General features: G+C 44.6%; 50 protein-coding genes and 3 tRNA genes (2 of these 53 only partly in view). 12 read left to right on the forward strand and 41 right to left on the reverse strand.

The features are described from left to right. Nucleotides 1-77 carry the final stretch of a hypothetical protein gene (locus KP77_RS17045; RefSeq protein WP_041123951.1) on the forward strand. 214 nt of this gene lie to the left of the window's left edge, so the window shows 77 of its 291 coding nt (coding positions 215-291); the start codon falls outside the window, past its left edge; the stop codon is at nt 75-77. 16 nt (nt 78-93) lie between these two features. Here the strand turns inward: KP77_RS17045 and rlmH are convergent, their stop codons facing one another. Beyond that, the gene (gene rlmH, locus KP77_RS17050; RefSeq protein ID WP_041123952.1) at nt 94-573 is read right to left on the reverse strand and encodes a 23S rRNA (pseudouridine(1915)-N(3))-methyltransferase RlmH; all 480 of its coding nucleotides are present in this window, start codon (nt 571-573) and stop codon (nt 94-96) included. 190 nt (nt 574-763) lie between these two features. On the opposite strand from rlmH, the gene KP77_RS17055 reads away from it, so the two are divergent. Next, nucleotides 764-1,588 (forward strand): putative glycoside hydrolase, encoded by an 825-nt coding sequence (locus KP77_RS17055; protein ID WP_052474390.1) that lies wholly within the window; start codon nt 764-766, stop codon nt 1,586-1,588. A 57-nt stretch (nt 1,589-1,645) separates the two neighbouring features. On the opposite strand, the gene KP77_RS17060 is transcribed toward KP77_RS17055, so the two are convergent. From KP77_RS17060 to KP77_RS17095, 8 genes are read right to left on the reverse strand one after another with little or no spacing between them, the layout of a single operon-like run. After that, nucleotides 1,646-2,326 carry a DUF4956 domain-containing protein gene (locus KP77_RS17060; protein WP_052474391.1) on the reverse strand — a complete coding sequence of 227 codons (681 nt, stop codon included), beginning with the start codon at nt 2,324-2,326 and terminating at the stop codon, nt 1,646-1,648. A gap of 14 nt (nt 2,327-2,340) precedes the next feature. Continuing rightward, nucleotides 2,341-3,039: a polyphosphate polymerase domain-containing protein gene (locus tag KP77_RS17065; protein WP_235420747.1), complete on the reverse strand. Its 699-nt coding sequence runs from the start codon at nt 3,037-3,039 to the stop codon at nt 2,341-2,343. Continuing rightward, nucleotides 3,036-4,781, reverse strand: coding sequence for a CotH kinase family protein (locus tag KP77_RS17070; protein ID WP_041123955.1), 1,746 nt, complete (start codon nt 4,779-4,781; stop codon nt 3,036-3,038). Before KP77_RS17070 ends, KP77_RS17065 begins: the two co-directional genes overlap by 4 nt. A gap of 16 nt (nt 4,782-4,797) precedes the next feature. Next, a complete protein-coding gene (gene pelG, locus KP77_RS17075) occupies nt 4,798-6,234 on the reverse strand; it encodes an exopolysaccharide Pel transporter PelG (RefSeq protein ID WP_052474392.1) in 1,437 nt (478 codons plus the stop codon). Then, nucleotides 6,197-7,639, reverse strand: coding sequence for a GT4 family glycosyltransferase PelF (pelF, locus tag KP77_RS17080; RefSeq protein ID WP_041123956.1), 1,443 nt, complete (start codon nt 7,637-7,639; stop codon nt 6,197-6,199). The genes pelG and pelF overlap by 38 nt, the downstream gene beginning before the upstream one ends. Then, nucleotides 7,636-9,297: a DUF2194 domain-containing protein gene (locus KP77_RS17085; protein ID WP_041123957.1), complete on the reverse strand. Its 1,662-nt coding sequence runs from the start codon at nt 9,295-9,297 to the stop codon at nt 7,636-7,638. The genes pelF and KP77_RS17085 overlap by 4 nt, the downstream gene beginning before the upstream one ends. Beyond that, nucleotides 9,281-10,177 carry a hypothetical protein gene (locus KP77_RS17090; RefSeq protein ID WP_041123958.1) on the reverse strand — a complete coding sequence of 299 codons (897 nt, stop codon included), beginning with the start codon at nt 10,175-10,177 and terminating at the stop codon, nt 9,281-9,283. Before KP77_RS17090 ends, KP77_RS17085 begins: the two co-directional genes overlap by 17 nt. Next, nucleotides 10,167-12,332 carry an NAD-dependent epimerase/dehydratase family protein gene (locus KP77_RS17095; protein ID WP_041123959.1) on the reverse strand — a complete coding sequence of 722 codons (2,166 nt, stop codon included), beginning with the start codon at nt 12,330-12,332 and terminating at the stop codon, nt 10,167-10,169. The genes KP77_RS17090 and KP77_RS17095 overlap by 11 nt, the downstream gene beginning before the upstream one ends. Before the next feature lie 383 nt (nt 12,333-12,715). Here KP77_RS17095 and KP77_RS17100 point away from each other — a divergent pair, with 383 nt between their 5' ends. Further along, nucleotides 12,716-14,131, forward strand: coding sequence for an RQC-minor-2 family DNA-binding protein (locus KP77_RS17100; RefSeq protein WP_041123960.1), 1,416 nt, complete (start codon nt 12,716-12,718; stop codon nt 14,129-14,131). 204 nt (nt 14,132-14,335) lie between these two features. Here the strand turns inward: KP77_RS17100 and KP77_RS17105 are convergent, their stop codons facing one another. Beyond that, a complete protein-coding gene (locus KP77_RS17105) occupies nt 14,336-15,199 on the reverse strand; it encodes a DegV family protein (protein ID WP_041123961.1) in 864 nt (287 codons plus the stop codon). A 165-nt stretch (nt 15,200-15,364) separates the two neighbouring features. Here KP77_RS17105 and KP77_RS17110 point away from each other — a divergent pair, with 165 nt between their 5' ends. The 4 genes from KP77_RS17110 to KP77_RS17125 all read left to right on the forward strand — a co-directional run bounded on the left by KP77_RS17110 (nt 15,365) and on the right by KP77_RS17125 (nt 21,889). Then, a complete protein-coding gene (locus tag KP77_RS17110) occupies nt 15,365-16,426 on the forward strand; it encodes a saccharopine dehydrogenase family protein (RefSeq protein WP_041123962.1) in 1,062 nt (353 codons plus the stop codon). Between the two features lie 280 nt (nt 16,427-16,706). Beyond that, a complete protein-coding gene (locus tag KP77_RS17115) occupies nt 16,707-18,143 on the forward strand; it encodes a DASH family cryptochrome (RefSeq protein WP_041123963.1) in 1,437 nt (478 codons plus the stop codon). 254 nt (nt 18,144-18,397) lie between these two features. Beyond that, nucleotides 18,398-20,032: an L-lactate permease gene (locus tag KP77_RS17120; RefSeq protein WP_041123964.1), complete on the forward strand. Its 1,635-nt coding sequence runs from the start codon at nt 18,398-18,400 to the stop codon at nt 20,030-20,032. 282 nt (nt 20,033-20,314) lie between these two features. Then, on the forward strand, nt 20,315-21,889 hold the full coding sequence (locus KP77_RS17125; protein ID WP_041123965.1) for a sensor domain-containing diguanylate cyclase: 1,575 nt from the start codon (nt 20,315-20,317) through the stop codon (nt 21,887-21,889). A 341-nt stretch (nt 21,890-22,230) separates the two neighbouring features. On the opposite strand, the gene KP77_RS17915 is transcribed toward KP77_RS17125, so the two are convergent. Together KP77_RS17915 and KP77_RS17130 are read right to left on the reverse strand one after the other, a co-directional pair. Beyond that, the gene (locus KP77_RS17915; protein WP_084218766.1) at nt 22,231-22,395 is read right to left on the reverse strand and encodes a CxxH/CxxC protein; all 165 of its coding nucleotides are present in this window, start codon (nt 22,393-22,395) and stop codon (nt 22,231-22,233) included. Between the two features lie 297 nt (nt 22,396-22,692). Then, entirely contained in the window at nt 22,693-23,901 is a 1,209-nt protein-coding gene (locus KP77_RS17130) for a S1C family serine protease (RefSeq protein ID WP_041123966.1), read from the reverse strand. 196 nt (nt 23,902-24,097) lie between these two features. Between KP77_RS17130 and KP77_RS17135 the strand changes: the two genes are divergently transcribed. Next, nucleotides 24,098-25,060 carry a glutaminase gene (locus KP77_RS17135; protein WP_041123967.1) on the forward strand — a complete coding sequence of 321 codons (963 nt, stop codon included), beginning with the start codon at nt 24,098-24,100 and terminating at the stop codon, nt 25,058-25,060. 425 nt (nt 25,061-25,485) lie between these two features. On the opposite strand, the gene KP77_RS17140 is transcribed toward KP77_RS17135, so the two are convergent. The 11 genes from KP77_RS17140 to KP77_RS17190 all read right to left on the reverse strand — a co-directional run bounded on the left by KP77_RS17140 (nt 25,486) and on the right by KP77_RS17190 (nt 34,740). After that, nucleotides 25,486-26,082 carry a TlpA disulfide reductase family protein gene (locus tag KP77_RS17140; RefSeq protein WP_041123968.1) on the reverse strand — a complete coding sequence of 199 codons (597 nt, stop codon included), beginning with the start codon at nt 26,080-26,082 and terminating at the stop codon, nt 25,486-25,488. Next, entirely contained in the window at nt 26,079-26,486 is a 408-nt protein-coding gene (locus tag KP77_RS18270; protein ID WP_160289550.1) for a hypothetical protein, read from the reverse strand. The genes KP77_RS17140 and KP77_RS18270 overlap by 4 nt, the downstream gene beginning before the upstream one ends. Nucleotides 26,487-26,957: 471 nt before the next feature. Beyond that, nucleotides 26,958-27,755, reverse strand: coding sequence for an MBL fold metallo-hydrolase (locus KP77_RS17150; RefSeq protein WP_041123970.1), 798 nt, complete (start codon nt 27,753-27,755; stop codon nt 26,958-26,960). Between the two features lie 6 nt (nt 27,756-27,761). Next, entirely contained in the window at nt 27,762-28,619 is an 858-nt protein-coding gene (locus KP77_RS17155; RefSeq protein WP_041123971.1) for a two-component system regulatory protein YycI, read from the reverse strand. Continuing rightward, the gene (locus tag KP77_RS17160) at nt 28,606-29,931 is read right to left on the reverse strand and encodes a YycH family regulatory protein (protein ID WP_041123972.1); all 1,326 of its coding nucleotides are present in this window, start codon (nt 29,929-29,931) and stop codon (nt 28,606-28,608) included. Before KP77_RS17160 ends, KP77_RS17155 begins: the two co-directional genes overlap by 14 nt. Next, nucleotides 29,928-31,781 (reverse strand): cell wall metabolism sensor histidine kinase WalK, encoded by a 1,854-nt coding sequence (gene walK, locus KP77_RS17165; RefSeq protein WP_041123973.1) that lies wholly within the window; start codon nt 31,779-31,781, stop codon nt 29,928-29,930. Before walK ends, KP77_RS17160 begins: the two co-directional genes overlap by 4 nt. A gap of 6 nt (nt 31,782-31,787) precedes the next feature. Further along, nucleotides 31,788-32,498 (reverse strand): response regulator YycF, encoded by a 711-nt coding sequence (gene yycF / locus KP77_RS17170; protein WP_041123974.1) that lies wholly within the window; start codon nt 32,496-32,498, stop codon nt 31,788-31,790. A gap of 252 nt (nt 32,499-32,750) precedes the next feature. After that, nucleotides 32,751-34,175: a peptidoglycan DD-metalloendopeptidase family protein gene (locus KP77_RS17175; RefSeq protein WP_052474393.1), complete on the reverse strand. Its 1,425-nt coding sequence runs from the start codon at nt 34,173-34,175 to the stop codon at nt 32,751-32,753. Between the two features lie 310 nt (nt 34,176-34,485). Continuing rightward, a tRNA-Phe gene (locus KP77_RS17180) sits at nt 34,486-34,558 on the reverse strand. A 5-nt stretch (nt 34,559-34,563) separates the two neighbouring features. Then, nucleotides 34,564-34,639 (reverse strand) — tRNA-Asp (locus tag KP77_RS17185). Nucleotides 34,640-34,665: 26 nt separating this feature from the next. After that, nucleotides 34,666-34,740: transfer RNA gene (locus tag KP77_RS17190), tRNA-Glu, on the reverse strand. Nucleotides 34,741-34,948: 208 nt separating this feature from the next. Here KP77_RS17190 and KP77_RS17195 point away from each other — a divergent pair. From KP77_RS17195 to KP77_RS17205, 3 genes are all read left to right on the forward strand, one after another. Continuing rightward, nucleotides 34,949-35,989: a potassium channel family protein gene (locus tag KP77_RS17195; protein WP_041123975.1), complete on the forward strand. Its 1,041-nt coding sequence runs from the start codon at nt 34,949-34,951 to the stop codon at nt 35,987-35,989. Between the two features lie 131 nt (nt 35,990-36,120). After that, nucleotides 36,121-36,966: a YitT family protein gene (locus KP77_RS17200; protein ID WP_407637944.1), complete on the forward strand. Its 846-nt coding sequence runs from the start codon at nt 36,121-36,123 to the stop codon at nt 36,964-36,966. A 326-nt stretch (nt 36,967-37,292) separates the two neighbouring features. Continuing rightward, nucleotides 37,293-38,120: an STAS domain-containing protein gene (locus KP77_RS17205; protein ID WP_041123976.1), complete on the forward strand. Its 828-nt coding sequence runs from the start codon at nt 37,293-37,295 to the stop codon at nt 38,118-38,120. A 355-nt stretch (nt 38,121-38,475) separates the two neighbouring features. On the opposite strand, the gene KP77_RS17210 is transcribed toward KP77_RS17205, so the two are convergent. The 12 genes from KP77_RS17210 to KP77_RS17265 all read right to left on the reverse strand — a co-directional run bounded on the left by KP77_RS17210 (nt 38,476) and on the right by KP77_RS17265 (nt 51,624). Further along, nucleotides 38,476-39,771 carry an adenylosuccinate synthase gene (locus tag KP77_RS17210; RefSeq protein ID WP_041123977.1) on the reverse strand — a complete coding sequence of 432 codons (1,296 nt, stop codon included), beginning with the start codon at nt 39,769-39,771 and terminating at the stop codon, nt 38,476-38,478. A gap of 225 nt (nt 39,772-39,996) precedes the next feature. Beyond that, entirely contained in the window at nt 39,997-41,361 is a 1,365-nt protein-coding gene (dnaB, locus tag KP77_RS17215) for a replicative DNA helicase (protein ID WP_041123978.1), read from the reverse strand. 138 nt (nt 41,362-41,499) lie between these two features. Next, a complete protein-coding gene (gene rplI / locus KP77_RS17220; protein ID WP_041123979.1) occupies nt 41,500-41,946 on the reverse strand; it encodes a 50S ribosomal protein L9 in 447 nt (148 codons plus the stop codon). After that, nucleotides 41,943-43,922: a DHH family phosphoesterase gene (locus KP77_RS17225; RefSeq protein ID WP_041123980.1), complete on the reverse strand. Its 1,980-nt coding sequence runs from the start codon at nt 43,920-43,922 to the stop codon at nt 41,943-41,945. The genes rplI and KP77_RS17225 overlap by 4 nt, the downstream gene beginning before the upstream one ends. A 77-nt stretch (nt 43,923-43,999) precedes the next feature. After that, a complete protein-coding gene (locus KP77_RS17230; protein ID WP_041123981.1) occupies nt 44,000-44,938 on the reverse strand; it encodes a YybS family protein in 939 nt (312 codons plus the stop codon). 170 nt (nt 44,939-45,108) lie between these two features. Continuing rightward, nucleotides 45,109-47,124: a methyl-accepting chemotaxis protein gene (locus KP77_RS17235; RefSeq protein ID WP_052474394.1), complete on the reverse strand. Its 2,016-nt coding sequence runs from the start codon at nt 47,122-47,124 to the stop codon at nt 45,109-45,111. A 505-nt stretch (nt 47,125-47,629) separates the two neighbouring features. Further along, on the reverse strand, nt 47,630-47,866 hold the full coding sequence (gene rpsR, locus KP77_RS17240; protein WP_039812930.1) for a 30S ribosomal protein S18: 237 nt from the start codon (nt 47,864-47,866) through the stop codon (nt 47,630-47,632). Nucleotides 47,867-47,911: 45 nt separating this feature from the next. Continuing rightward, the gene (gene ssb / locus KP77_RS17245; protein WP_041123982.1) at nt 47,912-48,427 is read right to left on the reverse strand and encodes a single-stranded DNA-binding protein; all 516 of its coding nucleotides are present in this window, start codon (nt 48,425-48,427) and stop codon (nt 47,912-47,914) included. 70 nt (nt 48,428-48,497) lie between these two features. Next, a complete protein-coding gene (gene rpsF / locus KP77_RS17250; protein ID WP_041123983.1) occupies nt 48,498-48,788 on the reverse strand; it encodes a 30S ribosomal protein S6 in 291 nt (96 codons plus the stop codon). 451 nt (nt 48,789-49,239) lie between these two features. Next, on the reverse strand, nt 49,240-50,340 hold the full coding sequence (ychF, locus tag KP77_RS17255; RefSeq protein ID WP_041123984.1) for a redox-regulated ATPase YchF: 1,101 nt from the start codon (nt 50,338-50,340) through the stop codon (nt 49,240-49,242). Nucleotides 50,341-50,521: 181 nt separating this feature from the next. Then, nucleotides 50,522-50,719, reverse strand: coding sequence for a DUF951 domain-containing protein (locus tag KP77_RS17260; protein ID WP_041123985.1), 198 nt, complete (start codon nt 50,717-50,719; stop codon nt 50,522-50,524). A gap of 11 nt (nt 50,720-50,730) precedes the next feature. After that, nucleotides 50,731-51,624 (reverse strand): mechanosensitive ion channel family protein, encoded by an 894-nt coding sequence (locus tag KP77_RS17265; RefSeq protein ID WP_041124032.1) that lies wholly within the window; start codon nt 51,622-51,624, stop codon nt 50,731-50,733. Nucleotides 51,625-51,878: 254 nt separating this feature from the next. Here KP77_RS17265 and yyaC point away from each other — a divergent pair, with 254 nt between their 5' ends. Next, complete coding sequence (gene yyaC, locus KP77_RS17270; RefSeq protein ID WP_052474395.1) at nt 51,879-52,496, forward strand: spore protease YyaC; 618 nt, start codon at nt 51,879-51,881, stop codon at nt 52,494-52,496. Here the strand turns inward: yyaC and KP77_RS17275 are convergent. From KP77_RS17275 to mnmG, 6 genes are all read right to left on the reverse strand, one after another. Beyond that, nucleotides 52,438-53,169 (reverse strand): DUF554 domain-containing protein, encoded by a 732-nt coding sequence (locus KP77_RS17275; protein WP_041123986.1) that lies wholly within the window; start codon nt 53,167-53,169, stop codon nt 52,438-52,440. The genes yyaC and KP77_RS17275 overlap by 59 nt on opposite strands. Before the next feature lie 33 nt (nt 53,170-53,202). Further along, nucleotides 53,203-54,045, reverse strand: a complete 843-nt coding sequence (locus KP77_RS17280) for a ParB/RepB/Spo0J family partition protein (protein ID WP_041123987.1) — start codon at nt 54,043-54,045, stop codon at nt 53,203-53,205. Further along, complete coding sequence (locus tag KP77_RS17285; RefSeq protein WP_041123988.1) at nt 54,038-54,799, reverse strand: ParA family protein; 762 nt, start codon at nt 54,797-54,799, stop codon at nt 54,038-54,040. The genes KP77_RS17280 and KP77_RS17285 overlap by 8 nt, the downstream gene beginning before the upstream one ends. Nucleotides 54,800-55,090: 291 nt before the next feature. Further along, complete coding sequence (gene noc / locus KP77_RS17290) at nt 55,091-55,957, reverse strand: nucleoid occlusion protein (protein WP_041123989.1); 867 nt, start codon at nt 55,955-55,957, stop codon at nt 55,091-55,093. Between the two features lie 36 nt (nt 55,958-55,993). Continuing rightward, complete coding sequence (rsmG, locus tag KP77_RS17295) at nt 55,994-56,734, reverse strand: 16S rRNA (guanine(527)-N(7))-methyltransferase RsmG (protein WP_041123990.1); 741 nt, start codon at nt 56,732-56,734, stop codon at nt 55,994-55,996. 20 nt (nt 56,735-56,754) lie between these two features. Continuing rightward, nucleotides 56,755-57,671: the 3' portion of a tRNA uridine-5-carboxymethylaminomethyl(34) synthesis enzyme MnmG gene (mnmG, locus tag KP77_RS17300; protein ID WP_041123991.1), read on the reverse strand. Its footprint extends 976 nt past the window's final position; the window shows 917 of its 1,893 coding nt (coding positions 977-1,893); the start codon falls outside the window, past its right edge — the gene reads right to left on this strand; the stop codon is at nt 56,755-56,757.

The raw sequence follows: 57,671 nt of genomic DNA on the forward strand, positions 1-57,671 counted from the left end.
TTACTAGCTTTAAAATATGCGATCCTAAAGACATAGAAGAAATTTTTGCTGGTTTAATTTATCAAGCACCGAAATAAGGTTAATTTTTATATCTCATTTATGATAAGGTTCCCCCCTATTAATCCTAAAACTCCGATAAACCTGCTCCACCAAAACCAGCTTCATCAACTGATGCGGAAACGTCATCTTCGAAAATGACAGTCCAAAATCACTTCTCTTCAGTACTTCATCACTCAGTCCAAGTGATCCCCCTATAACAAATGCAATTTTACTTTTCCCATAGGTCGCGAGCTTGTCGATTTCTTTTGCCAGCTGCTCTGATGTGAGCTGTTTGCCGTTGATTTCGAGTGTGATGACGTGGGTGTCTGGTGCGATTTTAGATAGGATACGTTCGCCTTCTTTTTGTTTGACGATTAGCATGTCGGCTTCGCTCAGGTTCTCTGGTGCTTTTTCGTCAGGGACTTCGATTTCTTCGATGTTGCAGTAGGCGCCGAGGCGTTTGGTGTATTCGGCGATGCCCTGCTTGAGGTATTTTTCTTTGAGTTTGCCGACTGTGATGATTTGTATTTTCATAATGGTCCTCCGGGTGTGATGTGATGGGTTCATTTTAACATGAATGACGCTCCTTATACTGAGACGCCTGCTTCTGTTAAGCCAGTAACCAATGAGAAACTATTATGGCATAACCTTTTTATATTTTCGGCTCTTTTATGATTCGTTCGTTTATACTGAAATAAAAGAGCGTGGATGAAGGAGATATCATGTGAAAAAATGGATAATCGCTTTTGCAGTGATTGTGTTTGGTTATGTTCTTTTGAGAGGGTTGATGGCAGTGTTTTTTTACGGACCACTTTATCGTGTAGATGCATTTCAAATTTTTTATGGGAATCCGGACGCTGAGAAGCTGGAAGAGCTTACACGGCAGGATGCGGCAATTATTGAGCCTGTTGCTTTTACAGAGGATCAGGTGGCTCACCTGAAAAGTAAGGGTGTGCTGACGTTCGGCTATGTCAGCCTGATGCAGCTTGAGAACTGGAATGAAGAACTGAAACAGGACTTGTTGCCCGATGATTATTGGTTGCAGGACGGCAGGCAGCTCTATATCGAAGAATGGGATACTTATATCATGAATATCAGTAACCCGCATTACCGAGAGTTGCTTATGCGTAAAATCAGTGATGAGGTCGCAGGGAAGCAAATGGACGGTATTTTTTTCGATACTGTGGATGACCTTGATTATTATTTCAGAGAGGATCAATCTGCTGAAAGTGAATTGAGAGCAGGCTACGCACAGCTTCTGACTGATATTGAATCAGCTTACCCCAACCTGCTGATCATCCAAAATCGGGGGTTTGAATCTTATAAGGCAGTCTCACGAAAAAGAATAGACGGGATGCTTTGGGAGGGGTTTGACAAACAGGATATAGATGAGAGCGAATGGGCCCGGAACTGGCGTGATTACTTCAAAAAAGAACAGTACTTAGGCAGAGTCCGGATATTTACAGTTGTGACAGACGAAGCAAGCCTTAAGCAAAGCAGACGCGATCGTTTTCCTGCATTTATGAGAATAGGTGACACCTATCAATAAATAAGCATCTCCAAAGCGATAGTATAAAAGCTTGGGAGATGCTTATTACTTTTACGACTACAGTGCATAATCACCATTGTACTGTACGAGCGACACGTCACGGACACCCTCAATTTCATTGAGACGTGTCATAAAGGCTGTGTTATCAATTTTCAGACGCACCTCTGAGGTTTGTTCAATTACGTTTTTCCGCATAATTTTTGATTTCAGTGTATGGTTGAGCTTATGAAGCTCTTTCTTCACGTCATCCGCCGCTTCCTCTGTATAGTGAATCACAAGTAAGTACATCGTATCGACATGCTTTTTCCGTGAAATGATAATTAGTACAATGCCGATCACGACAGCACCAATGAAGGTCAGAAAATACAGCCCCGCTCCGCTTGATATTCCTGCGGCAATGGCCCAGAACATAAATACGATATCAAGCGGATCCTTAATGGCTGTACGGAATCGCACAATACTCAATGCACCGACCATTCCGAGAGATAGAACCACATTCGTACTGATCGTCATAATCACCAGGCAGGTAATCATGGTCATAACGAGCAGTGTTGCATTAAAGCTGGAGCTGTACAGAACGCCTTTATACGTATTCTTATAGACGAAGTAAATAAATCCCCCGACGATAAAGGCTGTTAGCAGACCAAGCAGAATGTCTATAATGGACAAGTTCCCAAACATAAAATTATTCACAAAGTCATTTGTTAAAATATCATTAAAATTCATCGTTTCATTCATCTTTATCCACTCTTTCATATACCGTGATAGCGAATTGAGGCTATTCTGCAGTGTACATATTTCGAAATAGCCGACCGGTTGTGAGAATCCAGCTGAAGCACCTGACGAATATAATCCGGCAGAAAGTCGTCATACTTTACCTCAAGGATGGTTTTCGGATAATCCAGTACCTCTTCCGATACGCTATCCCGCTCAAACAAATCAACTGTGTTCGTGACAAAGCTTAACTCTTTATCGAATGTGATCCTGATATTACTCATAGGTCCCACGTATGCTTCACGTATGTAGTCCACAATCACCCTGGGCTTCATATAATAACTTTGAAGGTAATAATAAAATTCCTCATACAAAGGGTCTTCCTTGTGCTTCAAGAAGGTATAATCCCATTCCAGTAGCTGTGTATACTCCTCCCGTGTTATAGGCGCGGAGGATTTAAGGATATATTCTCCCTGTCTGCTTTTCTTCTCCAGCCGGATCACAGCATCCGAATGATTATAAGTACGGATACGGAATTTTTTGCGCCGGAATACCCCGTTATTCTTCTGTATCAGGTCATGGTCGTGTACATTATCGAAGTACAGACTACGAATCAGATAGCCACGTTCATCAATTGAGTACTCATCCTGCGGCATAAGTAATCCGATTCTTTTACGCATCAACTCATAATCCTGCTCTGTAATATAATATTTTAGCTCGTGACGAAACTTTTTCACGAAGAACTGCCTCCCGGTATCACAATTTGCTGAACACCCCAATAAACTCTGCCGTCATTGTCACGATAATAATCAAATGGAATCTGTTCATTGCCATTCTCATCACGGACGAGCACGCGCCAGTAATAACGTCCTTCTGATAAACCATCCATGCTGTGAGTAAAATCAGGCTGATCTTCAATTTGTGTGATAAATGATTCAAACCCTGGCGAAGTGCTCAACTGAAATCCATAAGAAAGCCTGTCATTCTGGAGATCATGAGAGGTTTCCCAAGTGAAAACATCTCGACCGTTATTCCGCTCGTGATGAAGAAAGATCGGCATTGGCACTTCCAGAGAGGCCATATACTGTTCCTTATAACGTGTTGTGACCTGCTCAAGCTTTTCATATGCAGGATCAAATTCTGATGCCTCAATGCTTAAATAATTCAGGTCAGGCTGTTGCAGTGCCAGCTTCTTCACGATCGGATAGTAAGTATCAATCAATTTGCCTGTTTCTTGTTCATTAATGACCGAAGACAATTCCTCAATTTTTGCAGTAAGCGCTGCTGCGTTATCAGGATCGCGTAAGTAACGCTGGTGAATGACGGTTCCCCAATAACGCTGGATTCCCTGCTGCCATGGCGGAAGCCCATCTTTTCTTTCAGCGTCACGCCCAAGCGCCTTATCAAAATCCCAGGGTATAAAATACCACTTTTCAGAATTAAGTGGACTATATAAGTAATAGTTTGTTGACATCGTATCGTAGTTACCAAACAGAATATTAACCGCAAGCCAAGTCAAATAATTGTCTTCCTGAAAATATGAATCAAATACTTCATCAAATGGTTTTGATAAATTGTTAATATCATCAAGCATTTGAAGGAGTTCATCATGATTTTCATTACCATTAATTTTCAGCACCTGTTCGAATCGACTCTTGTCGTAATCCGGATCATCCTGATGCTTCAGTTGATCAGGATATCTGTGAAATTCAAAGTTTTCTGCTTTGTAAAGGTGCCCATCCGGATTCAGTCCTCTTGCTGCCAGCGCTTCTTCATTCAATTGCTCCACATGCGTGTATAATCCGTAATTCTCGAATTCTCCGCTTCTAGTAGGATCCGTCAAATCTTTCACGTGAAGCTGAACAAAATTCGTACGCAGACTGATGAGATCAGGTATCTTCCTAAAGTAATCAAATGCCAGCATATTACGCACCCTCGTCCGGTCATCAGCATGTTTATTCAGATTAATAATGCTCTGCCCGTACCAGAGGCCGCCGTTATCCTGAAGACGTATTTTGTAGGATTTTTGGGCTTCCAGACGACTGGAACGTCCACGCAGTTCAATTGTTGCATTCGGCTGATCATTGCCTGTCGAGATGAATCCGTTCCCGGAAGCGCCTTCTGAATTTCCTGTCTGGAAGAGAATATCAAGCTTAGGACCGGATTCAAGGTTGCTGTATTGTTTATAAGATTCGTTCAATTCATACAGTGTAATATCATTTTCCGGAACGGATGTCTGATCAAAAATTGTTATATAGATATGTTCAAGCTTTGTGCCGTTATGTTTTTCATACACTCGCTTATCTTCGACCAACCGCTCGGGTAGCGATTCGGCCGAAGTTTCCTCAACCTGTGGCTCATTACCACTGGAATCGGCTGAAAGATCAGCAGGTTTCTCAAGCCAGTATTGCAAAAACAGTAGTAAAAAAAATAAAACACCAAGCCCAATGAATGCTTTAAGATAAAGTGGTTTTTTCATGCGAACTTTTCCTTTCTCAATCGAAGCTGCCGACTTTACGCAGAAACTGCTCGGTTTTTGTCATTTTTTCTTTATAAATAATCGGCTGGTGACAAAACGTTGTATAGTCGATTTCATTAAGCTGCTTCATCAGCAAGCGGCTGCCATATACAAAACTCAGTACTGCGGCTACAAACATACCGGCTCCATAGAGATTGAATAGCCCACTAAAAAAAATGGTTGCTAAAAAGCTGGATAAAACATAAAAACCAGTTAGTGAAAAAGCCGCTTTCCGCTCATCAAAATATAGCAAAATCAAGAAGAATGTGATCATCAGACTTAAAAACCAGCTGCCGAGTACGACAATCATAAAAATGTCAATCTGATCCTGTGTTAAACCCACAAACGGTAAGAATCTAACGCCAATAAAGATAAATATAAAAGTAACAAGCAACTGCACCTGGGCTAAAAACAGAATTTCAAGACGCAAAGTGCGGTACATTTCCTGTTTTGCACTTTCGATATCCTGTAGGGGAAATCCGTTCAGGATACGACCGTAATATTTTTTGTACGTCTGATAAAAAGTGGTTTCAAGTGTCACCATAAATAACACTAAAGCCGGGAGCACACTCAAATACGCATAAAATACAGGTGTGTCGTAATAAGGAGCCATTAAGAACGTGTCTGCCACCATCACTCTGCGATCACCGAGCCAGACTGCGATGTTGTGTCCGTAAAGGCCTAGATAATAAAACAGACCTATAAAAAACAGAAACGGATACTTTTCAATATAAGTTAAAAAGTAAAAATACCGCTTATTATTCAGCTGGAAAAACCCAAAGATATCCCTTGTAAGCATTATTGCAATCAGTAAAAAGCCTGCATCAAGACCGATAAAAACAGCAGTTGCAGTTTTTATCCCAAGCAGCCCGGTCATCACCCAAATGACTATTGCTGCCACAGCTACGCCTAGCAGATATCCTTTTACAATTTTCTTATAATCTTTGAGTGCAGACACATACATTGATAAAATCCAGACAATATTTAATTCTACAAACAGCAGATAAGAAGAGAACTTGAACAAAAGCGGCAATGGTGATAACCAGTAAAATAATACCGTAATGACAAACCCAATCAGCAAAACAATACCAATGACTCCATACATTGAGGAAAGAACATTTTCTTCCTTCTCCATAAAAGTCTGATCAGCCACGAAGCGGGAAATGACAAACAAAAAGCCTCCCGTTAGTATTTGTGAAAATATAAATGTATACTGCACGGATGCTATGAACAAATTCACCTCTGAATTTGGTGCATTCAGATATATGAGCCATTCCCGGGCTGCCGTGATCAGCAAAATGCTCAGGAACATTGGGCCAACTGCAGTAAGCGCTGAATATCCATATGCCCTCAATTGTGCAAAAAAGTTGGATCGGTTATAGAGTTCTTTCAGCTGAAATCCTATGCCTGCCATGTGGGTTCACCTCTTCATATAATTCGTTATACTTTCTGATCATGCCCGGCAATGTATACAGTGAAGTAACCCTCTCTCTGCCATTTCGTCCATATGTGCTCCTGAGCTCCGGATTAACTGCAAGCTCGATCAAGTCATTCGCCATTAAGTGAAAATGCATAACGGGAACAATTGTACCTGCCTTACCAAAAGAATCATACTTACCAAGCAAAAGCTCAGCGCAGCTTCCAACATCAGTCGAAACAAATGGAATTTCCATTGCCAACCCTTCTAATATGACAAGCGGTTGTCCTTCACTGATACTTGAGAGAACTAGAATATCAAGAAAACTTAAATACTCCTGTACATTGACAGAACCAGTAAATACAAGATTACGCAGGCCCAGGATCTCAGCCATTTCAACACATTCAGCATAGTACTCTTCATCTTCATCGTACGGACCAATAATATAAAAGTAACTGTCCTGCATTTCCTGCTGCACGATGGAAAAGCTCTGGATCATTGATTTGATATCTTTGATTGGTACAACCCGGACAACCGCACCAATATGAATACCTGATTCTTTTTGTTTTCGATTTCCAGTATGAAACTTACCGACATCAATGCCATTTGCAATAACAGATGTTTTTTCACCGGGACAGCCAAGTTCTATTTGGATCTGACGGCTGCCTTCAAATAGTGATGTGACTCTGTCAGCATGGGTGTAGGCACATTGTGATAAGCTGTAAAAATAATCGATCCAGATGTCTTTGAAATACCCTTTAATCCAGCTTGCTTTGATAATCTCTTCTTCTCTTTCACGTGTGTAGATCCCATGTTCAGTCAGCAGGAATGGTTTATTATACTGATGCTTAGCTAAGGCCCCAAGTACACCGGCGTACCCTGTTGAAACACCATGATAAAGGTCTGCTTCGGGCATTTTCTGATCAATACACAAAAATAGTGGGAGTACCATTGAGCGAAGCGCCCAGAACATATCAGTAAATGGCACATGAACGAACCGTTTCTCACAAAGCACCCGGACAATATCAAAGAAATCTTTACTAGCAAGGAAATTCAAAATTGAATCGACTCTGCCGCTAACAAAGAATTCAAAAAGTACATCCCATCTGGTTTCTTTCCCGCCGATCAATGATAAAAAAGCCTCTTTCTCTTCTTCAGTGATATGATATCGACGACCGGCCTGAATACGTTCTTCTACATACTCACCCAGAAATATGTCATGAATTTCAAGTAAGTTTGGTGGCTGTTCATACTTTCGCGTAACATTTTTAATTTTTTTCGCAGAAATGGAATAAACGATAAATTCATGTTCAGGCATATTTAAAATCATTGATTGAACCCAGCTTGATACACCGCCAGTCACATACGGATAAGCACCTTCTGAAATCAGACAAATCCTCACTTAGATTCCCCCAAAGTAATTGCAAATGTTAAATCATTCGCAGTTACAAGATATAAATCTTTTCCAACCTGTCTGACTTCACAGTTCTCAGTGCCTGCAATGGTTCTTTTGGTCGAGAGATAATAGTAGGCAGGTTGATTTTCTATCATTGCGGTTGCAGAGAAGATTAACTTATTACCCTTCTGTGTTTCATAGAGATCGCTATTCAGATATGGAAAAGCTGCCTCTCCAGCCTTTGAAAGCGTCAATGATCGGATCCAGGGAACCTGCTCATACATGGACTGCTGAAAATCAGCAAAGACCGTCATTTGTTCTTCTGCATTTTGCGCTTCAATAAAGCTGGAAGCATCTACAGAGTGAGTGTAAAGCCCGCTTACGAATAATTCATTGAACAGCTTCCATTTCTCACTGGCTTTCAGTTCAAACCCTTCTGCTATTGCAGGCAATACGATTGTTTCTTCCACTTCTTCTATATATTTTACTGGTGCGAGCATTGTTGACATCTCATTCGATAACCGGTCACCCATCTCTAAAGATAAACTTACTCCTGCATGAAGTGAATAGTCAGGGAGAGCACTCTGAACTTGCTGAACAGATCTCTCCTGGTTACTTGCTGATGATACATGCAATGCGATTTCTCCACCCATTCGTAGTAATTCACGCCCGTACAATCGCAAATCTTCAAGTTCTGGAGATGTCTCAAGATTTAAGGAGCCTGTATCGTCTATTGCCTTATATGAAGCGGTATAATTCAAATCATATTTTGATTCAATTCTCTGTAGTTCTGGCCATACTAAAGTACGGTAATAATCACGATTCGTGTAAGCGGGTGACAAATCCCTTCCAGTAGGTACCAGGAAAGGAAAGCCGCTTAATTCTGTTATACGTGCGTTGATCATTGGCATTATGACATGTTCAGTTAACTGTTGTATGCCTTTAACAAAAAGCGCCTGGTCCGTCATTTCGGAAAACATGGTCCCGTTAAATACAACAAATGTCCCTTCGCCATAAAAAGCTTTCCACAGGAGTGGAATACCTGTGGAAGAAGAAGCAAATAGCTCTGCATCCCCTGAAAGCCTGACAGTTAAAGATGAGTTGATGATATTATCTGATGCAAAATCCGTCTCTCCAGCTTCATTAAAAAATGGCTGTTCCAGTTCAATTCCTGTTGTTTCAATAAAACTACCCGTTTCCACCAGGCCAAGTGACTGATAAAGAGTTGATAGTGCAGGTCCAGGTGCGGGACGCACTGCAAAAAACAAAGAACCGCCATCCTCAACGAAACGAAGGATTAAATCGGTTTCGTTTAACAATTCTATTTGTTCAGTCGCTATGATGACACTGATGTAACCTTCCAGATCTTCTTTTGTTTCAATTGAAGTAATGGAACGAACCTCTACCTCTTTGCCCATTAACTCCAGACGTTTGATCAAAGCTTCCTGAAGATTGGACTGGTCTGCGCCAGTTAATAATAAATAGGAGGGGATCTTGTGACTTGCTTCTACTTCCTGTTCCACTACCGCCTGTTCAATTGGCTTATTAAAATATTGAAATTTTAATACAGCATCTGAACGGGCGATTAAAAACAACACACCGACAATTGCTATAAACGCTCCTAATGCATAAATACTGTGTTCAATCTTAAATTGTTTGTTCATATAATCCACCTTGCAGCCAATAGCGCAGCTGATTCAGACGTTCAGGAGATAAGCGGATATTTGATGAGCGCAGCTTGTCTATTACTTGAAAAAAGGCTTCATCATTTCGCATATAAAAATGAACGTTCATCGCAGCAAAATATGAATCTTCATGATCGGGAAAATGCTTCAGAAAAGTCTCAGCTGTTTCTAAAGCTTCCTGAAATTCTTTCAATTCAAGGGCCGTGGCAATTTTCTCACTGTAATAGATTGAATGTTCCATAGGTTCAATCGCTAATACCTGGCTTAATGCCTGTGAATATAAATACATATATTTCTTTTGTGTTTTCTGATCAAGAAATTCCATTTGAACAGATTGTCTCAGCACATCTACATATTGTTTAATCGTTTCGATGTCCGCGGTATCTTTCTGAAGTTTTTTTTCTATTAATTTCAACTCTTTTACTAACTGACTTTTCGCCTGCTGCAATGCAGTGGCCGCATAATGAGAGGTTTCAGTATCATCACTTTTTAATGCGAGTGCCAACGCCTCTGATTGCTGTAAAAATTCTTCTTTTAATAAATTAATCAACGTTTTACGTTTTATTGTGTTACTGTTTAACGTCAGCGCATCCTGAAACGGAATAATATTTGTTTCAAGTTCACGATCAGGGGTCTGCAATGAAGTATCCTCATACTCTTCGCGCCGCAGCAGCCACTCTGGAAGCTGTTCATGTTGTTTAGGCTTTTTAAACATTGCCAGAATTAAAATAATACCTAAAAATGGACAGCTAATTAAAATCATTGCCTGAAGAACAGCACCTTTTCTTCTTAAAATAAACATTGCGATGCTGTATATAAGAACCAATATATAATAGACAATCAGCCCTCTAACCAACATGAGGCATCTCCTTTTCTATGACAGATGCTTCAATGTACTTACCTGCCAGCCTTTCTATGACCATCCCCGCATCATTTAATTCAGTGTTTGATAAAACAATATAAAGATCTCCTTTTTCATCAAAACCAAAATAATCTGTTGTACGGAGAATCGATCCAATTAGTTGAAGCTTTTCTGTATTAAAAGCTTTCTCATTTATAAAAAGAAGCGTATACGGTATTTGAAGGGTATCCGCTGCTTGCTGTTTTTGCGCCAGAATACGGGAAAAGTATGCTGGTTTCAAAGCGTTTGTATCCTCTATATACCGCTCATTGTTTATTTCCTGAATATAACTGGACGATCGTTCCAGTGCGGCGCTGATCAAGCGGGTTACAACATCGACTAAATTTTGAAATGAAAGCGTCAGCTGCTGAAAAGAAGCATCATAGCAGACAATCATCGCAACTGTTTCATTCTGCTGCACAATCGGCGCTACAAAAAATGGTTCTGTTGATGAGAGTGACTGATTAAAACCAATTTGCTTTTGAGTAATGGCTTTATCAACGAGTGTACCTTTATCAATCTTTAATGAAGCAGCCGGCAAAAACTCCTGATCCTTGGATTTTGCAACAAGACGTGCAAATCCATTAGGAGCAATAGAATATATTGCGAAATGTCTTGATTTCAAAGTTTCCTCGAGTACGTGAATTGAGCCTGTGAACAAAGCTTCTGGCTCAAGACTGTCTAAAGAGCGGGTAGCCTGATAGATTTGGCCAATCCCATTGTCCGAACGTAAAATCTGCTGCTGCAGTTCATTCTTAATCTCAAGCGTTTCCTCATAGACAGTTGCTAAGAATGAATATTGATTTCTCGAAGAGGCAAGTTCATCTTTTGTAAATTTTAATTCAATTTTTCTCCTGTCCACCACATAACTGATGATCAGCCCGATCAGTAAATATATAGTAAAGGTTGCTAACAATTCATTATCCATAAATAACGAGCCCATCTCTCTACCGGAACTTAAAGCCTGATTCACATGAACAGAGATTGCTAAAAAAGAAGACAATAAAGCCTGCGTTTTACCAAATAAAAGAGCAGCGAGCAAAACATAAATCATCCAAAAATCAATTGATTCGACTGCCGGCACTGCCAAAATGGAAAGCGCATAAAATATAAAAAATAGCACGATGTTCTCTGCCAGATACATCCAGTGACTGTTCCATAATGGAGAGCGGTTCTTCATCTCTTTAACCGGCTTAACAGCTGGTTTGTTTTTATAATACTCAAGCGTTGCTTTTAGTCCTTCATCTAATGAATACTTTGGCACCCAGTCTAAATCTCTTTTTAGACTTGTATTATCCAACTGAGAAAATGCAATATCACCCTTTTTCGATGCTACACGCTCGACTGAATACCCTGGATTTTCCTTTGTAAGCCTTGCTACAAGTTCATTAATGCTCGTCTGTATATTATTTGATACGTTATAAGTACCGCTTAATCCGCTAATTACACCCCGGTATACAGCTTCTGCAACATCACCTGCATAAATAAAATCCCGCGTCTGATCTCCAGTTCCAAAAACGGTAATCGGCTGTTGTTTGGAAAGATTCGTAGTGTATATCGAAATCACACCACTCTCAGCACTCACATGCTGCCGCGGACCATAAACATTAGCAAAACGGAGGACAAGCGATGACAGTCCGTACAATTCTTCCCACTTTCGACAGTAAAGTTCTCCATTCATTTTGTTAATACCGTATGGAGAAACAGGATCCAAATGCTCACCTTCCTTAAGAGGCAGCGTGGGGTTTTCCCCATATACGGCGGCAGAAGAACAAAAAACAAATTTCTCTACGCCGTATTTTATTGATAAATTTAACATATTGATTAGACCAAGAATGTTTGTCGAAGAATCCTCAAAAGGTTTTTCAATCGATCGCTGTACACTCGTTTGAGCAGCACAATGTATGACCACATCAAATGAATGCGCCTTAAAGAAGCTTTCACACTTCTCATCAGTAACATCCCCAATAAACGATCGGTGTTTGAAATCTATATTTTCTTTTTTACCGGAAATTAAATTATCAATAATAAAAATACGATGATTTTCTTTAAAAAAGCGCTCTGCAATAAATGATCCAATAAAACCGTATCCGCCCGTAACCAATACGTTCATGTGCACTTCCCCTTATTTATTCATCTTTATCACCTAAAGACTTCTACAAAATCAAAACTTATTTCAATGAGGCAGTATCGAATATTTAAATCATGCTTTGTCTTATATGAGCCTTATTACTTTTAACAAGACATTTAGACTCAATGATTTCAATTAAAACTATTATCCTATTTTATATGAAGAGATCCATTAGTAAAAGAAGAATATACATCTCTATATTAACTTCTTATAGTCAGCATACTCTTAGTAGGTATTTTAAAAACGAGCATACGTTTCTTATTTAGAATTTAGGGCTTATAGAAATTGGCAGACTATCCAAATTAGAGTCCGGGCCTACTGGGTATTATAATTAGGTGAGGGGTTAGAGGTAAGGAGTGTTCCAAATGAAACCAGGGGTTAAGATTGAACCTTATGATAAATTATTGTTTATGCCGGTTGGGCGCAGGTATGCGAATATCCGCTCGATTGGGCATAAGGAGGAGCGTGCGGTGCTGTCCCGTCTTCAGCAGGCGGTTCATCGTGCGCTGCCTCAGTTTTCCTATAGAGAGCTTAAGGATATAAAGGAATTTTTGCATGCGGACTGCTGGCGGATGCCGGTTCCGGTGACGCGTGAGGAAGAGCTGTATCCGCAGCTGATGCGGCCTGAGATGTTTTTATGGCAGGAGCATTCGGCGCAGCGCGGGCTTCCGATTGATGAGAGCTATTTTTATGGGAAGATCTACAGCCGGCTGTCAGCTGAGGGGCTGCATCATCATGTGTCGTATGTGCTGAAGGATTATGCGTTCTGTGCGAAGCTGCACCGGATGAAGCGTGAGTACTGGCTGGATCAGATCTATGATGCGTACAGCCTCCATCCTTTTATAGAGCTCGCAAAAGAAAAGAATCATGTTGTGGAGGCTGTTGAGAAGATGAACAGGTCTTCTCTTTTAGCTGTGCTGAAATATCCTGAGGACATCGCGTACTGGCGGCACCGTGTGGAGATTGTGATGCGTCCTTACCGTGATATTCCGGCTGAGTGGCGCTGGGAGATGTGTACGCATGAAAAAGAGCTTGCCGTGGATGGTGAGGCGCTTGCGTGCTCGTGTCCGGTGTGTGAGTATGCGGTGAAGTATCACGTGGACGAGGAGCGCATTGAGCTGCGTGAAGAGCCGATTATGGAGCGCACAGTGAAGCGGATCGCAACGATTGAACGCCAGCTGAATGAGATTGCGGCGCAGAGTATGAATGTCGTGGAGGCGCTGCGTGATCTGCAGGATGTGAAGCGTCGGCTGGATACTTTTAGCGGGAAGCTTGAACGGCTCGTTTCGTTAAAGGATGAGCTGGCTGTGGAGGCGCCTGAAGTGGTTCGGTACTATGAGCAGCTGAAGGCGGTTCGGCTGCCTGTGGAGCGCGTGGAGCCGACACTGATGAGTCTGTCTGAGGTCGTGCTGCCTGATACGAAGGTGCTGAAGGCGGTGCAGGAGTGGAAGACGCTTGAGGTGTCTGAGGCGGCGCTTGATGAGCTTCTTAGTGAATGGACGGCGCTGCTTGAGGCGAACCAGCCGAAGCCGGATGATGTGATGGTTGAAATTGAGGGCTATCAGGTAACGCGCGCTGAAGTGGAGCGTGTGGAGGCTTTATTGGATGAAACCGAGCTGACACTGACGCTGCATTTACTGGCGCAGACCTTAATGGGTGAGCCGACTAATAAGGTACGGACGCTTGGACTGCATGAGACGGCTGTTTTTGGCATGCTTGGGGAATGGCCGGAGAAGTATGTGGTGCGGGCTGTGAAGAAGCTTTTTAAGGAGAAGATTTGAGATAGATGACGCCCGGGAAGTGGTTCCCGGGCGTTTTTTAGTCGTGTGTGGCGGGTGGGCCAAAGTACCCAAAGTGTCGAACAAGCCGGGTTGAACGTCGAACATGACGGGTTAAAGCGCGAACACCGCATCAAATACGCCGAACATCGCACCGCCTATAGCGAACAACCCGCCACCAATGCCGAACCACAACTACAACCCCCATTACTTCTCCACAAAAAACATCGAAATCCCGCCAGGCCCAACGTGGGTCCCGACTGCCACACCCATCTGCATGATATAGATCTCGCCGGCAAAACCGGTCTCTTCCTGCATTTTTACCTTCAGGCTCTCAGCAATGGCAGGGTCTGACGTATAGCCGATAATGACAAATTCAGTCTGTTCAGCGTCATTACGCTTTTTGAATTCCTCCACGTAATGCTTCAGCACTCGTTTACGGCCGCGTTCTTTTGCGACAACGGCACCCTTGCCGTCCTTCATCGTCATCACAGGCTTCAGCATAAGCAGCTTGCCAACTATCGCACTCGCATTGGAGATCCGCCCGCTTTTAATCAGGTGGTTCAGGTCATCAACTGACAAAAAGTGCTTTACGTGCGTTTTATACTGTTCATTAAAGCCGACGATTTCTTCAAATGAGGCGCCTCTTTCACGCAGCAGTGCGCTTTTAAGCAGCAGCCAGCCGCTCCCGTGACTCATGCATTTAGAATCGATGATATGAATATGCACGGGTGATGTGGGATGCGCTTCATAGAAGTAGTCCTTCGCGAGCTCAGCTGATTGATAGGAACCGCTCGTGCCGCTCGACATACAAATACACAGAATGTGCGTATGGCCGGATGCAACTGCGTCTTCCATAATCGCCAGGTACTCAGCAGGACTCGGCGCGCCGGTCGTCGGAAATTCCTTCAGGTCCTCAAGCATGCTGTAAAAGGTGTCCGGGTCGAGCTCAACTTTATCTTTATAAGACTTGCCTTCAATATTAATCTTCAGTGGCGCTGTGCTGATGTCGTATTTTTCAAGTATCTCCCGCGACAGATCACACGTTGAATCAGCCATTATTTTAATCATACGTACCTCCAGTAAATTCTTGATGTCCTCCTATTGTAAGCCATTACAAAGCGGAAAAGTATTTTAGTTGCGTATTTCAACTACTTTTGTGACGGCTTTGAAAAGGAAATCATTTCAACACACTGCTATACTGTGAACAACGAACCAGCTGAAAGGATGAAGACAATGTCAAAATGGATGATCTACGGCGCAAACGGCTACACAGGCGAGCTCATTGCGCGCCAGGCAGCAAAGGATGGCATGACGCCCATACTTGCCGGACGTAACAGGGAAGCCGTCAGCAAACTTGCAGATGAACTTGGATTTGAAACGCAGATTTTTTCACTTGATAACCCTGACACAGTGACAGAAAACCTGAAGGACATGGAGCTCGTCCTCCACTGCGCAGGCCCCTTTTCAAAGACAAGCCGTCAGATGGTCGAGGGCTGTCTCGCTGCAGGGACTCACTACCTCGATATCACTGGTGAGATCGGCGTTTTTGAAATGATTCATGACCCCGGTATGTCAAAGCGCGCGGCTGATAAAGGGATCGTCCTGTGCCCGGGTGTCGGGTTCGATGTGATCCCGACTGACTGCACAGCGCACAAGCTGAAGGAGCTCATGCCAAACGCATCAGAGCTTGCACTCGGTTTTTCCTTTCTTGCAGGTATGTCACCCGGCACGACTAAAACGATGGTCGAAGGACTGTCCGGCGGGAGCGCTGAGCGCAAAGACGGCAGGATCGTACCGTTTCCAATGGGTTCTAAAAAGCGGACGCTGGACTTTGGAAGAGGCCAGGAAACCGCAACCGCGATTCCATGGGGCGACGTCTCAACGGCGTATTACACAACGAAAATTCCAAACATCACGACCTGGATTCCGCTGTCTGAGCGCCAGATCCGCGGCGCACGCGTTATGTCCCTTTTCGCACCCGTACTCGGCACAAAGCCGGTTCAGAAGCAGCTGCTGAAATGGGTTGACCGCTCCGTCAAAGGACCGGACGAACGTGCACGGGAGAATGCGCCGTCTTATATCGTCGGTGAAGCAAAAGCAGCTGACGGCCGGACGATCACGGTGCGGCTGAAAACAACGAATGCCTACACGCTGACTGCACTTGGGTCACTCGAAGTCGTGCGCCGCATGCTCGGTCGCGATCTGTCTTCAGGAAGCTTTACGCCGGCCGGGCTGTTTGGGTCGGGACTGGTGGAGTCGCTTGAGGGGTCAGGGGAGTTTGAGGTTGTGGAGTAGCGTTTTGGTCCGGGGTTTTTGATCCCGGGCTTTTTGTGTGGGCTGGCGGGTGGGTCTTTGTACCCTAAGTGGCGAACATGGGCGGGTGAACGTCGAACATGACGGTTTAAATCGCGAACAAGCCGTGCTGAGCGTTGAACACACGCCCCTGAAGAGCGAACATCAAAGGATTTACGCCGAACCCCACGACACCACCCATCCGCCCAACCCACCCAAACTTCCCCGCACCACCCTATTCTTTTACAATATCCCTAACACATTGACAAAAGGAGCGAATTCAATGGAGATTGCAGCTGTCTGGTTCAGAAACGACCTTCGCACAATCGATCACCAGCCGCTCAGACGTGCGGTGGCAAGCGGTCTGCCGGTTGTTGGTGTATATGTACTTGACCCGGAAGAGATGCGGGAGACTGCGTATGAATTCAAAAAGATGGAGAAGTTCCGTGCAGCATTTATCAGGGAAAGCCTTGAAGATTTGCGCCGCGAGCTGAATCAGCTCCATATTCCGCTGATGGTGCGGACCGGGGACCCTGCTGAGGTGTTTGGCGCGTTAAATGAGCAGTATTTTGTGAAATGTCTCTATCTGCATGAAGAAGTCGGCAGCGAGGAGCAGGCCGCTGAGCACCGCGTTCGTCAGGCGCTTCAGGCAAAAATATCAATCGATCACGGGCGCAACCTGTATGACCCGATGGACCTACCGTTCGATGCCTACAGCGTGTCGGATACCTTTTCCCAGTTCAGAAAGCGGATCGAGAAGAATGATGTGCTGATGCGGCCGCCTCTCTCAAAACCTTCTGCTGCCGCTAAAAGGGTGGAGCTTGATGAAGGGGAAATTCCTTCTTTATCAGCACTTGGGTTCGATGAACTGGATGCCCCGCTCCGTTTCCGCGGTGGGATGACAGAAGGACTGAAGCGGATCGAACACTACTTTTTCAAGTCAGATCAGCTTCGCATTTATAAAGAAACACGTAACGGCATGCTGAAAGAAGATGACTCATCTAAGCTCTCGCCCTGGCTTGCACGCGGCTGCCTCTCACCGCGGATGGTGATGGAGGAAGTCCGGCGCTATGAGGATGAGCGTGTGAAAAACAGCTCGACGTACTGGCTGTATTTTGAGCTGCTCTGGCGCGATTATTTTCATCTGGTGCACAGGCGTTACGGAGATGACCTGTTCGCAGCATCCGGCCTGCGTGAACGGACGCCGCCATGGGACCGTGATGAGACGTTGGAATCAGCCTGGATGAACGGCAAAACGGGGTATCCGCTGGTGGATGCCGCCATGCGCGAACTTGCTCAGACCGGGTTTATGTCGAACCGCGCAAGGCAAAACGTGGCGAGCTTCCTGACGAAGAACCTTGGCCTCGACTGGCGGATTGGCGCAGCATGGTTTGAGTCGCTGCTGATTGATTATGATGTGGCGAGCAATTACGGCAACTGGCTCTATCAGGCAGGCGTTGGCAATGACGCGGTCCAATTCAGGGCATTCAACGTGGTGAAGCAGGCGCGGGATTATGATCCTGATGGCGTGTATTTGCGCACATGGCTGCCGGAGCTTCGTAAAGTACCCGGACCCCGGATATTTGCACCTCATGAAATGACATATGAGGGGCAGCAGGCAGCAGGCGTGGTAATCGGACGGCATTACCCTGCGCCGGTCGTTGATTTATTTGAGTCTGTGGAGCGGAATAAGGTGCGGTTTTTGGATGTGATGAAGTGATGTCTTGGTTCTGAGTCTTTGTACCCGAAGTGTCGAACATATGCAGTTGAACGCCGAACATGGCTGGTTGGAACACGAACCAGCCATGTTTAGTGCTGAACCCACTCCCATAAAACGCGAACACACAAGGTTTTACGCCGAACCTCCACATTCCTTTTAAAATGAATTTGTGAAAAAATTCACAAATACCCCGTCCATCCCACTAAAAACCTGCTATACTTAACGTATCAAACAAGCCGATAAGGATGATTGTGATGACTTTTTTGCAAATGCTGACCGCTTTAACTCCTGTTTTAGCTGTGTTTTTGTTTCTTGTCATTTTAAGACTTCCTGCGACCAAAGCGATGCCGATCAGTCTTGCGGTGACGGCGCTGCTAGCGTTTTTCGTATGGCAGGTGCCGGTGGTTCATCTTTCTGCTGCAGTAATTGAGGGACTGATTATTGCTGTCTCTATTTTGTGGATTGTATTTGGCGCGATCCTTTTACTTAACACGCTGAAAAAGAGCGGGGCGCTGGATTCGATCCGGAACGGCTTCACGCAGATCACTGCTGACCGGCGCGTGCAGCTGATTATTATTGCGTGGCTGTTCGGCTCATTTATCGAGGGGGCTGCAGGGTTTGGTACACCTGCTGCAATTGCTGCGCCGCTGCTTGTTGCACTTGGATTTCCTCCTTTGGCTGCTGTGGCGCTTGCACTGATTGCGGATAGTTCTGCTGTGTCATTTGGTGCGGTCGGAACACCGATTATTGTCGGTGTGAATCAGGGGCTGAATGAAGGAAGCGCGCTTGCACCCGTTGTGCAGGAAGAGCTTGTCGGGGCTGCGATCGGTCCTTATTTGCAGGAGGTTGCAAGCACTGCTGTCTTTATCGATCTCTTTATCGGGACGTTTATCCCGCTTATTTTAGTGATCATGCTGACACGCTTTTTCGGGGAGAACCGTTCATGGAAAGAAGGTTTTCAGATCGCACCGTTTGCGATCTTTGCAGGACTTGCATTTACCGTGCCGGCTTATACTGTTGCCACACTGCTTGGACCTGAATTTCCATCTATTATCGGGGGACTTGCTGGACTAATGATTGTCGTTCCAGCTGCGAAAAATGGATTCCTTTTACCGGAAAAAGCCTGGGATTTTGCTGCGGCGGATCAGGTGAAAGCTGAAGCCGTAACCGGGGGTGCAATGCCGCTCTGGAAAGCATGGCTTCCATACCTGATTGTTACTTCACTCCTTGTGCTGACGCGCATTGATGCTATCCCGTTGAAAGGATGGCTGCGCGAGGTACAGGTTGGATGGAGCAACATCCTGGGTACAGAAATCACCACATTTTTCGAACCATTCTATCTGCCTGGTACTGTCTTTTTAGCCGCAGTACTGTTGACCGCACTGCTCCATGGTATGCGTGTAAAAGCTGTCGGCAGCGTCTTCAGTCAGTCTGTGAAAACAATGGCCGGTACTGCCATTGCGCTTGGAACCGCTGTGCCGATGGTTCGGATCTTCATTAATTCAGGTGTGAATAGCGCAGATCTGCTGAGTATGCCGCTTGAACTCGCAGACTTTGTCTCAGCTGCTGCAGGTACGAACTGGCCGCTCGCTGCCCCGGTTATCGGTGCACTCGGCTCATTTATCTCTGGCAGCGCGACGTTCAGCAGCATGATGTTCTCATTGTTTCAATTCAGCGTAGCCGATCAGATCGGAGCTGATCCCCAGATCGCCCTAGCGCTTCAGGTCCTTGGTGCGAATGCCGGAAATATGATCTGCGTATTAAACGTGGTGGCTGCTGCATCTGTCGTGAATCTGACAGGAAAAGAAGGCACAATTATCCGCATGACGCTTGTACCGATGATGTTTTATGTAACGATGGCCGGTGTGATCGGGTTTATACTTTTATAAGCGACAAGCTGCGTGGAGATGCGCAGCTTTTTTGATGTGTAGATGGTAGGTCTTTTTACACTAAATGGCGAACAGCAGCAGTTTTACGTCGAACTTCCACCTGATTCCGTTGAAAACCCGAAGAAATGCTCCTAACATCCAACCTTTTAAGTCGAACACGCCCAAACAGCACATCAGAAACATAAATTTTCAAAATTTCACGTGCTGAATCTCTCTTATTATGAGATACTAATATGTATAAAAGGGGCATTAAGTCCTATTTCACACAAAGGGTGTGATTCGATGAGAGAACTGTTAATTTATATGACATTATATTTGCTTCCTGCTGCAATGATGTTTTATATGGCAGTAGATGTTCTCATGAGAAATTACAGAAGAACGGAGCATTTGTTGCTGAGTGCCTATATTGCCTGTTACGGTATTCTTTTTACGACAGAATTCGTGCGCCAGCAGGTGGATATATCATACAGTCCATTTCTGATCACTTATGTGTTTGGGAATGCCGGATTACTAATTTTGTGTTTGTCGATTCATTTTATTATTAAAATTACAGGTATGAATAAAAGGATTCCATCATTTTTATATCCATGGGTGTTTTATATGCCTGCCATTCCAATTCCGCTTACATTCATTTTTCAGAACAACTTCACTAACAGTACGTCGTTTGATCGTGAAGGGCTGTTCATCTATCCTGAGTTCAACGCCGCTTATCTGATCACGATGGGAACCGGTCTGACGCTTTCATTTTTTATTATCTGGATGCTTCATCAGCTCAATAAAAAAGCTGTCGCACCTCAACAGAAGAAAATTATCAGGCTGCTGATTGTGATCGCTATTCTGGTACAGGTCTGGAATTTTATTTTCGGCATTTTTGAATTCAGAGGGATCATGCCGCCTTATCCATATATCTATGGCGGAATCATCTGGATCGGGGCACTGGCTTATGGCATGAAAAAATTTGATTTTCTTGCGTCTTATCACAAACGCTTTTCAACGCTGCATGAAATCAATCCATCGCCGATTCTGCTGATTGACCGTGAAGGAATCATTGAAAGTTCAAATCCAGCAGCCCTTTCACTACTCAGTGTAAAAGCGCTGAAAGGCAAACAGTTCACCGATTTCATTTCAGATGACCGGAGAGATGGTGCGCTTGAGCGGTTTCAGTATATGTTCGACAGAGGCGAGAGGATCAGCCAGTATGAGTCGCGTGTCACAACTGAAAACGGGGAAAAAAAATATATTTTAATTGAAGGTGACTTCGTATTTGTTGAGCACAAATTGTATATCCTTTGCATTATCAGAGACGTGCAGGCTTATAAAGAGGCTGAAGAAACGATCCGTTTTCTCGCCTATCACGATCCACTGACAAAACTGCCGAACCGCCGGGCTTTCTATGAAGGAGCGACTTCTGTGTTAAAAGGGGCTCAAACCACCGCCATGCTCATACTGGATCTGGATGATTTTAAAGCAGTAAATGACACATTCGGACATCAAACAGGCGATGAATACCTAAAGCATGTGGGAGACATACTGCAGGATATCATCGGAGACAGCGGACTTGCTGCAAGGGTAGGCGGAGATGAATTCTTTGCCTACGTGCAGTGTGAAGGCGAGGATGAACTGAAACAATTGATATCAAGGCTCATGAGACAGTTTGAGAAAAAACCATACTGGGCCGAGAATACACCACTTGAGATCAAATTCAGTCTTGGAATCAGCTGTTATCCGCACCATGGTACAAAGCTCGAAACCCTGATTCATAAAGCAGATCAGGCGATGTATAAGATTAAAAAGAACGGTAAAAATGATTTTTATATATGGAACGAAAAGCTCGAGACTTCAAACAGCTCACGTTAAAAGCCATTTCCTGGTGTGGAAATGGCTTTTTGATTTGAGCAGGGTGCTTATACTTTTTTGGTTTGTCCAGTTCCAGCAGGCAGGGGCTAGTGCGGTTCCCTCAGCTCCTTAAGATAAGTCAACATCAGCTCACTGCGTTTGCTGTGTTTCCTTTATCTCACTCCGCTTCAGTCCACCGCATACGCCCCTAAACGCCCGCTTCCACTTTTCTTTTTTGTCCACTGTGGATAGATTTTGTCAGTTCGCGTCTATTTTTGAAATGAGTTATTCGACCATTATAAACAGTTTATCCACAAAAGTTATACACATATCCACATTATCTATCCACATTTCGTATGGGATCATTTGTTCTCCACAATATATATGGCTGTTTCATCGCAGTATTCACACTTTGTGGACAACTCATCATTGTTATCCACTGTCTTTAGATCAGGAAGTTTTTCAGTTTCGTCTACAATCACATCCAGACCCATTTCGACATGTTCTTTGCAACATAAAATGCGCATGTGAGTCACCACCTTTTTCATTGATTGTACCACGAATGTATTTTACACAAAAAAATAGCAGGAGCGTGGAGGGCTCCTGCAAAAATAGGCTTAAGAAATAGAGTTTTGTATAGTTTGTGTGGACTTGAATCTATATGAACTCCTTTTGAGAGGAGATTGTTTTATCCTTGTGTCCAGCTTCAGGCGCTAGCTCCTCGGGTCATAAGCCACGCATCGGTCAACGGGAAAGTGCATCCCGTTTTCCGCTCCGCGTCTTATGCCTGTCGGAGCTGAGCAAGCGCCTTACGCTTTTCTACTTTATAGCTGAGAGTCATCTGTAAGCGTCAATGTCAGTTCAACCATTTCACCATTACGGTATACTTTCACCTGCATGTCATCGCCTACGTTCTTTTCAGTGTAGAGGTGCTGACGAAGTTCCATGCTGTTGTTAATTTTCTCACCGTCCATTTCAACGATGACGTCCATTTCTTCAAGACCTGCATTCGCTGCTGCTGAATTTGGTACAACGCGTTCAATCACAACGCCTGTTGTTACTTCTTCAGGCAGTTTAAGCTGCTCTTTCTGATAGACAGCAGGTATATTTGCAAGGTCGAAGAGTGTGATACCCATTGTCGGACGGTCTACTTCACCAGTTGTTTCAAGGTCTTCAATGATTGGCTGCGCCATATCGATTGGAATCGCAAGACCAATGCCTTCTACCGAAGACTGTGCAATTTTCATTGAGTTAATTCCAACGAGCTGTCCTTCGATATTGACTAGCGCACCGCCTGAGTTACCAGGGTTAATCGCTGCATCTGTTTGGATTACTTCTGCCTGCCAGTCAACCTGACCATCCTGATTTATGTCTACAGGGATTGTACGTTCAACACCGGATACAACACCTGTTGTCACAGAACCTGAGAACTGAAGGCCAAGCGGATTACCGATTGCAATGACCGGTTCACCCGGCTTCAGTGCCTGTGAATCACCGAATTCAGCGACTGTTTCTACATTTTCACTGCTGATCTGAAGTACTGCAAGGTCTGTCCACTGGTCGCCGCCAAGGACGGTTGCTTCTTCTTTTGTTCCATCAGCAAGTGTCACTTCAACCTGATCGCTGCCTTCAATCACGTGGTTATTCGTCACGATAAATGCGCTGTCGCCTTCTTTTTTATAAATGACGCCAGAGCCTGTGCCTGCTTCCTGTGCTTCAGTCTGCTGACCAAACATTGAACCGCCAGCCTGAAGATTTGTCACACCAACAACGGCATCTCCTGCTTTTTCAACTGCCGCTGTAACATCAGAGGATACATCATATGACACTGCTTCAGTTTGTGCCGTTGATTCACCGGCTGTATTTGAATTAGTGACTGTTGTATTGCCTCCGCGGTCAAACATCGGAAAAGCCAGTGCAACAATCAGCGCTCCAACAATCACGCCGACAAGGCTTGAAAAGAAATAACTTGCTTTGCTGCCGCCTTTCTTCGCAGATCTTTCTGTATTTGTATGATCATCGTAATAACCCATTGATTTATCATCCTTTCGTTAACTTGTTCCTTCTATGATTCACAGTATAGGGAGCGAAGATGAAAATCAGATGAAAAAATGCTTAATGTTTGAAAAAAATTTTAATGAATGTGCTGCACTTCATTTTCAGCTTACGGTTAAAAATTTTAACTAAGGGGAAAGGACTAGTATTGACTGTACGATAGGAGGCTTTGAGATGAGAAGTGAAGAAGTGTATGAAAAATTGAAGCAATGGGTTGAAGATAACCGCTCACATACAATGCTTGGCGAGCCCGCCCAGTACATACCGGCGCTTGCTAATCAGGATCGCGACCAGCTGGGCATCTGTATCATGGATATTGACGGGGAGACGTATAAAGCAGGGGAAAGTGATGTAAAATTCACGCTGCAGAGTATATCCAAGATTATCAGCTTTGTCGCGCTCTGCCATTTTAAAGGACTGGACTTTGTACTGGACAAGGTGGATGTGGAACCTACAGGTGAATCATTCAATTCCATCATTCCATTTGAAATCCACCGGCCCGGAAAACCGTTTAATCCGCTGATTAATGCAGGTGCAATTACGGTTGCGTCTATGCTGCCGGGAGATACAGTATCAGAGAAATATGAACGCTTTATACTGTTTGTAGAGGGCATGATCGGCCATTCGCTCGAGCTCGACCAGGAAGTATATGAATCAGAATGGAAAACCGCCCACCGGAACCGGGCGCTTGCCTATTACCTGAAAGAATCCAACCTGCTTGATCTCGATGTTGAAGAAGCACTCGACATCTATATCCGTCTATGTGCGATCTGTATCAGCCTTGAAGATCTCGCTAAAATCGGACTCGTCATCGCCCATGACGGCTACGACCCAATCGAGGAGCGTCAGATTTTCAGCCATGATGTGGCCCGTATCGCAAAAGTATTGATGGTTACATGCGGTATGTATAATTCATCAGGAAAATTTGCTGCACACGTCGGAATTCCGGCGAAAAGTGGCGTCTCAGGCGGCATTCTTGCATCCGTCCCGCCAAAGTGGCACTCCCCTGAAAAAGCATTCCGAAAAGGCTGCGGCATCGCCGTCTTCAGCCCCGCGATTGACGTCAACGGAAACAGCGCAGCCGGAACCATGCTGCTGAGACAGATTTCAGAGGAATGGGATTTTAGTATTTTTTAAGAAGAAAAGCGGAAGCAGGCGTTTAGGTCCGACAAGCATAAGACGCGGAGCGGAAAACGGGTGCTCTTTCCCGTTTACCGATGCGTGGCTTATGACTCGAGGACCTGCCTGCTGGAGCTGGATACTCAGAAAAGCGGAAGGCGCTCGTTCAGCTCCGACAGGCATAAGACGCGGAGCGGAACATCATTGAAAAGAAACTTAACTGCCAGCCTCGGCTGGCAGTTTTTTTGCGGTTTTCTTATAGGTCAAATTACACGATACGTCGAAGTTTGGTCAAATAGTGACGAACCAGCCAGGTTTTGCGTTGAACACGAGAGGTTTTACGCCGAACATTAACTCTTTTGTGCCGAACACGAGAGGTTTTACGCCGAACACCTCACCAAAACACAAACCAAAAAACCGCCCATCCAGGCGGTTTTTCACACTTATAAGTCTTCCATCATATCAACCATCATATCCCGATCCATCGGTCCCATCAGCTTGCGCTGGATGATACCCTCTTCATCAATCAGATAAGTGGTCGGGATCGTGAACGCCTGAAATTCATCTCCTAACAGGCCCGTTTCATCAAGCAGAATCGGGAAAGTCAGTCCATAATCATCAGTAAAAGACTGGATTTTCTCTATCCCGTTGTCTTTACTTGTCAGGTTGACAGCAAGGATCTCAACATTCTGCTCTTTTGCTTCATTTTCATAGTATTCCTGCATATGCGGCATTTCAGCCATACACGGTGGACACCAGGTTGCCCAGAAATTCAGAATGATTTTTTTACCGCGGTAGTCCTGCAGGTTCACAGGTTCACCATCAAGCGTGGTTGTATCAAAAGCAGGCAGCGGGTTCCCTTCTTTTACAGCACCTGAAGCTTCCACAGGAGCTGCGCTGTCATTGTCAGCAGGCTGAACTGCGTATTCCTGCTGAAGGGCTTCAAGCTCCTGTCTTTCCTTCTGATCATTGATCACATTTATAATTAAGATTGCAACGAGTGTACCTACTAATCCCAGGGCTAAGAGCCTTTTTATCATCGGGAAGTCCTCCTTATTGTTAAGAGCCGGATTGCTGCACTGATCAGCCAGCTGTAGATGAGTCCGGTTGTGATTAGGTCTCCATTCAGCGATACGGCGAGCCATTGGAGGGCGAGTATCACGAGTAATGTCAGCCATGGTGCTTCCTGTAAAAGGCGGCTGCGCGCAGGCCAGATCAATATCAGTAAGACCAGAAACAGACCTGCAAGTACTGCATCTGTGATTGAAGATGCCGTCATGATGAGCTTTGCCGCTTCAGTGACGGTACATACAACGAGCCACGCCGGCAGCCAGTACTGAATGATCTCAGGCGTTTTCCGACTGTAGTAGATTAATTGAAGCAAAACAGCTGCGACAGCAAGCAGCAGCCCCATTTCGCCTCCATTGTAATACAGAATCGACATTGGTGCTCTTACAATGTAATCAAAGTAAAAAAAGATGCTTGAAAATTTCCAGACAAGTACAAATGTATAAAACAGGTTCGATACCTTTGAAGCCAGCGCTTTGTCTGACTGACGGATGCGGAACCAGGCGATTGCAAATGAGATTAAGAGCGCGATTTGTGTAGATGAAATAATGAGCGCGCGGATATTATACCATTCGATCAGATACCCCTCCTGCTATTCTCTCCTTCTATCAGTCTACTTGATTTATATGAAAAAAGAAGTGAATTTGTCTGATGTCACAAAGGTTTTGGAAATCTGGTATGGGAAGTGACTGGTTTATATCGTGTTGTGCTGATGTAGGTATATTTACACTTTCCCACGAAACATCGGGATATTTCTCCGCACAGTGGCTGTTTTTCTCCGAACCACGTCCTTTATTACACGAACAACACCCCCAATCCAAAAAAAAAGCACCGCCCTCAGGCAATGCTACACAATCTTATACAGATCTGTCGGTGTTTTCGCATCTGTATCATACAGATCGAATGTCTCGCCAACTTTTAACCCGCAGCCTTCAAGCGTCTGCGCGACGCTCATACGCGCGAGGTCTTTCATATTGTTATCTTTTGATAAGTGAGATAGATAGATTCGCTTCGTGTTATCTGTCAGCACTTCACTCATGGCGATCGCTGCATCTTCATTGGAAACGTGGCCGACATCACTCAGAATACGGCGCTTAATGCTCCATGGATAGCGTCCCATGCGAAGCATACCGACGTCATGGTTGCTTTCGAATACGTAAGCATCAGCACCTTTGATGATCCCTTTCATGCGGTCGCTGACATAACCTGTGTCTGTCATCACGACAATCTTTTTTCCGTTCTCGTGAAAGACATAGAACATTGGCTCTGCGGCGTCATGTGACACGCCGAACGATTCGATATCAAGTCCGCCGAATGACTGGACCGTTTCCATTGGAAAGACAAACTTCTGATCCGTCTGGACATTTCCAATGAGGGGTTCCATCGCATGCCACGTTTTTTCATTTGCATACACGGGAAGGTTGTAGCGGCGCGCAAGAATACCGAGCCCTTTAATATGGTCGCTGTGTTCATGGGTGACCAGAATGCCGCTCAAATCTTTAATTGAGCGATCAATCTGGCTGAATAACCCTTCCATCTGTTTGCCGCTTAATCCGGCATCTACTAAGAAGGAATGGTTCTCGTTTTCTATAAAAATTGCATTGCCTGTACTGCCGCTTGCCAGCACACTCATATGCATCGTCATATTACTTCACTCCGCAGTTTCGTCGTTTTCTTCAAGCTGATCAAAGTCCAGATCCACCTGTGACATATCGAAAATACTGCCATCAACAGCATTCATGTACAAATCATACTCGTCGCCGCTTTCATTTTCAATCGTCATTTTCCAGGTAGGTGTAAGCACCTGGGTTGTGGCCTCATCAGATTCTCCGGCTGTTACCTGAACAAATGGCGGATAATAACCAAGCTCCAGATCTACAGCTGTTGAGTTCGGCTGAATCAGGTTCCGGTCATAAAAGGTTTCAAGAATTGATCTTGGTTCTCTGAGCTGCTGTTCATCTGCAAATTCCTCTAAAGAAGTCAGATAGGTCTGCTCATAAGACACGGCTTCATTTTCTTCATTCAGCTGAACGGCGATCTGCGCGTTCAGATTATAATAAAGTGTTAAGTCGTCGTATGTCTGAAAATAGATCAGCTGATTGTCTTCTTCATCATAATCCCAAAACGTATATTCCTCGCCGTAAAGTACAAAATCCTCTAACAGCTCGTTCAGCTCTTCCGGATCTTCGGGATCATCTATGGCTACCGGCTCAGCAAGAACCGAGTCAAGAATCTGCCCTTCACGGATAATGGCACTTTGTCCTTCAAGCTGCTGCACATCCGAATTCACAAACCGGTAGGATTCTGCATTTAGATAAGGACGGCTGTCTGCCACGTCCGGCAGTTCTCCCAAGGTGACGTTTTCGTCCGCCAGCCTTTCTGTCGTTGAAAGATCACCAATTGTTTCAAGCTGGCTGTCTTCATACTTTTGAACAAACAGGATAAACAGGAAGATATCCAGGATCAGAAAGACAACGATAAAAATAGTTTTCGTTTTACTCCAATCCAACCGGATCCCCTCCTCCTATCACTGGTACTCTTGACCAGCTGCCATTGTATTTGTAGTACCAGACCGGGTCAAACGTATAAATGTTATCGTTTGAATCCTTTGTCATATAGTAACCAATTCTTACATCTTCCAGGTTCTCAGGCTCATAATCTTCTATTTTTTCAATTGCTTCGATTGCGTCATAGCCGGAGCCGAGCGGAACGGAATCATAATCTTCAGGCAGAGGGAACTGTTCTGTCAGAAGTGATCGCGTATACCGGTGAATTCTTGTTTCTCCCCAATTCTGATAGATCTCAGCTGCGCCTCTATCATTGAATACAGGCATGCCTGCCATATGCATCCTGAACGTCACTTCCTGCTGCATTCCGTCCAAGTCATATAAGTGATAGTCATCAACCCAGCCCTCATGCTCGTTGACAAACCTTCTGCTTTTCTGGAACAGCTCACCCGGACGTCCGACTGTCGACAGCTCTGCGGATGGGTTCACATAACTGAGTGTATTATGATTTCTGTTAACCTCCATCAGGTTCGACTGATCAACATACTGATCACGTGATGCACCCAACTGGTTCATTGTCACCGCATCCGGATCCTGGAATAACGCTCTTCTGAACAAATTCACATCAATGACGCTCATTTTATAGCGGTACTGCAGATATTCTCTCCGCTCTACAGGGAGATAAATCGTCCGGTCACCTGCTTCATGGGCAAAATACGGTGAATAAGTAGCGGCAGCATTTGAAACAATGGCATTATTTAATGCCTCGAGATGAGTGGCATCCACACGGGCCTCGTATACGACACGATTATCGTAATTGACAAAATAAAGTGTAAACGGTGTATCATCTTCCCCTGATACATCAATAACGATGCGGTCAAATGTATCTTCAGGAAGTGTGCTGTTCTCAAACGTTACAATATCACGGTATGCACCAAATGGGATCTCTGTCGGATAAAGCACTTCGATCCGGTTCGGACCGTGCACAATCTCCTTAAACTCCTCTTCATTAAACGAAGCGTTCTGCTGAACATTATAAATGTTCCATTTATCCATCTGTTCTGTCAGCGTGGCAATATTATTTTCATCCGTCGTTCCGCTGACGGCTACTTCTCCATGCACAAGAAAGCGTGATGGCTGAATTAACTCATCCGGACTGCGCTCACTGGCAATCGATACATTCTCAACTGTCGTTTCTGATTCATCATAAGGATCATCTGCCGGCTGATAAGACCACACATTCCAGGTCAACAGAAGGCTTAACACAACAAGCAGTGATAGCAGAATCGATTTTAATAATTCCATTCTTTTCATGCCCACTCATCCTCACTTTCCGGATCATAAGGGAGTGTGAAGAAAATCTTTGTACCTCTGTTTTCCACACTTGAAGCCCAGATTTGACCGCCGTGAGCAGTGATCATTTCCTTTGCGATGGCAAGTCCGAGACCTGTACCGCCCAGCTGTCTTGTTCTGGCTTTATCCACCCGGTAAAAACGTTCAAAAATATTTTTCAGGTTTTCACGCGGAATCCCAACACCCTGATCTGACACGCTGACAACCATTTCTTTTTCGCGTTCCTTCAGTTCCACCTTAAAGCCGATCTGGCCGCCTTCCGGTGAATACTTCAGCGCGTTTGAAATGATATTATCAAGCACCTGGGTCATCTTATCCGTATCAATCTCTACATACACAGGTTCTTTTGGAAGCTTCACTTTAAATGAAACATCCTGTGAACGGCCCATATCAAAACGGTCGATAATCCGCTGATAGAACGCGATAAAGTTTACCCATTCCTTATTCAGACGGTAATCACGGCTATCCATCTTAGACAGCTGCAGTAAGTCGTTCACGAGGCGGATCATCCGCTCCGTTTCCGTCTGTGTTGTATGAAGAAACTGTGGTGCAATCTCCTCATCCTGCCACGCCCCTTCTGCAAGCGCTTCAAGGTAACTGCGCATTGTTGTCAGCGGCGTGCGGAGTTCGTGGGATACATTCGCTACAAACTCACGGCGCTCAGCATCAATTTTTTCCTGCTCAGTGATATCATGCAGCACGGCAATCAATCCGCTCACAAAGCCGGTTTCTTTCTGAATCGCTGAAAAATTGGCGCGCAGAATATAAGGCTTTGCCTGCGTCCCAAAATTCAAAATCAATGAATCACTCTGGCTTGAAAGGTCATCAAAAGAATACTCATCTTCAATGCCCAGCAGTTCAGGCAGTGACATCGAAAGCACTGTTTCACGTGAAACATTCAGCATACCGGCAGCAGGATCATTAATCAAAATAACGCGGCCTCTACGGTCAGTCGCAATTACTCCATCTGTCATATAGCTGAGTACACTTGAAAGCTTTCGTTTTTCAGCTTCAGTCGTAACCCGTGCTTCCTGAAGCCTTTTAGTCAAGTTATTAAATGTGATCGCGAGCTGACCAATCTCATCATGTCCGTACACTTTTACTTTCCTCGAGAAATTTCCTTTTGCCATATCCACCGCATGACTTCTCATATCAGCAATCGGCCTGGTAATGGTTTGAGCGAGCAACACCCCGAGAATAGCTGTAATGACGAGCGAGATCGCAGTTCCTCCGGCAAGAATGCCATTGATTTCATCCATCTGCGAGTACACATTTTCTATACGTGACTCTACGTGGATCGCCCCGATGACATCGCTTCCGCTCACAAGCGGCATCGCTAGCACCCACATCCGCTCACCGCTTTCACGGTCCACATACGTTTCATTCAGATTATCCGGAGGCGGCGCGCCTTCTATAAACATCCGCTGAAGCAGCTCATTATTCATCCGCTGGCCGACAACAGTCGCGTTGTTATCATCTGACGTGCCAAGGACCCGGTTTCTTGCGTCGATAATCCGTACTTCCTCGATATCCTCAGAATTAAGTCCACCCAGCAATACTTGGATGGACTGTTGTAAGGAAGGTTCATCATCTGACCGCTCGCCTGAGAGATCAGTTTCGATTTCTCGTGTAATGCTGTACTCAAGCGGACTCATACGGTCTTCAATCGACGATTTGAAGTTTTCGAGAAGCGTTTGTTCTAACTCGCGTACAAAATAAACGCCGATAATCTGCATAGCTAATGCAATTAAGAGTACGTATATCAGCACAAACTTTAAATGTATAGACTGAAAGAAATTAACCTTCCTCATTCAGTTCTACTCCTGATCCGGATTTCTCAGGTAATACCCGACGCCGCGGCGCGTCACAATCCATAATGGATGACTCGGATTGTCTTCAATCTTCTCACGCAGACGGCGCACCGTTACGTCAACTGTACGCACATCACCATAGTAGTCATAGCCCCACACAGTCTGAAGCAGATGCTCACGCGTCATGACCTGTCCGATATGTTTTGATAAATAATGAAGCAACTCAAACTCACGGTGCGTCAATTCAATCGTGTCACCGCGCTTTGTCACCATATAAGCATCCGGATGAATCGTCAGGACACCTACTGTAATTTCATTCGTCAGGTTCTCTTCCTCAACCTGCCCTTTAAGTGCCTGGTGACGGCGCATATTCGCTTTTACACGTGCAACCAGTTCACGTGTGCTGAACGGCTTTGTCACATAATCATCCGCGCCAAGCTCAAGACCAAGCACCTTATCGATCTCAGAGTCTTTTGCTGTCAGCATAATGATTGGCATTTCGTAATTTTTCCGCACTTCACGGCATACTTCCATCCCATCTCTGCCCGGAAGCATAATATCAAGAAGGATCAGGTCAGGCTTTACTTCTTCAACCTTCTCAAGCGCCTCATCACCATCGTAAGCACAGTGAACCTCATAGCCTTCCTTTTTCAAGTTAAACTGGAGTATATCTGCAATTGGCTTTTCATCATCAACAACTAATATTTTCTTGTCCATCTCATGATTCTCCTTTTAATTCGTCATCATAGAGCAATCGTATTTCTTATAGTAAATGTATCACGTTAACAGTGATAATTCACTCTTTACCCTATTTTAACAACTGATTTCCCGGGAAATAGTTTACTCTATTGTCATATCACTGCCCCTTTCCCGGAGGAGCATACATCATACTATTCTATTTTAATACACAAAACTGCTGCCAGTGTCCAGTTTTTCATTAAAAACCGGTACCGGCAGCAGTATAGGGATCTAGTAAGTCACATAATCCATCGGGTTTTTCAGCTCTCCATTTACATATACTTCAAAATGAAGGTGAATCCCTGTCGAAAATCCTGTTGTACCCATCAGACCAAGTGTTTCACCCTGACCAACAACCTGTCCAGGCTGGACATGGATCTCACTCAGATGAGCATAGATCGTGCGCATCCCATTGTTATGGTCAACGACAACCTTATTTCCGTAATCACCCTCGAATCCAGCTGATACAACCACGCCATTATCGACATTACTGATCGTCAGACTGTCCGGGCTCGCGATATCAATTCCTTTATGATGGTCGCCCCAGCGCGGCCCCTGATGACTGGAGATATATCCTCCATCAGCAGGCCAAATCAGTGAACCCGTTCCTTTAGAAGGAATTTCCTTCGTCCCTTCTAAGACAATATGATTTTTTGCTTCTTTCGTTATTTCTTCATTTTCATTTGATTTAGCTGTCTGCTTTCCATTTACTTCTGTTGTAACCTGCGTATATACTTTTTCGCCTTTTGAGCCTTCCTGCTCAATACGCGTTTCTCCTTTCAGGATCTCATTGTCTTCTTTTACAATCTGTTCGAAGTCAATGTCTTCTTGAATGCGTGATTCGCGTGTTACCTGTACTTCAGCACCCGGCACCGCTTCTTCCACCCGTACAAATGCACCTGCAGACAGTTCTTCTGCTTCCGGGTTTAATTCACCAAATGCTTCTTCCGTCATTCCATACAGCTTCATGATGTCTTCTTTTGTTTCACCTTCTGCGATTTCATGATCAGAAGAGATCACAGTTCCTGCTAAAAGCTTTTCTGCAGCTTCTTCAGGTGTTGAAATGGCTGCAGGTTCCACCTCAGTTTCAGCCTGTTCACCCATTCCCTTTATATCAATCGCAGTGACGCGGCTGTCACCCGCATCTAGCGCCTTAGATAGAGCTTCCTTTTCAAAGCGCTCCAGTTCTTCTTCAGTAACGGCAGTCAGCTTCAATTGTCTGATTGTTTCTTTTGCAGCGTCTTCACTTTCAACATACGCAACGACCTGGTCACCAAGTGTTACTTCATAAGCATCTGTCACAAACTCAGCCGCTTCTTTTGCTTGACCCATCAGATTGCGGTCTTCCGGCTGAGGATTAAATACCTGTTCAGGAATCAGTGTCAGATTATGAGTGACCTCACCTGCTGCTTCTTTCTCCAGCTCTTCTTCTTTTTTCTCTGCCCATGCAGTCAGATCATCAGGGTCTGTTACAACACCGATATACGTATCACCTGCATACACATGATGCACCACGGTTAACCCGCGTGACTCAGCTGCTGCTTCACTGTCAAATCCCCATAGGGCTGATGATAGTATAATGCCTGCAGCAAATATTTTAAGGCTTTTGCCTGGTTGTCTATATGAACGGTTTATTGTCTGTTCGTTATTTTCCATTGCGTTATCCTCCAGCAAGTAAGGTTGAATCAGCGCACATTAAAAAGCGCCATCCAAATGTACCATATTGGAGGGGTCAAACAAGCCTTGTTTCCTAACTGTAAAAAAAGACATTCTGCTATGTTTCACCCATTTCTATCCAACTGCCTGATCTGAACGGACAGAGAGAGGTTCAAAGAGTGACAATTTTTTGACTGTAATCTTTTTGTTATGAAATTGAGATGTTTAAAAGGAGAGTAAAAGGGTTATATAAAACGCTTAGAGGAATTTGAGAGAACAAAAAAATACGCCGCGATTGCAGCGTATCTTATGGCTTTGGACGGAATCGAACCGCCGACACATGGATTTTCAGTCCATTGCTCTACCAACTGAGCTACAAAGCCTTGAATGGCGGTCCCGACCGGGATCGAACCGGCGATCTCCTGCGTGACAGGCAGGCATGTTAACCGCTACACCACGGGACCAGATATGATTACGATGGTATGTATAATGGTGACCCGTACGGGATTCGAACCCGTGTTACCGCCGTGAAAGGGCGGTGTCTTAACCACTTGACCAACGGGCCATCGTTTGTGCGCTGCCTTAGCAACGAATCTAACTATACCATAATGTTTTAAAACCTGACAATCTTTTTTTAAAAAGTTTTTAGGTTTTTTTCATATCGATGATTTTAACTGATTAATAGTATGCCAGGTCTCTTAAAAGCGGTAGAATCTAGATAATAGAAACTTCTGATGAAGCAGAACGTATTTATTATAAAGGAGGGATGAACTGTGCATATTTTTATGAGGCTCTGGAAACAGCTTTCTGAGATGGATTTCCGCGTAATTGCTTTCTTATCAGCTTTTATCATATTATTTGGTACATTTTCAGTCTACTGGCTTGAGCCGGATACTTTTCCGACACTGTTTGACAGCTTCTGGTGGACAATGACGACACTGACCACTGTAGGTTATGGAGATTTCTTTCCGGTGACAGTTGCTGGCAGACTCGTCGGAATCTTTTTGTTTATCTTCGGGATTGGTCTGATCGGGGTATTGATCGGAAAAATAGTAGAAGCGGCAAGTACATATCAGCGTTTAAAAAAGGAGGGGCGTCTAGTGTATAAAAAGAGTGGGCACTATGTATATATTGGTTGGTCCAAAAAGACTGAGCAGGCAATCAAAGAAGTGCTGTATCATAATAATGGTGCTGAGATTGTTCTAGTGGAGGATATGCAGGAAACACCTTTTTCTGAGGATAAGGTACATTTTATCAGTGGAGATCCTACAGAAGAGCGCATTTTACATAAAGCAAATATTACAGAAGCGAAAAGAGTGGCCATTTTTTCAGATCCTGATATAGAAGACACAGTGCTCAGAGACGGGAAGAGCCTGCTGATTGCATCTGCTGTTGAAGCAATGTCTGTCACTCATGAAGTGGATATCCAGACCATTGTTGAGATTTGTGAAGAACGGCACATCTCAAAGTTCAACCATATCCGTGTGGATGACTTTATTTTATCTGATGATTCGGTCTCCCTGCTGATGGCAAAAGCAACCCTGCAGCCCGGTACAACCACGATTTTCAGGCAGCTTCTCAGTAAACGTTTTGGTAATAATATCTATGTGGTTAAAGCGAAAGACACATGGAAAACCTACCGGGATGCCTCACAAAAACTGCTGGACGATGGGGCCGTACTGATCGCAGTAAATGAAGATATGGATTTCAATGAAGCGATGAAAAAGCCGCTGAAAAAAGACGATAATCTGTATGTCATTTGCGATGAAAAGACTTACAAAAGATTAAATGTTTTATATGAAACGGTTGAGTGACCCGCATTTGCGGGTTTTTTCATGTATAATATATGCATCTATACCACCGGGAGGGATGCGTATTGCCCACAAAGCGAAAAAAGAATGAACTGCCTCCTGTTTCAGCAAAGAAGAGGAGCCAGCATAAAAAACTGTCGTTAAATTCAGTCAGTAGAAGAGCTTTTTTTATCTGTCTTGGGGCTATTTTAATGGCAGTAGGCCTGGAGCTGTTTCTGGTACCGAATCAGGTTCTTGATGGCGGAATTGTTGGTATTTCAATTATTTTATCTTACTTAACCGGATGGAAGCTTGGACTTTTTATATTTGTATTAAACATTCCATTTTTCTTTATTGGCTATAAGCAGATTGGAAAAACATTTGCATTTTCCACATTGCTTGGCATTTCTGTTTTGTCAATCTCCACCTATTTCCTTCACAGCGTACCCGGTTTTACCGATGACCTGCTGCTCGCTACTGTATTTGGCGGGATCATACTCGGGGTTGGCGTGGGAATCGTGATACGCTACGGTGGTTCACTTGACGGCACAGAAATTCTTGCAATCCTGTTTAACAAAAACCTTCCTTTTTCAGTCGGGGAAATTATAATGTTTTTCAATTTGTTCATTTTTGGCGTCGCAGGTTTTGTTTTTGAATGGGACCGTGCGATGTATTCATTAATTGCTTATTTTATCGCGTTTAAAACCATTGATATCGTGATTCAGGGCATAGATGAATCAAAAGCTGCCTGGATCATCAGTGATGATTATATTGAAATCGGTGATGCGATTATTGACCGTCTCGGCCGCGGTGTCACGTATCTGAACGGTCAGGGCGGCTTTACACTCCATTCGAAAAAAGTCGTTTTTTGTGTGATCACAAGGCTTGAAGAGGCCAAACTTAAGGGTATAGTAGAAGATATAGATCCAACCGCCTTCCTCGCAGTCGGCAGCATTGCCGAGGTACGCGGAGGAAGATTTAAAAAGAAAGCGATACACTAAGAAAAGTGAAGGGCGCTTGATCAGCTCTGACAGGCATAAGACGCGGCGCGGAAAACGGGTGGTCTTGCCGTTTACCGCTGCGTGGCTTATGACCCGAAGAGCTAGCGCCCGGAGCTGGACATTGAGAAAAGCAGAGGCAGGCGTTTAGGGGCGTATGCGCTGGACTGAAGCGCATGAAGATAAAGGAAACACAGCGAACAAAGTGAGCTGATGTTGACTTATCTTTAGGAGCTGAGGGAAGCGCACTAGCCCCTGCCTGCCAGAGCCGGACATTGAGAAAAGCGGAGGTCACTTCGCACTTACAAATACAGAATTGAGGGATTGACATGGGTTCGATTCAGGATTTTGCTTCATACCTGAAAGATAATGGAGAAGAGCTTGGTGAAAAACTCCTTGTGTACAGCCTTGGAAAAGTAGATGTGGAGATTCCGCAACACATGATTGAGGAATCACGAAAAAATAATGGACGATTCTTTAAATTCTTTTCCGACACGCTGATTGTGGAAGAAGAGGAGTCTGTAGAAGAAAAGTTTTTAAGATGGAGCCGGGATAATATTGAAGAGCAGGTTTCGATGATGGATAAACTGTCTTCATTAATCCGCCCCTACCCTGATACAAGAATGTATTTCAGTGATTTGATCGGCATGATCTGTATTCAGAAGGAACTGTCTACAAAAGACACACTATTTGTATTAAATCGTCTCAATTTCATTCTTGATATTAATATGCGGGAATCGATTCTTCTTTTTGAAAAATATAAGAACCGGATCAATGCTGAGAGCAGAAAAGAGATTCTTGCGCTTTCTGCACCGATTGTTCCAATTCAGCCGGGTGTAGTTGTGCTGCCGCTGGTAGGTAAAATTGATTCAGCACGTGCAGAACAACTGATGACTCAGACGATTCCTGAGATCAGCAGTATGGACCTGGATTGTGTAATCATTGATTTTTCAGGAATTGTAACGATTGATAATGAAGTGGCAGGGCATGTCTTTGATATTACCAATGTCCTGAAGCTGTTAGGCATTGATGTGAATGTCAGCGGCCTGCGGCCTGAGCTTGCCCAGCACATTGTATTAAACGGCATTCATTTTGATGATATTCAAACTTTTTCAAATGTGCAGCAGGCGATTAAGAATTGGGAGCAATTGATATAAAAAAAGGGTATCTGCCGGTTGGCGGATACCCTTTTCTTTGTTCAATTTCATGCGCTGGCTCCGCGTCTTATGCCTGTCGGAGCTGAACAAGCGCCTTCCACTTTTCTTTGTCCAGTTCCAGCGCCTAGCCCCTCGAGTCATAAGTCACCCTGAGAAAATGGGAAAGGTCACCCATTTCCCTCAGGGCGTCTTATGCTTTTCGGGGCTGACCAAGGCGCTTACACTTTTCTTTGTCCAGTTCCAGGCACTAGCTCCTCGGGTCATAAGCCACGCATCGGTAAACGGGAAAAGCGCCCGTTTTCCGCTCCGCGTCTTATGCCTGTCGGAGCTGAACAAGCGCCTTCCACTTTTCTTATTACTTCTCTACTCTCCACACGCTTTTCACTACGTTTGTCTGTGTGCGGTCAGGTCCTACTGAGAAGATTGATAGCGGGATACCTGTCAGCTGTGAGACGCGCTCAAGGTAGTGACGTGCATTTTCAGGCAGTTCATCAAGTGAACGTACGCCTGTGATGTCTTCATCCCAGCCTGGAAGCTCTTCATAGATCGGCTCACATTTCGCAAGTGTGCGAAGGTTTGCCGGGTATTCAGTGATGATCTCGTTATCAAGTCGGTAAGCGGTACAGATTTTCAATGTCTTGATGCCTGTTAATACATCAATTGAGTTCAGTGAAAGGTCTGTCAGTCCACTTACACGGCGTGCATGGCGCACCACGACGCTGTCGAACCAGCCTACGCGGCGCGGACGGCCTGTCGTTGTACCGTATTCACGGCCGACTTCACGGATATTATCGCCGATTTCATCATGAAGCTCTGTCGGGAACGGACCATCACCAACACGCGTTGTATAAGCTTTAGATACGCCTACAACGTGACCGATTTTAGTTGGTCCAACACCTGAACCGATCGTTACTCCACCTGCTACCGGGTTCGATGACGTAACGAACGGGTATGTACCCTGATCGATATCAAGCATAACACCCTGCGCTCCTTCAAACAGCACACGGCGCGCTTCATCAAGTGCATCATTCAGCACAACAGACGTATCGCATACATATTTCGCGATCTGCTGGCCATATTCATAATACTCTTCAAAAATATCTTCTTTCGTAAAGCCTTCCACTTCATAGAAGCGCTCAAGCATACGGTTTTTCTCAACTAAGTTGTTTTCAAGCTTCTCTTCAAATGTCTCTTTATCGAGAAGGTCAGCGATACGGATACCGGCACGCGCTGCTTTATCCATATAAGCAGGTCCGATTCCTTTTTTCGTTGTTCCAATTTTATTTGCACCTTTACGCTCTTCTTCTACTTCATCAAGCTTTAAATGATATGGAAGAATCACGTGCGCACGGTTGCTGATACGAAGATTATCTGTGCTGACGCCACGGTCATGCAGATATTTCAGCTCCTGTACAAGCGCTTTTGGATCTACAACCATTCCGTTTCCGATCACAGAGATTTTATCTTTATAAAAGATCCCTGATGGAATGAGATGCAGTTTATATGTTTCACCATCAAATTTAATTGTATGTCCTGCATTATTACCGCCCTGATAGCGTGCAATTACTTCTGCATGTTCTGAGAGAAAGTCAGTGATTTTCCCTTTACCTTCATCTCCCCATTGAGTTCCTACTACGACTACTGAAGACATGGAACGCACCTCCGTCAGGCTGTTACACCCTTTTTATCAAACAAGAACAGTTTACCAGTCATTGAAGTGCCAGTCAATGAAAAGACGAACATTATTGGTTAAAAAGTTATTTATATTCGTTATTTTAGGGTGACGAAACGTGGTCTTCTTATTTTGCAGGCTGCCGGATATGATATCAGAAGGGGCAGCCTGACACCAAATGAAAAAAGCCCCACAAAGGAGGCTTTACGCACCAGGCGGCATATTCGGATCATCCAGACGCCGCTCGAGGTTAACGAACTTATTGTATTCTTTAATAAATGCAAGAGACACCGTACCAACCGGGCCGTTACGCTGTTTGGCAATAATAATTTCAATCGTATTCTGATTTTCACTTTCTTTATCATAATAGTCATCACGATAAAGGAAGGCAACGATATCGGCATCCTGCTCAATACTTCCTGATTCACGTAAGTCAGACATCATCGGACGCTTGTCCTGACGTGATTCCACGCCACGTGAAAGCTGGGACAGGGCAATAACCGGCACTTCAAGCTCACGCGCCAGACCTTTTAGTGAACGGGAGATTTCAGATACTTCCTGCTGACGGTTCTCACCGGGTTTTCCTGTTCCGTGAATGAGCTGCATGTAGTCAATCAAAATCATGCCAAGGCCATGCTCCTGCTTCAGACGGCGGCATTTCGCACGGATATCCTGCACGCGCACACCAGGCGTGTCATCAATATAGATACCGGCGTTTGACAGGCTTCCCATTGCCATCGTCAGCTTGCGCCAGTCTTCATCTGTCAGGGCGCCTGTACGCAGGTTCTGGGCGTTGATATTGCCTTCCGCACAGAGCATACGCATCACAAGCTGCTCTGCCCCCATCTCCAGACTGAAGATCGCAACGTTCTCACCTGTCTTGGTTGCCACGTTTTGTGCGATATTAAGGGCGAAAGCGGTCTTACCAACTGACGGACGGGCAGCTACGATAATTAGGTCATTACGCTGGAAGCCCGCTGTCATGCGGTCAAGCTCGTTAAAGCCTGTTGCAATTCCTGTAATATCACCCTGCGTGCTATTCAGCATTTCAATATTGTCATATGTGCGCACGAGCACATCTTTCATCGAGTGGAAGGCGCTCGTATTTTTACGGTTTGCGACTTCCATAATATTTCGTTCAGCCTCAGCTAACAGGTTTTCGACTTCATCCTCACGCGCGTAACCATCCTGTGCAATTGTGGTAGCGGTGCGGATCAGCCGTCTTAAAAGCGCTTTTTCTTCTACGATATGGGCATAATATTCAAGGTTGGCTGCAGTCGGCACAAAGCCGGCAAGATCAGTTAAATAAGAGATGCCGCCAACGTCTTCAAGCTCTTTCATGGCTGCAAGCTCTTCTGTGACTGTGACAAGGTCAATCGCTTTTCCTTTATCACTTAAGCTGATCATGACGTCAAAAATCCGCTGGTGGGCACTGCGGTAAAAATCTTCCGGCATGAGGACTTCCTGCGCAGATATCAGTGACTGGGGTTCTAAAAAGATGGCGCCAAGCACGGCCTGCTCAGCTTCTATATTTTGCGGCGGCATTCGGTCCGCATACTGTTCATTCACGTCGGATCCCTCCTGTGGAGCTGTATAAAATGCCGGCACTGCGCTTCCATCAGGAAATTCGCACAGTCCCGGCATGTTTATTTGTTTCTATTTGGTCATAGTATATCATGGATACATTTGTTTTCAGAAGACCCTAATTTATTCCTCTGTTACGTGAACCTTTACAGTAGCGGTTACATCGTTATGAACTTTTACCGGTACATTTGTGTAGCCGAGTGAACGGATCGCATCGCTCAGTTCGATCTTACGCTTGTCGACTTTAATGCCGTGCGTTTTTTTCAGTTCTTCTGCAATCTGCTTAGATGTAACTGAGCCGAACAGGCGGCCGTCTTCTCCAGATTTCGCTGTCAGTTCAACTGTCAGTTCTTCGATTTTCGCCTTCAGCTGCTTCGCTTCTTCAAGCTCCTGCTGTGCTTCCTGCTCTTTCTTTTTCTTTTGGGCATTCAACTGACTGACATTTCCCGCGTTTGCTTCAGCAGCCAGATTATTTTTCAGAAGGTAGTTGTGTGCATAACCATCTGCAACGTTTTTTACTTCGCCTTTTTTACCTTTACCTTTTACGTCTTGTAGAAAAATTACTTTCATGATTCTTCAGTTCCTCCTTCGATGTGTTCGTTAATTGCCTGCTTCAGCTGCTCTACAGCCTCATCAATGGTGACACCTTTGAGCTGGGTTGCTGCATTCGTCAGGTGCCCTCCGCCATTGAGCTTTTCCATGATCAGCTGTACATTGACAGTGCCGAGGGATCTCGCGCTGATGCCGACTACTCCTTCATCACGGAACGCAACGACAAATGATGCTGCAACATCTTCCATTTGCAGAAGTGTATCAGCTGCCTGAGCGATGATCACAGAATCGTGTACCCTGTCATCTTCACCAAAAGCAATCGCCATCCCGTGCTTGTAGAATGTAACGGTTTCAACCAGGCGTGCCCGCTCGACGTACGTAGTGACGTCCTCTCTTAAGAACTGCTGAACAAGCACTGTATCCGCGCCAAGCGTTCTTAAATAGGAAGCCGCATCAAACGTCCGGGATCCTGTACGCATCGTGAAGCTTTTCGTATCCACTATTATACCAGCAAGCAGTGCGGTCGCTTCAAGCATTGTGATTTTCTCTGTTCTCGGCTGATAATCAAGTAATTCTGTGACCAGTTCAGCCGTTGAAGAAGCATAAGGCTCCATATATACAAGAAGCGGGTTTTCAATAAATTCCTCACCGCGTCTGTGATGATCAATGACAACGACTTTTTCCGCTTTATTCAACAGCTTTTCTTCAATGACAAGACTCGGCTTGTGCGTATCCACGATGACAAGCAGCGTATCATCTGTCACCATATCAAGCGCCTCTTCAGGCGTAATCATATGTGAAAATAGATCCGGCTTCGTTTTAATCTCATCAATCAAACGGTTAACCCCGCTGTCGATTTCTGTGAAATTAAGTGCGACAAAGCCTTCCCGCTGATTCATCTGTGCAATCTTTCTGACACCGATTGCTGCACCGACTGCATCCATATCAGGACGCTTATGTCCCATGACAATCACTTTATCACTGCTGACAATTAATTCGCGCAGTGCGTGAGAGATCACGCGTGCACGCACCCGTGTGCGTTTTTCCATCGGATTCGTCTTTCCGCCGTAGAACTTCACTTTGCCGTTCGCCTGATTAATGACGACCTGGTCGCCTCCGCGGCCAAGTGCCAGATCAAGGCTCGACTGTGCCTGACGTCCGAGTTCCGGCAGTGTTTCAGCACCTGAACCCACACCGATACTAAGCGTCAGCGGCACATTCTGTTTCGAAGTCATATCACGGATCGAATCCAGAATCGTGAATTTTTCATGTTCAAGCTCACGCAGAATACGCTCATTCATCACTGCGAGAAAACGGTCAGAGGAGACCCTTTTGACATAAATATCGTGCTCTGTTGCCCACTGATTCAGTAAAGTGGTGACAGCACTGTTAATGTTACTGCGCGCTGAATCATCCATTCCCTGCGTTAATTCATCATAGTTATCCAGGAAAATAACAGAAATCACAGTACGGTCCGCTGCATACTGCTCTTCGACTTCAGACTGTTCTGTCACGTCAAAGAAATACAGCAGCTTTTCATCCTGCTTATGAATAATCCGGAAGATCCGTCCCTGCCAGGAGACCGTCTCCTCAACGCTTCCTTCTTTCTTAATCACCGGCACCAATACATCAGCCACGTCATATAAAGAACGGCCAATCATCGTGCCATCTTCAATAAAAGCGGCCAGGTAAGGGTTCGCCCACTCCACATAAAAATCGTCATTATATAACAGAATCCCAACCGGCATCTCCATCAGTGCTTCTTCGCCTGCTCTTTTGACCCGGTAGGACAGTGTGGATATATAGTCTTCTGTATCGTTGAAAAAGCGCTTTTCAAATACAAAAGCGTACCACAGAACCGGCACTGCAAGAATCAGCGTACCAACGGCAAACATCCAGTTGTATAAAAACAATACTGCTACAGTGATAAGAACAATCAGTGTAAGCCCCAGCAGCAGCCGGCGTAAGATCCGGTGTTGAAAATATGTTGGCATGCTTTCAGCTCCCAAAACGGTTTTCCCGTTTGCATGATATATGCTCTATTCTATCCGTTTTAAAGAAAAGTGTGATTTTACTTCTTCACACTGATCCTTTTTCGTAAATCAAAACCTAAGTCTATTATACCTAAAATTCGCGTTAATGGATTGATCAATACGCCTAAAATGGTCAAAATCACCAAAAGCCCCTTATTCCAGCCTTTTAAATGACCGTAAAAATGAATAAAGGCCAATCCCTGAAAGATCATTAACAGTTCGAATCCAAGCTGGAGATTAACGAGCATAAAAGCAAACGTTGTCCCCTGTTCAGGCGTTGCAATCAGCGTAGTCAAAAGAACAATCAGATAATACCAGATGACATTTTTCGGCAATGACAGATTGCGGAACGGCTCAAATGACGGGAGCTCCTTTTTTAACAGCCGCTTTGCAATCGGGAAGCTGATCAGGAATACAAACCACATAAAGATGAAAGTAGTCACAATAAACAGCGTTGGAAAGAGTAATTCGTACACCTGGAGACTTTGTCTGATCGATTCTCCAACTTCAGTTACATCACTCCCCATCCCGCTTACCATATCAAGAGACTGATTAAGAGATTCATTGATGATCACAAACAGTCCATCAATGAGATTGATGCCAAACAATAAGATGGCACCCAGATACAGTAAAAGCATATTGGCAATAAAAGCAATTGTACCCCCGGCAAGCGCAGCCAGTTTACTTTTACCCTGCTGGATCATCCAGCCGATCGTAACACCTGTTGTACCGTAGATAAGTGCTGCAAAAACAGATAAAAACCCGCTGACAATGCCCGTTACCCCTATCGCAGCTGCAATAAGGATAAGGGAGTAGCGCAATGGGTGTTTGATGCTGTACAGCATAAATGGCAGCGTCATGACTAATGACACCGGAAGGACAAGCACTGGTATATAATTCGCGATCAGAAGCAGCAATGTAAAGACAACGATCATCATCGCACCTTCTGTCAGCCTTAATGTATTTGAATTGTTCATTCGTACACCTCTATCTTTTCTAATCAGGACATCATACTCATTTTATCTGTCTGACAGGCCCGCTTCAACCGTCAGCCCACCGCCCCGACCAATTTGCAGGCCTTGCCGTTCACTGGATTGATGAATTTGAAAAAAGTCCCTGAATCACAATAGATTCAGGGACTTTACTATTAACTTTGCTGCTCATCAAGCTGGAACCGGTTGACTGCCTGCTGCAGGTCATCACTCAGCTCACTCAATCTTTCAGCTGATTCAGTTACGGTCTGAATCGCTCTTACCTGTTCATCAGTTGAAGCCGCCACCTGCTCACAGGATGCAGCTGTTTCTTCTGCCATTGCAGCCATTTCCTGAATGACACGTGATACAGCTTCCTTGCTTGCAGATACATCCTGGATTTCACGGTACACAGCTAAAATAGATGTTTCCATCGTACCCATGAAATCAGACATCTGATCAAAAATCTCATTTGTCTGCTCAACGACGACTGACTGATTGTCAAAGTTCTCTTTCGTGCGTCCCATTTCATTAACAGCACGCTTCGAGCTGTCCTGAATATCAGCAATCGTCTGCTTCACTTCATCAGTCGCACGTACAGACTGCTCAGCAAGCTTTCTGACCTCGTCTGCAACAACTGCGAACCCTTTACCATGCTCACCTGCGCGCGCCGCTTCAATTGAAGCATTCAGCGCTAAAAGGTTCGTCTGGGAAGAGATTTCAGTAATGGTAGCCATGACAGATTCAATTGTCTGTACTTTATTTTCTAGGTCTCTAATGACAGATTCCATTGACTGAATGAATTCAGTTGATGACGTGTGATATTCTTTCAGCTGCTTCATCTGACTGATTCCGCTCGCATTCACACTGCCTGCTTCACTAGCCACTTCAGACATTTGCTTAGACTGCTCTGAGATCGCATTGATCTTTTCACCAAGCGTCTGCGACTGACGGTTCGCTTCATCTGCCTCTTCAGCAGACTGCGTTGCGCCATCAGCAATATCACTTACTGCACTCGCCACCTGTTCACTCGATGCATTCGTTTCTTCCGCCACAGCACTTAAGCCTTCAGCAGAGCCGCGCACTTCATTCACAGAGAGCTTTACAGTCGTTAAAATGCTATTCATATTATCAACCATCTGATTAAATTGAGTTGCCAGTTCGCCAATTTCATCATCAGACTTTACATGTGCACGTGTGCTTAAGTCACCGCTAGCAACTTCACGCACAGACTCTTTTAAGCTTACAATCGGCTTTGAGAACCTGCTTGCCACAATTGACATGATGACCGCTGCTACAATCAAAGTAACGATCCCGATAATAAGCAGTAACGTCACAATCGAGAGTGATTCCGCTATAATATCAGATTCATCGAAAGCAACACCGATTTTCCAGTTTGTATTACCTGCAGTAGAGTAAACCATTAATTTATCTGATCCGTTATACGTGTAATCAACGCGTCCTGCTTCCTGGTTTTGAGCAAACAGGTCCTGGATGAAATCAAGCTCCATCAGATTTTCACTCTGAAGCGTCGGGTGTACAATCGCAATCCCTTCACCTGAAAGAACAAACGGATAACCGTTATAACCAATCTGTGTCTCACCAAGCTTTGTCGTCAAATCGCCAAGCTTTACATCCGTTCCTACGACACCGATCAGCTGTGAGCCATCCTGAATCGCCTTTGCTGCAGTGATGACATATTCTCCAGTCGCTTCATCAATATACGGCTCACTCCAGATAACTGCATCCGGCTCAGCAGCTGCCTGCTGATACCAGTCACGCGTTGTCGCGTCAAAGTCTGCCGGCAGATCAACAAAAGGTGAGATCAATAATGAACCATTGTCAGCTGCCACATAAATTGAAGAAGGATCTGAATAGATGGTCAGATATTCTTCGAGTAATTGTTCAAGTTCGTTTGTTGCTGCTGCATCACCATCTTCAAGCGCAGCTTCTGCGTATTGAATAGCTGTAGTTGTAGATGCCACCTGCTCAATACTGCGACCATATTGATCAAGGAATGTTTCTGTGGAATTTTGCAGCTCGCCTGCAATTCCTTCTGCCTGACTCAGCACATTTTCCTGAGTCCGGTCATGAAGCTGCCAGCCGGTTAAACTGAGCAGTACTGCAAATGCAGCAATAAGTACAATTGAAGTTGTTAAAATTAATTTAGTCTTGATAGATTTCAGTTTCACTCAATTCACCCCATCATGCTAAATTTATATCACAGCTATTTCTACCCTATACATATACATCGGATAATATATATAAAGTTGAAGGGGGAAAGAGAAATAAATTAGTTCGTATGTCTCAATAAATAAAGATAATTTTCAAATATATAATTTTTTAAAGGTATAAAGTAGTATTTTTTCATGAAATATCCACTGGAGATACTTTTAGGAAGTTATGTAGAAGGAAAAATGAATGAGGAAAGTAATTACTTAATCATATAGCTCTGTTATAGGTGGCTGTTGATTTCCGCTTCAGGGGGAACGCTTTCCGCATGAGCCGGTTTTTGGCTCCGGTTCAATCATCCCTCCTCGAAGCTACGCTTCTGCGGGGTCTCACCTGTCACGCTTCTCCTGCTGGAGTCGTCCTCCTTCCGCTCCAATCAACAGCTGTGCTAAAACAACATTCGACTTTAACAAAGCCAATCATATAAAAAAGCTGTTTCGGCTGGGCCGAAACAGCTTGATTTCATTATTCGCCAGATACGAATGGAAGTAGTGCCATTGTACGTGCGCGCTTAACTGCAACTGTCAGTCTGCGCTGATACTTAGCGCTTGTTCCAGTTACACGACGTGGAAGAATTTTTCCACGCTCAGAGATAAACTTTCTTAGTAGATCAACGTCTTTATAGTCGATGTGTGTAATACCGTTTGAAGTAAAATAACACACCTTCTTACGACGACGACCGCCTCTGCGTCCTCCTGCCATGGGATTCCCCTCCTTCTTTTTTAAGATTTTATGGTTCTACACTTCCTAGAATGGCAGATCATCATCTGAAATGTCGATCGGCTGACCGTCATTTGAGAATGGGTCCTTGTCCACTCTTGTGTAGTTCTGATTGTTCTGGTTGTTTTGGTTTTCACGCGGTTGATTCTGACCGAAGTTGTTATTGTCCTGATACCCTTGATTGCTTCCGTAGCTTCCGCCGCCGGACTGGCCGCCTGAAGCATTCTTCGGCTCCAGGAATTGAACACTTTCTGCATTCACTTCAGTGACATACACGCGTTTGCCTTCCTGGTTCTCGTAGCTTCGTGTCTGAATACGTCCATCAACGCCTGCCAAGCTTCCTTTTTTAAGGAAGTTCGCTACGTTTTCTGCTGGACGTCTCCATACAACGCAGTTAATAAAATCCGCTTCACGGTCTCCCTGCTGGTTCGTGAAAGCACGATTAACAGCGAGTGTGAAAGTTGCGACTGCTACACCGCTTGGCGTATAGCGCAAATCCGGATCCTTCGTTAATCGACCGACTAATACGACCCGATTCATCATCAGAACCAACTCCTTTGTGTTTGCGCAGGCCGGCAGATGCCAGCCATTACATAAAGCTTATATTTAGAGATTAGTTTTCTTCTTCGCGAATAGTCATGTGGCGAACGATATCATCGCTGATTTTAGCCAGACGGTCGAATTCGTTGATAGCCTCAGAACCTGAGTTCAACTTAACGATCTGGTAGAATCCTTCGCGGTAATCGTTGATTTCATAAGCGAAACGACGCTTACCCCACTCTTTTGACTCGATGATCTCTCCTCCGTTTGAAGTAAGGATTTCTTCAAAACGCTCAGTTACAGCTTTTTTCTGATCCTCATCAACATCTGGACGGACAATGTACATAATTTCGTACTTTCTCATCGGTTTTCACCTCCTTATGGTCTATGCGGCCTCCTGCTGTCAGGAGACAAGGAGTAATAAACAAATTATATTACTCACAAGGATATATTATAGCACAGTGAAATCTATAGGACAAGGGTGACAGTAAGATTTTGAGATTCTGTTCTTCCCCAAACAGAAATAGAACATTTGTTCTTATTTTATTGTAACGGATTGGGGACGGGATGTCCAGTTGGAGAGGAGGGGGTTTCTGTAGAGGTGGCATGTGATGATGGTTCGGCGTAAAACCGGTGATGTTCGACGTTCGGCACTGCAGATTCGAGGTTCAGCAAACGATGTTCAGCGTAATGATGCACATGTTCGACGCTTAACAGTAAACCTTCGCTCTTTAGTGAAATTTGACCTACCCCGCCGGTGCTTCTCTCTTACAAAAAACAAAACCCCGGCATCTCTAAGCCGGGGGCAAACATTTTTATACGTTAAAACGGAAGTGAATCACATCTCCGTCTTTCACAATATACTCTTTACCTTCAAGACGTACTTTACCAGCTTCTTTTGCCGGAGCCATCCCGCCTGAATTGATCAGGTCGTCATAAGAAACCGTTTCTGCACGGATGAAGCCGCGCTCGAAGTCGGTATGGATAACGCCCGCACACTGAGGTGCTTTCATGCCGTGACGGAAGGTCCATGCGCGGACTTCCTGAACACCGGCTGTGAAGTAAGTCGCAAGACCAAGCAGATCGTATGTTGCGCGGATCAGCTGATCAAGTCCTGACTCTTCAATGCCAAGCTCTGAAAGGAACATTGCTTTTTCATCTTCATCAAGCTCAGCAATTTCCTCTTCAATTTTTGCACAGACAACGATTACTTCTGCATTGTCTTCTTTCGCAAATTCACGTACGCGCTGTACATATTCATTATCTGAAGGATCAGCGATTTCATCTTCACCGACGTTTGCAGCGTAAAGCATCGGTTTACTTGTTAAAAGGTGCATGCCTTTTGCAAGCTTCGCCTGTTCTTCATTTAACTCAACTGTTCTTGCTGCCTGATTATTCTCAAATGCTTCTTTCAGCTTTTCAAGCACAGTCATTTCGATGACAGCATCTTTATCTTTCTGCTTCGCCATTTTCGCAACACGTGCGATACGCTTATCTACAGCTTCCAGGTCAGCTAAGATCAACTCAAGGTTGATGACTTCGATATCATCAATCGGATCCACTTTTCCTGAAACGTGTGTAATATTATCATCTGCAAAGCAGCGCACAACCTGGACGATTGCATCTACTTCACGGATATGTGAAAGAAATTTGTTACCCAGACCTTCACCTTTACTTGCACCCTTTACAATTCCTGCGATATCAGTGAATTCAAATGCAGTAGGAACTGTTTTTTTCGGTTCAACAAGCTCTGTCAGCTTTGTCAGACGCGGATCCGGCACTTCTACGATCCCGACGTTCGGATCGATTGTACAGAACGGATAGTTAGCAGATTCAGCACCTGCTTTTGTAATTGCATTAAATAAAGTAGACTTCCCAACGTTAGGTAAGCCCACGATTCCAGCTGTTAAAGCCATTTCGTTCACTCCTTGAATCTTCTATTGAAAACATATTCATGTGACGTGTCATATACAAACCTCACACAATTATATAGAGTTCCCGGGTTAAATACAAGAGGACCGGCGCTGCCCCCATCACACGTGCCATCAAAAAAACCGTATGAAATCAAATATGATTCCATACGGGTCCTTCGCTGTTTTATTCCTCGTGCTTTACAAGCACTTTCTTCATTTTACGTGAAAATTCCCGGCGCGGGATCATGACGCTGTGTGAACAGCCTTCACATTTTATCCGGATATCCATCCCCATACGGATGATTTTCCACCGGTTGACGCCGCAAGGGTGAGGTTTTTTCATTTCCACTACATCATTCAGTCCAAATTCTTTCTCTTCCATGACACACCCTCCTATTTCTTAACTTTCGCCTGCATATCTGTTTGAAGTTTGCCCGCTTCTTCTCTTGAATACATCACCATACGCGGGAATGGAATTTCAATGCCGCGTTCGTCCAGATAATGTTTGATCTCGCGTTTTAATTCACGGCCGATATACCAGTGTTTCATTGGCTGCGTTTCTGCGATGACACGCATAACGACTTCAGATGCACCAAGTGTCTGAACGCCCAGCAATTCAGGTTTCATGACAATCTCCGGATACTTTCCTTCAAGACCGTCACAGAATTCACGGATCGCCTGTTCTGCTGCCGACACGTCTTCTTCATAGGCGATACTGATATCCACGACAGCTACACTGTTATGGATAGAATAATTTGTTACTTCAGTAATATTGCCATTCGGGAAAATGTGAAGCTCTCCAGTCCAGCTTTTTATTTTCGTTGTGCGGAGGCCGATCTCTTCCACGTGCCCTTCCGCCTGACCGATTCTCACATAATCACCGACAGAGAACTGGTCTTCAAAAATAATAAAGAATCCGGTAATCACGTCCCGTACAAGGTTCTGTGCACCAAAACCGATCGCAAGGCCGACAACCCCGGCTCCGGCAATCAGGCCGCGTACATCAATTTCAAAAGCGGAAAGCACGGCAAGAATCGCTACAAAATACACCACGTAGGATACTACATTTTGCAGCAATTTCAATAGTGTATTTTCACGTCTTGCAGATACCTGAACCGGTCCGCGCGCCCGCACTTTAAAGACATTTTCGATCAATTTTTTGACGATCCGGACGACAATGCCTGCAACGACAATGATGAGAATGATTCTGAGCATGATAATACCCATTTCAATCCATCGCGCTTCATCTGTTAAGTAAGCAACGATTGAATTCCAGGCTTCAGCCATAGCGCCTATATCAACCGCCTCTTCAATCGGCGTTTCATTTGTATCAGGTGCTGCATATTTCAAAAAAATCACTTCCTATTTTTCATTAAAAATCACTTTCAATTAACCTTTATTTTATCAGCGTTCAATTTTTTCTCCAACTTATAAGAAGAAAAAACATTTTGTTCTTTAAAAAGAACAAAATGTATTATATAATGAATAAACAGAATAAAAAATAAAGAACAGCCTATACTGTAGAAGTGAGAGGAGCTGGCATGATGAACGAAGCGATTCCCCCGAGCCAATTTACACAGACGAGCTGCCGCAGTCATTTAGAGGACCATATGACACCACACAGACTGGCAAGAACACTTGCTTCAAAATATCCTGTTGATCGTCCGATTGTCTATGTATGTATAGGAACTGACCGCTCGACAGGGGATTCACTCGGTCCGCTGACAGGGTCACTTCTTGAAAAGAGAAAACTGCCATTTTTCGAGCTGCACGGAACCTTAAAGGATCCTGTCCATGCTCTTAACCTCGAAGAAACCGCTGAAAAAATCAGTACAGACTACAAGGATGCATTTGTTGTAGCAATTGATGCATGTCTCGGCCAGTACCGCAATATTGGCTATATTGAAGTAGGAGAAGGTCCGATTTTCCCTGGGGCAGGTGTTCAGAAGCAGCTGCCGCCGATCGGTGATATGCATATAACCGGTATCGTCAACGCCGGCGGATTCATGGAGCATGCGATGCTTCAGAATACGAGGCTGTATCTTGTAAATGAAATGGCTTCACGCATTACAGATGCCATTCACTATTCCAATATTCTTTTCAGAAAGAGATTAGCTGCAGTCCATACGATTCATATAAATGAACAATTGTTACAATGAGACCGACAATCAGAATTCCAGGCAGCAGGTTGGCTACGCGGATCTTTGTAATCCCGACGAGGTTCAGTCCGATTGCAAAAATCATAATGCCGCCTGCTGACGTCATTTCGGCAATAAACTGATCCATTAACAGTTCGGGCACGAAACGGTCAATCTGCGTGGCAAAAAGCGCGATCCCTCCCTGATAAAGGACAACTGGAATCGCAGAAAATAATACACCGATTCCAAGCGTTGAGGTGAGGATAATTGATACAAAACCATCAATGATGGATTTCGTAAAAAGCACCTGATGATCACCGCGAAGTCCTGAATCCAGCGCACCGATCACACCCATTGCGCCAATGACAAAGATCAGTGTCGCTGTGACAAACCCCTGTGAGATACTTGTCTCCCCATTTGTTCCAACCTTTCTCTCAATCCATCTGCCCATCGCATTCAGCTTATCATCAAGCGCCATCCATTCACCGATAACCGCACCAAGCACCAGACTGATGATGACAATCAGATAGTTGTTGCTTGAAAGCCCCATCTGCAGGCCAAGTACAATCACCGCAAGTCCGATCGCTGACATGATGGTCGCTTTCATTTTCTCCGGTATTCTATGCAGCAGCTTTCCAATCAGCGTGCCTGCGATAATCAATAGTCCATTAACAAGCGTCCCCAGCAATACCAAGCCAAACCCCCTCATTTCTGCATGTGTTACAGATTACTCTTCGTGATCTCCGAGTAACGATAAGATCCGTTCAAGGTCCTCTTCAGACATAAATTCAATTTCGATTTTACCTTTATTTTTATTTTTCCTGATCGCCACGCTCGTGCCAAACCGTTCTCTCAACACAGTTTCCTGATGTTTTAAATGAGGATCAGTCTGCTTTTTCGGCTTGTCTTTGCGCGCAGGGCCTATATCCTGAATCAGTTTCTCCAGCTGACGGACATTCAGGCCTTCACTTACTGTTTTTTCTGCCAGCTGATTAGCTGTTTCAGCATTTTTCACTCCGGCAAGCGCACGGCCGTGACCCATCGTCAGTTTTTTTGATGACAGTTTTTCCAAAATGCCTTCAGGTAAATGAAGCAGGCGCAGATGATTGGCGATATGCGGTCTGCTTTTACCAACTTTTTCTGCGAGTTCTTCCTGTGAAATCTGGAGTTTATCAAGCAGCGTCTGATACGCATTGGCTTCTTCAACCGGCGTGAGGTCTTCACGCTGAAGGTTCTCAAGTACAGAGAGCTCCATCATCTGACGCTCAGTCAGATCGCGGACGACTGCAGGAACATGGGCAAGCCCGGCTGCCTGAGCCGCTCTGAATCTGCGTTCTCCGGCGACGATTTCAAATCCCTTCAGACTTTTCCGTACAATGACAGGCTGAAGAATGCCATGTTCTCTTATGGATTGAGTCAGTTCTTCAAGCGGTGCCTCTTCAAAGATTTTTCTCGGCTGATAAGGGTTCGGCCTGATATCTTTTACAGACAGCTGCTGAACATGCTCATCTTCAATTGGCGACATATCTTTGAAAATATGATTAACACCCTTACCTAATCCTTTAGCCATTTTTAATCACTTCCTTTGCCAATTCAAGATAGACTTCAGCACCTTTTGATTTCGGATCATATAAAATAACCGGCAAGCCGTGACTCGGCGCTTCACTCAACCTTACATTTCTTGGAATAATTGTATGATATACTTTGTCCTGAAAATATTTTTTCACTTCAGCGATGACCTGAATGCCCAGGTTCGTTCTCGCATCAAGCATCGTCAGCAGCACACCATCAATGAGTAAATGATGGTTCAGGTGCTTTTGGACAAGCCGCACTGTACTGAGCAGCTGACTCAAGCCTTCAAGCGCATAGTACTCACACTGTACCGGAATGATACAGGCATCTGAGGCGGTCAGTGCATTAATTGTCAGCATCCCGAGTGAAGGCGGACAGTCAATAATGATAAAATCAAACTTTGACTGGACTTCTTCAAGTGCTTTTTTTAATCTTATTTCCCGGGAAACCATCGAAACAATTTCTATTTCCGCTCCTGCAAGAGAGATCGTTGCAGGTATGGCATACAGATTTTCAACTGATGTTCCTCTGATCACATCTTTCGCTGGTACGTCTTCAATGAGCACATCATAGATGCTCTCATCGACGTCCCCTTTGTTAATGCCAACTCCGCTCGTTGCATTGCCCTGAGGATCCATATCAACCAGGAGCACTTTCTTTCCCAAATAAGCAAGACATGCACTGACATTAACAGACGTCGTCGTTTTACCCACGCCGCCTTTTTGATTCGCAATCGCAATCATTCTCCCCATTCGTGTCACCCGTCCCCTTTTTGTGAATGCTTCGGTCTATGAAAATATTATGTTTATTTTAACAGAGATTTGTTGAAAAAGTAGAGGGGTTGCTTATGAAGCGGATGGGGTGATCACATCTGCAGATACGACCATCAATTCTGCTGTCGCGACCACTGCAGGCGCTGATACGACCACAAACCCGGGTGTATCGCACCATCACAGGGCAAAACACGACCATCATCAGCCTCCATACGACCACCCACCATCCAAAAATAAAAACCCGCCAGAATCAGCGGGCTTTCTCTCAATCTATTTCTTTTTCTTTGGCAACTTAATCGTAATCTGATAGTAATCATCATACTCTTCTTCCTTGGAATCGAGCTTCATCCCGGAATCAGAGATCATATTGAGCGACTGACGGATTGTGTTAACAGCAATCCGCATGTCTTTATTGAATGCTTTTCGCTTTGGCTTCGGTTTTGTCTCAGTTGATTCAAGCATCTTCTGCACGCGCTGTTCGGTTTGCTTGACGTTCAGCTGCAGTTCGATGATATCTGCTGCGAGTTTATTTTGCAGCTCAGCATTTTTTAATGGAATCAGTGCACGCGCATGACGTTCAGTGATCTGTTTTTGAATAATGCTTTCCTGTACAAATTCAGGCAGCTTTAAAAGACGCAGCTTGTTTGCGACCGTCGACTGACCTTTTCCGAGGCGCTGAGCCAGGGCTTCCTGTGTCAATTCATGAAGATCCAGGAGCTTTTGGTAAGCCATTGCTTCTTCCACGGGAGAAAGTTCTTCACGCTGAAGGTTTTCAATTAAAGCAACAGATGCTGTTTCAGTATCACTCATATTTTTGACGATGGCAGGAACGGTTTCCCATTCAAGTGACTTCATCGCGCGCCATCTGCGTTCACCGGCAATGATCTCATAGGAACCGTCTCCGCTTTCGCGTACCACGATTGGCTGAATAATGCCGTGTGTATGAATGGTTCTTGCCAGCTCATCTATTTTTTCATCATCAAAAATCGTTCTCGGCTGAAAACGGTTCGGTTTGATCTGATGAATATCAATTTGTTTAACTTCTTCTTGGTTTACTTCTTTTTCTTCCGTGGTTTCAGGCGAAACAGGCTCGTCCTTATCACCAAGGCCAAAGATCCGTGAAAACGGAGTCTTCATCAAGACACACCACCCTTTGTGAAAAACTAAACGCCATTATGAAAGCGGAGATTTGTTCGGTGTTCCCGGCTTTCTTGGATACTTCTTAGGTGTAGATTTTGTTTTTTCCACGACAATAACCGATCGTTCACTTTCTTCTTCAGGAAGCGTGAAAGCATATTCGGCTGACTTTTTGCCTCCGAGAAGCTTCAGCGCTTTTTCACCCTGCTCAAGTTCATCAGCAGCGCCTGCGCCCTTCATCGCTACAAAATGCCCGCCTGTTTTGACAAGCGGCAGACAAAGCTCTGACAGCACAGAAAGTCTGGCAACGGCACGGGCAGTCACCAGGTCATACTGTTCACGGTGTGCAGCGTTTTGGCCGAAAGTCTCAGCGCGGTCATGGTAAAAGTGTACATCAGTCAGCTTCAGCTCATCTGCTAAGTGATGTAAAAACGTAATTCGTTTATTTAATGAATCCACAATTGACACTTTCAGGTGCGGGAAGCAGATTTTAATCGGAAGACTCGGAAAACCTGCGCCCGCTCCTACATCACAAATACTGAGCGGCTTTGTAAAATCAACATAAAAAGCCGCTGTGATAGAGTCATAAAAAGCCGCTGTGATAGAGTCATAAAAATGCTTTAAATATACTTCTTCACGGTCAGTGATCGCGGTCAGATTCATTTTCTCATTCCATTCAACGAGAATTTCATGATACTGCCTGAACTGCTGAAGCTGCCCGTCACTTAACGTAATGCCATTTGCTTTTAGCTGTTCGAAAAACTGCTGTTCTGTCATATTGGTCTCCTTTAGATCATTCAACCGGATACTTTTGCAATTTTACCCTGTTCAATATAGACAAGTAAAATTGAGATATCCGCCGGATTTACTCCGGAGATGCGTGAAGCCTGGGCGATCGACAGCGGCTGAACCTCGTGCAGCTTCTGTCTTGCTTCTGAAGCAAGCCCGGTAATGGCATCATAATCAATGCCTTCTGGAACTTTTTTATTCTCCATCTTTTTCAGCTTATCAACCTGCTGAAGAGATTTTTCGATATAACCCTCATATTTCACCTGAATCTCGACCTGCTCCTCTACATCACCCGGGAGCTCAGTCTCTGCAGGTATTAATGCTTTAATATGATTGTACGTGATTTCCGGTCTTCTTAAAAGGTCTGTTCCGCGAATTCCGTCTTTTAAAGCAGAGCTGCCTGCTTCTTCAAGCAGTGATTGAGTCGCTTCATTCGGCTTAATAATGACTTCTTTCAGCCTGTTAATTTCCGCATCAATCATCTCTTTTTTCGCATTAAAACGGCTGTAGCGCTCTTCTGAAATCAGTCCGATCTCATGACCGACATCTGTTAATCTTAAATCGGCATTATCATGGCGTAGAAGCAGACGATATTCAGCGCGTGACGTCAGCAGACGGTACGGTTCATTTGTCCCTTTTGTCACAAGGTCATCAATCAGTACCCCAATATACGCATCAGAGCGGCTTAAAATTACTTCTTCTTTATTAAATGCACGGCGCGCAGCATTAATACCGGCCATCAGACCCTGTCCTGCTGCTTCCTCGTAGCCTGACGTTCCATTGATCTGACCTGCAGTATAAAGGTTGCGGATCTTTTTCGTTTCAAGCGTCGGCCACAGCTGTGTCGGCACCATCGCATCATATTCAATCGCATAGCCTGAACGCATCATCTGTGCATTTTCAAGACCTGGAATCGTTGAAAGAA

Source organism: Jeotgalibacillus alimentarius, from assembly GCF_000829445.1.
GTDB classification, from domain to species: domain Bacteria; phylum Bacillota; class Bacilli; order Bacillales; family Jeotgalibacillaceae; genus Jeotgalibacillus; species Jeotgalibacillus alimentarius.

Coding starts and splice junctions, on each gene's coding strand:
- rlmH (WP_041123952.1), bottom strand. CDS start 573: ATGAAAATACAAATCATCACAGTCGGCAAACTCAAAGAAAAATACCTC.
- KP77_RS17060 (WP_052474391.1), bottom strand. CDS start 2,326: ATGAATGAAACGATGAATTTTAATGATATTTTAACAAATGACTTTGTG.
- KP77_RS17070 (WP_041123955.1), bottom strand. CDS start 4,781: ATGAAAAAACCACTTTATCTTAAAGCATTCATTGGGCTTGGTGTTTTA.
- pelG (WP_052474392.1), bottom strand. CDS start 6,234: ATGGCAGGCATAGGATTTCAGCTGAAAGAACTCTATAACCGATCCAAC.
- KP77_RS17085 (WP_041123957.1), bottom strand. CDS start 9,297: ATGAACAAACAATTTAAGATTGAACACAGTATTTATGCATTAGGAGCG.
- KP77_RS17090 (WP_041123958.1), bottom strand. CDS start 10,177: ATGTTGGTTAGAGGGCTGATTGTCTATTATATATTGGTTCTTATATAC.
- KP77_RS17095 (WP_041123959.1), bottom strand. CDS start 12,332: ATGAACGTATTGGTTACGGGCGGATACGGTTTTATTGGATCATTTATT.
- KP77_RS17100 (WP_041123960.1), top strand. CDS start 12,716: ATGAAACCAGGGGTTAAGATTGAACCTTATGATAAATTATTGTTTATG.
- KP77_RS17105 (WP_041123961.1), bottom strand. CDS start 15,199: ATGATTAAAATAATGGCTGATTCAACGTGTGATCTGTCGCGGGAGATA.
- KP77_RS17110 (WP_041123962.1), top strand. CDS start 15,365: ATGTCAAAATGGATGATCTACGGCGCAAACGGCTACACAGGCGAGCTC.
- KP77_RS17115 (WP_041123963.1), top strand. CDS start 16,707: ATGGAGATTGCAGCTGTCTGGTTCAGAAACGACCTTCGCACAATCGAT.
- KP77_RS17120 (WP_041123964.1), top strand. CDS start 18,398: ATGACTTTTTTGCAAATGCTGACCGCTTTAACTCCTGTTTTAGCTGTG.
- KP77_RS17125 (WP_041123965.1), top strand. CDS start 20,315: ATGAGAGAACTGTTAATTTATATGACATTATATTTGCTTCCTGCTGCA.
- KP77_RS17915 (WP_084218766.1), bottom strand. CDS start 22,395: ATGCGCATTTTATGTTGCAAAGAACATGTCGAAATGGGTCTGGATGTG.
- KP77_RS17130 (WP_041123966.1), bottom strand. CDS start 23,901: ATGGGTTATTACGATGATCATACAAATACAGAAAGATCTGCGAAGAAA.
- KP77_RS17135 (WP_041123967.1), top strand. CDS start 24,098: ATGAGAAGTGAAGAAGTGTATGAAAAATTGAAGCAATGGGTTGAAGAT.
- KP77_RS17140 (WP_041123968.1), bottom strand. CDS start 26,082: ATGATAAAAAGGCTCTTAGCCCTGGGATTAGTAGGTACACTCGTTGCA.
- KP77_RS18270 (WP_160289550.1), bottom strand. CDS start 26,486: ATGTCGATTCTGTATTACAATGGAGGCGAAATGGGGCTGCTGCTTGCT.
- KP77_RS17150 (WP_041123970.1), bottom strand. CDS start 27,755: ATGACGATGCATATGAGTGTGCTGGCAAGCGGCAGTACAGGCAATGCA.
- KP77_RS17160 (WP_041123972.1), bottom strand. CDS start 29,931: ATGAAAAGAATGGAATTATTAAAATCGATTCTGCTATCACTGCTTGTT.
- walK (WP_041123973.1), bottom strand. CDS start 31,781: ATGAGGAAGGTTAATTTCTTTCAGTCTATACATTTAAAGTTTGTGCTG.
- yycF (WP_041123974.1), bottom strand. CDS start 32,498: ATGGACAAGAAAATATTAGTTGTTGATGATGAAAAGCCAATTGCAGAT.
- KP77_RS17175 (WP_052474393.1), bottom strand. CDS start 34,175: ATGGAAAATAACGAACAGACAATAAACCGTTCATATAGACAACCAGGC.
- KP77_RS17205 (WP_041123976.1), top strand. CDS start 37,293: ATGGGTTCGATTCAGGATTTTGCTTCATACCTGAAAGATAATGGAGAA.
- KP77_RS17210 (WP_041123977.1), bottom strand. CDS start 39,771: ATGTCTTCAGTAGTCGTAGTAGGAACTCAATGGGGAGATGAAGGTAAA.
- rplI (WP_041123979.1), bottom strand. CDS start 41,946: ATGAAAGTAATTTTTCTACAAGACGTAAAAGGTAAAGGTAAAAAAGGC.
- KP77_RS17225 (WP_041123980.1), bottom strand. CDS start 43,922: ATGCCAACATATTTTCAACACCGGATCTTACGCCGGCTGCTGCTGGGG.
- KP77_RS17230 (WP_041123981.1), bottom strand. CDS start 44,938: ATGAACAATTCAAATACATTAAGGCTGACAGAAGGTGCGATGATGATC.
- rpsR (WP_039812930.1), bottom strand. CDS start 47,866: ATGGCAGGAGGACGCAGAGGCGGTCGTCGTCGTAAGAAGGTGTGTTAT.
- ssb (WP_041123982.1), bottom strand. CDS start 48,427: ATGATGAATCGGGTCGTATTAGTCGGTCGATTAACGAAGGATCCGGAT.
- rpsF (WP_041123983.1), bottom strand. CDS start 48,788: ATGAGAAAGTACGAAATTATGTACATTGTCCGTCCAGATGTTGATGAG.
- ychF (WP_041123984.1), bottom strand. CDS start 50,340: ATGGCTTTAACAGCTGGAATCGTGGGCTTACCTAACGTTGGGAAGTCT.
- KP77_RS17260 (WP_041123985.1), bottom strand. CDS start 50,719: ATGGAAGAGAAAGAATTTGGACTGAATGATGTAGTGGAAATGAAAAAA.
- KP77_RS17265 (WP_041124032.1), bottom strand. CDS start 51,624: ATGGCTGAAGCCTGGAATTCAATCGTTGCTTACTTAACAGATGAAGCG.
- yyaC (WP_052474395.1), top strand. CDS start 51,879: ATGATGAACGAAGCGATTCCCCCGAGCCAATTTACACAGACGAGCTGC.
- KP77_RS17280 (WP_041123987.1), bottom strand. CDS start 54,045: ATGGCTAAAGGATTAGGTAAGGGTGTTAATCATATTTTCAAAGATATG.
- KP77_RS17285 (WP_041123988.1), bottom strand. CDS start 54,799: ATGGGGAGAATGATTGCGATTGCGAATCAAAAAGGCGGCGTGGGTAAA.
- noc (WP_041123989.1), bottom strand. CDS start 55,957: ATGAAGACTCCGTTTTCACGGATCTTTGGCCTTGGTGATAAGGACGAG.
- rsmG (WP_041123990.1), bottom strand. CDS start 56,734: ATGACAGAACAGCAGTTTTTCGAACAGCTAAAAGCAAATGGCATTACG.